We start from the raw sequence: 57,671 nt of genomic DNA, 5'->3' as shown, positions 1-57,671 counted from the left end.
GCGAGGGCTGGCGGCGGCTCGGCCCCGTGTCCCAGACGGGCTGGACCCAGACGGACGCGAAGGGGCTGCTCGCCGACTCCGTACGGATCACCTGGCCCGACGTGCCGGGCGCGACGGCGCCTTCGGTGCGGCGCGTCGTGCCGTGGTTCACCGACGAGCCGCGAGTACGGCTCGATCTCGCCCGGAGCGTGGCGGACGCCGAGATCGGCGGGAAGCCGGAGACGGTGGACGTGGAGCTGGAGGCACAGCGTCCCGGCGCGATCAGCGGCGCGCTGACGGCGAAGGCCCCGGACGGCATCGAGGTGACGGTGCCCAAGCGGGTGACGGTGCCGCGCGGTGTCGTCACGACCGTGCCCGTCGAGATCAGCGTCCCCGAGGGCACCGCCGCGGGGACCTATCGGGTGCCGCTGGCCTTCGGCGGTGAGGAGCGCGTCGTGACGGTGCGGGCCTCGCCGCGTACGGGCGGAGCCGACCTCCTGAGGAAGCCGGCCGTTTCGGTGACGTCCTCCGGCGACGAGACCCCCGACTTCCCGGCGTCGGCGGCGGCGGACGGCGACCCGGCCACCCGCTGGTCGTCACCCGTCGAGGACGGCGCGTGGTGGCAGGCGGAGCTGGCGGAGCCGGTCAGGCTCGGTCAGGTCGTACTGACGTGGCAGGACGCGTACGCGAGCGGCTACCGGATCCAGGTCTCGTCGGACGGGCGCGTGTGGCGCGACGCGGTGCGGGTGACGGACGGCAAGGGCGGGCGCGAGTCGGTCCGGATGGACGCCAAGGACACCCGCTTCATCCGGATCCAGGGCGAGCGGCGCGCGACGGAGTTCGGTTACTCACTGTGGTCGGTGGAGGCGTACGCGGTGGCGGAGCCGCCTCCGTAAAGAGGCAGCGCCGTCACGGCACGCGCCTCCGGCACGACAAAGGCCCGGATCCTAGGCAGAGATGCCGTCGATCCGGGCCACCGCGTCCTCGGCGCCGAAGGGTTGCAGATACGGCATCCAGCGCGGATCCCGGTGTCCGGTCCCGATGATCCGCCAGGCGAGCCCGGACGGCGGCGCGGGCTGGTGCCGCAGCCGCCAGCCCAGCTCCCGCAGGTGCCGGTCGGCCTTCACGTGATTGCAGCGGCGGCAGGCGGCCACCACGTTGTCCCACACGTGTTTGCCGCCCCGGCTGCGCGGGATGACGTGGTCGACGCTGGTGGCGACGGAGCCGCAGTACATACAGCGCCCGCCGTCCCTGGCGAACAGCGCACGCCGGGTCAGCGGGACGGGCCCGCGGTAGGGGACCCGTACGAACCGCTTCAGCCGTACGACGCTGGGCGCGGCGACGACCTGGGTCTCGCTGTGCAGGAACGCGCCGGATTCCTCCAGGCAGATGGCCTTGTTCTCCAGAACGAGGACGAGCGCGCGGCGGAGCGGTACGACGCCGAGCGGCTCGTACGACGCGTTGAGGACCAGGACATGTGGCACGGTGCCTCCAGTTACGCCGGCGGCGCGTGGCTCGCGCCGGGACGATCTGTCTCAGTCTCTCCTCATGCCTGGTCGAAACGCCACCACGTCTTGGTAACGGGCTCGGAGTGTTTTCGACCACACCCGCCCCGCACCCCCTGACCTGGCCTGTCCGCGTCCCCGCGGCTTCCTGGGACTTCGCCCGGTGGCGGCGCGTGAGGAGTGTCTCTCCCCCGTCCGTGGCGGCGGAGTACACGCGATGCCCCGTTAGTGTGGTTGGTCCCGCCCGTGTTTCCAGGAGGTTCCCGCCGTGTCCCTGCCCGCCGCGCCGGCCCCGGACCCGTCGTCCGGGCCCGCCACATTCGACGAGGCGGCGGAACGCGCCAACGACGCCGCCGGCTGGGTGGAGCAGAACTGGTCCACCTGGCTGAGCATCGGCCTGCGCATCCTGCTGATCGTGGTGATCGCGCTCGTCCTGCGCCATGTCCTGCGCCGCACCATCACGAGGCTGATAGCGCGGATGAACCGCAGCGCCACGGCGGTGGAGGGCACGGCGCTCGGCGGCCTCCTGGTGAACGCGGAGCGGCGCAGGCAGCGCTCGGAGGCCATCGGCTCCGTGCTCCGGTCGGTGACGTCGTTCGTGATCCTCGGTACGGCGGCGCTGATGGCGCTCGGGGCGCTGAACATCAATCTGGCCCCGCTGCTGGCGTCGGCGGGTGTCGCCGGTGTGGCCCTGGGCTTCGGCGCGCGCAATCTCGTCACCGACTTCCTGTCCGGCGTCTTCATGATCCTGGAGGACCAGTACGGCGTGGGCGACACCATCGACGCGGGCGTCGCCTCCGGCGAGGTCATCGAGGTCGGGCTGCGGGTGACCAAGCTGCGCGGCGACGACGGCGAGATCTGGTACGTCCGCAACGGCGAGGTGAAGCGGATCGGCAACCTCAGCCAGGGCTGGGCCACGGCCGGTGTCGATGTGACCGTGCGGCCGACCGAGGATCTGGACAAGGTCCGCGAGGTCATCACCGCGGTCGCGGAGAAGATGGCGAAGGAGGACCCCTGGGCGGAGCGCCTGTGGGGCCCGGTCGAGATCCTGGGGCTGGACTCCGTCCTGCTCGAGTCGATGACGGTGCGGGTGAGCGCGAAGACGATGCCGGGCAAGGCGCTGGGGGTGGAGCGCGAGCTGCGCTGGCGCATCAAACAGGCGTTCGACGCGGCGGACATCCAGATCGTCGGCGGACTGCCCCTGGCGGGCACGGAGGCGGCGGTCGCGGCGGATCCGGCGGCCGGTGTGGCCGCGCCGTCCGCCCTGGCGAGCCCCACGTCGCCGCAGTCGCTCGCGGCGTCGCCGATACCGCCGCAGTCCGCGAACCCCAATCTGACGAAGTAGGGCCGCGCAACCCGGGCAGCGCTCCCCGGCCAGGGCCTGGCACCTTCTGGTCCAGGTTGCCGATCTGGAGGCGTACCGCGGTGAGGTCGGACTTGATGATCCCGAACTCGCGGTCGTGCCTCTCCGCGACCTCTTCGAAACGCCGGGTCAGGGCAGCGAGTTCACTGTGAACGAAGCTTGCCGTGCTGATCAGCTCTCTTACACCCTGGTAGTCAGCAGCGGTAGCCGTTCGGAACGTGGAGAAGGGCAACGAAGATCCAGACCATGACCGCGGCGCCGACCGTGCCACCAAGGAGGGCAACCGCGAGGTTCCAACGTCCTACGTAGCCGATGAGCGCACCCCACCACGCCGCCGAGACGATCGCGAGCAGAGCCCCGTAGAAAATCAGGGCAAGGCCGTTGGCCGCGCCGTTCACTCCGACGTCGCATGCCCGCCAGGCAGCCGCGAGAAGCACAGACCCGAGCACGCCCGTGGCCAGGCCGCCTACGGGGGCGGCCACGCAGCCCCACTGACCGCGCGTCACTTCCGGGTCCTGACCTGCGGGACGTTCTCACCGTTGCGCTGCGCTTGCTCCATCTGGTCCATCGCGTCGTTGATTCCTTGCCGGAGCTGTTCCTCGGTCAGGTCGTCTCCGTACTTCTCGTAGAGGTCGACCCCAACCCGCATCGTGATCTGATCGCCTTGGTCGTCGTCTCCCGTGAGTACAGTTTCTCCGAGGGAGGCGCCCTGGATCAGGGTGTCTGTGTCGAAGCCGGCGGCCCGGCCCACGTATCCGTAGTGAACGTTGGAGTAGATGTCGTAGAAGACTTCGCGGTTCGTACCGGGCTGCTTGAAGTAGTAGTCGTCGATGGTCTGGAGGTCGTACCGCTGCTGGAGTTGGGGCTTGTGGTCCCAGTCCTGGCCCGGGGCCACCTTCACGCCCCACATCACCATCGCCGTGTTGATGTCGGATCCATAATTCCGCCCGAACTCATACCATTCAGGCTCATCAAGCAAGGTCCTTATGTTGCCGACGGTGTCCGACTTCGCGTTCCGCTTCATCTCCTCAAAGATCCACTTCTCCGCGTCGGTGAACTTCTGCTCGCTGCGCGCCTGCCCCGTCGGGGGGATGACGGGCGTGGCGGTGGCGTTGAAGCCTCCGATCGTGCCGTCGACCAGATTTCGGATCACCGACGTGGTGAAGGCCGTTCTCGTCCTTCACCACGCGACAGCGTGAGGTTGGAAAACCCTCAATCACAATTGATGGGGCTTCAGGATCACGCCCCGGCAATCTGGCGGTGAATCTCATGCATCCCAATCAGCAAGTCACGAAAACTAGGAGCTATTGATGCTCGACCAATAGCTGCGAGCTGCGTCGACAATCTGATCATATTCGGCAGATTTCACGACGGCGACCAGCGTAGGACCCATCAACGATCCATCCTCGTCGCCCCGCGCCACCACGACTACATTCCCCTTGTATACGTATCCGTGGATCAACCAGTCGTCCAACGACTCTGCGATAGACAGGGTTGTGCGGTCGTGGAGCTCCTCCTCGTTCAGCAACACTGCGAGTAGGGCATCCCTGTCTGAGGACAAGAGATCTAGCCGATCGTCGTCCAGATGCGTCAGGTCTCCCAGCCTGGCCATGGCTGTGCCCAGAATGGATGGTTCGGTGTCCCCGATCAATTGACTGTCGATGATGAGCTGGAACCGGAACATGCCGCGACCCTTCAACGGGGTGACAAGAAATCCGAATCTAGCGTCGTCGGTCAAGAACTTCATGTCTAGCCTCTCTTGACCTGAATGGGAACACGACTCATTGGAATCGGGACCGGTGTACCCGACTTCGTCACACCGTTGGTACTGCCACTCCAGTGCCACTTACCGTTGCCGTCATTGAAGTAGCGGTAGTACTCGGCACTCTTGCCGGAACCGACCTTGGTCCACCTGGTGCGGTCGACGGCGCGTTGAGCCGGGCGCCAGGTGTGGGTGCGTCGCAGCGCACGCAGATAGCCCGGTCGCACCGAAATTCAAACACAGCAAATACAGCAAATACAGCAACCGTCGCCACGACATACCGGTGTTGCCAATTCCTCAGCGCCAGATGCCCCACCAGGAATTGACCCAACCCGGTGGGGCCTCTCGCGGCCAGCAACTGCTTGGCAAGCAATCGCAAGCGCCTCGGGCCTTGAGACGCTATTCCTGTTCAGCTTCCACGAAATAATCAAAAAGCTCCGCATCGAGGATGCTGTTCAGCCTTTTACCGAGCTCGTCTATTTTTTTCGCATCGACGGGATAGACATCCGTCAGACTCGACGCGGGTACACCCGTCAGACTTGCGAGATACCCTGCCCCCAAATGCGTGACATCGATTTCCGAGGAAGGGAAATCATCACCCTTCGCGTATGCAGTCAAAACGAATCTCAAGGCTCAACATCTCTCTTTGGGTCTGCAGGTTTCGTCCGCTCACCAGTTTGCGCATCATATTCCCCCTGATGCTTTCCGCGTTTATTATATAGCTCTACGGTTCCATGCTGGGAGTCCCATTCGTAAATGTTCCCCTTAGGGTCTTTCCAGCGTTTACGCAACCCTCCACCACCCTGGACAGACGTCTTGGGTCTCGCTCTCTGGGCCTGCGGAAACGCCGGCAAATCCTTAGGAGCTGCGACCGGCCCGCTTGGCTTCGCCGCATTGCTACCAGAACTCGAGGCCGCGTTCTCTTCGGCTTTACGGAAAGCCTGGCCGACACCACTGTTGAACCGCTGCAAACCGTCAGCAGCCGCGAAACCGCCTCCGATGGCCAAACCACCGCCCATAGCGATGGCCGGTGCGCCGGCCAGGCATCCTACGCCGGTGAGGCAGATGGCACCGCCTCCGACGACCTCCGCGCCGCCCGCGAACATCATCGCGAAACCGCGGGCCGTCTCAGCCGCGCCCCACCACACGTCAGGTGTGGTGAACAGGGCGGTGCCGTAGTTGATGACCGTGTCAGCGGCCCCTTCGAGCCAGTCCGGGACCCAACCGTCGCCACCACCGCCACTGCTGGGGGCCGATGCGGTGCCGCCTCCGCCGCCGCTGCCGCCGGGGACCGGCCACTGGTCCCTTCCGTGCTCGCCGGTGGTGGGGTCGAGGGTGTTGTGATCGCCGTGGCCGTCGTTGATCGGCTCGGAGTGACCCGTCCCGTCGTCGATCCACATTCCGGTCGGATCGCTGTGGGTTACCGGATTCTGGTTCGCGTAGGGGTAGCCGTTCATGGACTGGTGTTGATCAAGGGCCAGGACAGGGTCGATGCTGATGAACTGGCCGATGCCCGGGTCGTATTCGCGGGCTCCGATGTGGGTGAGGCCGGTGGAGGTGTCTGCGGGTTTGCCGAGGAAGCCCTTGTCGTCGGGCCAGTTGGTGGGTGCGGTGCCCCGGGGTGCGCCGAAGGGGGTGGTGTGGCGCTTGGTGAAGGCGTAGGTGGTGGAGTCGATGGCGAGGCTGGAGGTGCCGTGGTGGTCGCCGGCGAGGAAGGTGAGCTTGGTGGTGGTGACACCTGCGGTGGCTGTGCGGATGGCGACGGTCTGGCCGGCGGCCTGGTAGTAGCGAGTGCCGGTCAGGGTCTTGGTGGTGCCCTTGGTGGTGAGGCGGACCTCGGTGTTACCGAGGTAGAGCACCGTGTCGCCGTCGCCGGTGGTGTTGCGGCTGATGAGGAGTTCGCCGCCTGCGTCGTAGAGGTAGCTCGTACCGATGGCGGCCTTGGTGCTCGTGGCGGGTTCGGTGGCGGAGACGAGGGCGCCTTCGCTGTTCCAGGTCAGGGTCTGCTTGGCCTGGACTCCGGGGCGGCTGGTGGTGTTGCCCGCCGAGTCGTACTCGTAGGCGCCGGCCTTCGCTCCCGTGGTGCTCGTGAGCGCGTGCGGCTGGGCGGCCGGAGCGGGGGTGCCGTAGGTGTAGTTGGTGGTGGTGTTGCCCGCTGTGGCGTGCTGGGTTTCGGTCTTCCGCTGGCCGGCGGTGTTGTAGGTGTAGCTGGTCCAGTACGGTGCGGCGCCGTCGATGTTGGCTGTGGTGCGGCCGGCTGTGGCGCAGTCCGCTGTTTTCGGGGTCCAGGCGTCCGTCAGGCGACGGTGGCCGTCGTAGGTGAAGCACTGGTAGTCGGCTTTGGCGGTGCCGCCCTGGGTGGTGGCGTCGACGATGGAGGTGACGTTGCCGGCGTCGTCCTGGGTGAACTTGAGCTCCTGCGGCATGTAGCCGTGGACGTCGTCGGTGACGTAGGAGCGGGTGAGGCGGCGGGTGCCCGGCTCGTAGTCGTAGTTGAGGGAGACCTTGGGCGCCGAACTGGTCCCATCCTTGCCGAGGACGAGCTGGCGCAGATCGCCGACGGGGGCGTAGGTGGCGTCGAGCAGGTAGCCGCTCGTGCCACTGGCGGTCAGTTGCTGCTTGAAACCGTTGTAGGTGTTTGTGGTGATCTCGGTCGACAGGCCTGCGACCGCTGGGTAGTCCTCGCCCCTGAGGGTGCCGTCGATGGTGTTGTAGTTCGTGCCGTACTTCAGAGTCTGGGGCACTCCGGCGGTGACGAGCGGGTCCGTGGCCGGGAGGGTGAGTTGGCTGGTCTGGGGGTTGTACGCGGCGTAGGCCCGCGCCCCAAGAGGTGCCGGTCTTGTGGGTGGGGACGTCCAGCAAGTAGACGGCGTCCCGCGCCATGCGGAGGCGGGCTATCTCGTCGCTGCGCAGGCCGCTGAACAGCCAGGTCAGGGTGACCGCGCGGATCAGTTCGATCGGATAGCACGGCCCGTAGGTGTTGGTCGGGAAGTCCTCGGGATCGACGTTGAGCCCGGCCCACAACGGCTTCGCCCATATGTCGTCGGCGATCACACGGGGGTTGGGGCCGATCAGTGCCGCGATGCTCCTGGGGATGGCCAGCGCGCGAACGGGGTCGAACCGGCGGGGGATCCATTCCCACTCCTGGCAGTCCCGGAAGAACGTCCACACGAGTTCGCGTTCTGCCCCCCGGCGGCCGGAGCCCACCCGCCGGGGCCGGACCCTCCGCTCTGAAGTGTCCCGCCCGACCCGGGCTGCGCGGCTGGCCCCATCCGTGGCCGGACAGCGTCCGTCTGCCGGGCCGGTCCGTTCCTATGTCCGTGCCCAGCGACAGCTCGCCGCCAGCGACGTTGTGTATCCGGGGCTGTGCGAGCCACCTGGGGCGCTGGTGGGAGCGTACGGGCAAACTGTGCGCGAGGTCGTGGGGAAGACTGCGGGCGGATGGGTCCCCGATCCCGAGGTCACCACCTGGCTCGGCCTGGCCGCCGAACACCGCAGTCACCTCTACGAGAGCCGCCATGCCGACCAGGTCACGCCGCACGTGCTCGCTCTGCTCGACCGGCTCGGTGCTACCGCGCTCGACGTGATTCTGCTCGATGCCTACGTACGAACGGCGGCCCCTCGGACCGCGGGTGAAATAGTCGAACGACCATGCGCGGCGGCGTGCGGCCGCCGATCGCGCGCTCGGTGCCTGGGCCGCACGGCATCAACTGGTGCGTATGGGCGCGGGTGAGGCACAACAGCCCGCCAGATCCGTCTTCGAGGGAGTGGCCCGGTAGATTCTCGGCGTGCTGAGCCTCTGTGGCGAGCACGAGATCGCCCGCAGGCTGGTCGCCTCCGTCTGGCCCGATGTTCATCGCCCGTCCGCAGCGATGGGGGCCGATCCGGTCACTCTGGCGCAGATCGCCGTTCACAAGGAAGGACTGAGTTACGACTACGACGAGACGGGCCCCGACCACACAAGACCTTCCGTGCCAGGCGCTAGGTCAGGAGGTCACGCGCACCGGAATGCAGGCATTCCACACACTTTCCTGTTGGCTGTCGCAGAGTGTGACCTCCGATGGCAGGGTGTCTTCAGCCATTTCGGTCCACAGCGTCGCGTAGTAGGAGACTCCCGGTTCGGCGACCCCGGCCCAGTCGTGGGAGTCGATGTCGTCATCGATCTCGCCTGCGGCTATCTGGTCGGCGGTCAGTACGCCGGAGTACTCCAGGGGGAACGCACTGCAATCCTGCGTCGGCTGTATCCCGGCCCGGCCCGGCTTACCGCAGTGGTCGATCCCGAAGGATGTGTACTGGTCGGTGATCGTGCCGCCGCGCTGCTCGTCCTTGGCGCGGATCTCGACGTAGAGCTGGAGATAGGTCTTGCCCGCAGCGGCTGGTACGCGCGGCCCGTTCCAACTCCTGGGCAATTTGGGGGAGTACTTGGCGGTGACCACCTGAAGCGTCCATGGGTGTTCCTCGCCGCTGGTCAACACCGGTCCGCTTCCTTGTGGGGCCCCGTCTCCATCGGCCGGTGCGCTTTCTGCCGGCGCCGAGCCCTTGCTCTTCGGGGGAGGGGACGAGTCGTTTCCACAGGCCACAAGGACAGACAGCAGACCGACCATCAGGCTCCGCCGTAACCACGTTGCAGGTTTCATGGGAGCAGTATCGTCACCGGCTTCCACCGCGTGCGTGAGATGCCGGCTTCTTGCTGGAACTGAGTCCTGTGGCCCGCCTGACGGGGAACGGCTCCGGGTGCAGTCGTCTTCGGCCTCGTCGCGTTCGTGGTGTGGAGGTGACGGAGAACGCGACCTGGGCGCGGCGCGGGCCGTGCGGCGTGGGCATCAGGCGGCGGCCGGACGTGGTCGGCGGGGGGCGGCTGTCCGCTCATCGTGGCCTCCAGTGCTCGAACGGGCGTGTGCCACCACGGCATCGGCTGTGGGGCCGCTCCGCTTCACTCAGGCACCGCAGAGATCGTCCGCCGCCAGGTCCTCGTGCCGGGAAGCCTGCCGGGCGTCCTCGAGGTCGTTCGCGACGGCGCCGGTGTTCATGCCCTTCGCCCAGCGCCGTACGACGCGGCGGCCGATGCGGGCGGGGTCGACCGGCTCGCGGGGCGCGGCGACGGGTGGGGCGAGTGGACGGCGCGCAGTGTGCCGGGGGCGGTCAGGGCGTGGTCGTATTCGTGGTGCGGATTCGGGAGCAGGTCGCCGCCAGAGCGCTGCAGGCTGCCGCATGCCCTGTTCGAAGCTGTTGCGCAGGCTGCGGTCCATGGCTTCGAGGGCGGCCTGGGCCGTGGGCGCGTACTGGACGCGGTAGCGGCTCACGCGGCCCCGGCATCGGGCGCCTGGGGCACGCAGCCGGTGAAGTCGCCGACGCGCAGCCGGGCGACGACCGCGTCGTCTTCCTCGTCGGCGGCCGTGGTCGACAGCGACCACCGCGCGACGACCAGATGGAGCCGGTCCGCCGGTGCCGCGCCGATCTCCGCCTCGAACTCCGCCAGGCGCTGCGGGTCGCCGCCCAGCGCTTCACGGACTCCGTCGATCGTCGCCGGAATCCGTACGGGTTCACCGCCGATCGGCGTTGTCCACGTCGCCGCCTCATCCGCGCCCACTGGCTGATGCATGCCCATCCCCTTCCCTTGGCGCCTGACTCCTTCCCCGGCCACGCTACGCCGCCCTCCTCCCGGCCAGGCAGCGCCGGCTGATTCCGCACACGAACGAGGGACCTTCCCGTCTGGGCGCGTGAGCCCGCCGGAAGTGTCGTGCCGCGGCTTCGATTTCCGCTGGTCCTGACGGGCTCGTTTCGGGCGTCCTGTTCACCGGATTGGCGTTGCTCCGCTGTGAGTTGGCGTGATTGCCCGGCAGAGGGAGGACCACTCGGGCAGCATACGTAGCGAACACGTCTGACTACTTGCTGCAATCAGAGGGGGGCCGATGGCTCGGGGCACCAATACGGACTTCGCCACGACGCTGGGGATGCTGCACACCGCCGTCACGAACAGCGGCAACGATCTGCGGGACGCGCTCGGAAAGAGTGTCGAGAAACTGGAGGCGAGCGGGCAGGCCGCCCAGGAGGACACGACCCGGGCCGTGGTCGAAGAGCTCGGCCGGATGCGCACCAACCTCCGTGAGGCGAGGGACCGGCTGTCGGCCGGCGGTGACATGCTGAACGCGGAAGTCCGCCAGGCCGTCACCGAGCTGCGGACCGAGATGCGTGACGTTCGGACCGCGGTCGAAGGGATCACCCTGGCCGCCCAGATGCCCGTCCCCTCGGCAGTCCCGGCGCTTTCGTACGAGCCGGCCACCCACGACGCACAAGGCCCAGAAGCCTCGCGTTCCGGCGCCACCTCGCCGGATCCCGGGATGGTGGCCACCGCCCCGAACTACGACGCTCTTCCGGCGGAACTCTTCCGCGCCACGATCCCGGCTCAGCGCGACGGCAACCACACCACATCCCCGGACGCACCGCTCTGCCCGTCGATCTGATCCGACAGACCGTCCAGGACGTCCTCGCCGAAGCGCTCGCTCCCCTGACCTCCCTCCTGTCTGAGAAGACGAACGAACTGCACCAGCAGCTGGACGCGGTCCGACAGGAGGCGCGCGCCGAACTCGTGGCCTTCCGCGAAGACGTGGCCGGCCTGCAAGCCGGGCTGGAACAACTGCGCCCGCCACCCGTCGAGAACGATCCCGTGACCGCCGAGGTCACCGAAGAACACAGCGAACTGCTCAAGCAGGCCGCCCAGGTCTCCTCCGTCGACCTGCTGTGCCACCGCGATGTCTGGGAGTTCATCACCGCCGAGGCAGGCCGGCATCCGCACTTCCGGGTGCCACCGCAGATCTGCGACGAAGGCGGCGAGCGGGTCCGGGCCGCCCTGTCCGGACGCTCCCTTATCGCCCTGCTGATCAGCCTGCACGCCGTCGGGCACACCGCCCGGAGCGGCGACGGCGACCGGGAACTGGCCGCGACCCTCTATGAACGCATCGGAGCGAGCCTGACCGGCCTCACCCCACGGGGCGAGCCGGTCACCATCACCCTGGACGACCGCTCCCACCTGTCCGACGACGCCCCTGCAAACACCGTCGGCGATCACGAAGACAGCTTGGGGCGCGGGCCTACGCCCGAGAGTGATGACGACCAACCCTCCTGACGCGTGGACGTGTTTACGCGGTATGGCGCGGCTTGCTGGGCGCGTTCGGCGCGTGCCCAGCAAGCCGCGGCATGGCTCAGTAGTTCGGCCAGCGGGTACGGGCGCGGCGCGGTTTTCTCGGGACGAGCCGTTTGACCATCCGGCTCATAAGCCGGGCGGTCGGCGGGCGTTGGGTCGGCGGCAGGTCCTGATGGGCTGGCAGGCGTTCAGGGGCCGGCGAGTCCTGAACGGTCACAGGAGGATCCGACGACTCCCGGGTGATGATCCGAACTGATACTGGTGAGAGACGGACGTGTAGCCGTGAGGAAGGTGCGCAGCGCGGCGCGGCCTTCTGATGGGCAGGCCGGAGGGCGTGAGGGCGACCGGAGGGTTGGGCCGCGGACTGTGCCACGGGCCGGGCATCCGGACAAAACCCGCGGTGTCGAACAGGACTTGCGCCCGTGAGACGTCGAGTTCTCCGGTGTCGGTGGTCTCCGGGACGGGAGGCCCGTCCGGCTGCGCAGCCGGCGGGAACCCGATGAGCCGGAGTTTGACGGGGACCGGCGGTTTCCGGGCTTCGCTCTCGGTGATGCGGTCCCACGCCTTCTCCCAGAGCCGAACCCTGGCAGCGGGGACAATCAGGGCCTCGAGGAACGCGGTGAGGTGAGCACGCGAAGGCGGCTCTTCGCCCCGGAGGATGACACTGAGACTGCTCTTGGGCAGCCGGTGGTGCCGACGGTCGAGGGTCTTTCCCGCCGCGCTCTGCAGGCCCCGCAGAGACGGCTGGCCTTCCCTGGCCCGTAACTCGATCATCGCGTCACGCAGTTCGCCGAAGCTGTCGATGAGTCTCGGATGGGTCATCGCGGTGCGTACCGACGTGGCGAGGTCCCCGAACTCCGTGGAGGCCCTCTCGCGGCGCCGGCGTTGTGCTTCGGCTCTTTGTGCGGCCTTCCACCGCCGGAGCGCTTCGTCCGTGTCCGCGCCGCACGCCTTGGCGTAGGCGAGCACCACCTCGCGCGACGCCTTGCGGCCGCTGGCCCCGCGCGAGAGCGTCGCCGGGCTGAACCGGTAACCCGTCAGTTCGGCCATCATCACGTAGGTGACAGCCCGGCGCTCGCGCTGCAACCGAAGCCACAGCGCGAGCTCCTCGGACTGTCTGGTGCCCGCGACGACGGCGCCTTCACGCCGTCCCACCGGGACGGTCAGGCCGTCCCGGTGAGCGGCGGTGCCGTACGCATCGCCCGGACGGAGCGCACGGCGACGTACAGAGCGCCACCGATGAACTCGATGGCGCCGATCAGCGGCATCCCGATGGCGGCGAGCACCGTGGCGATGACGATGACGATGACCACGACGATCAGCTCCTTGGTCGTGAGTGCTCCCTGCGAGGGATCACCGCCGGGAGTCGGCGGAGGGGGGAACAAACGCATGCGTGATACCTACCTGACGTCGTGTCACGCCCCTTGCAGGGGCGCGTAGTTGGCTGCACCGTGAACCACCAGGGGCGACCCGGTCGAAAACACCTCGTACACGCACCCCCGCAGGTAACGCTTTGGTTGCCTCGGGGGTGCTCTCGTTGAACGGGTATTGACTGCTCCCTGACGTGCGGCCTACTTTCCTCCCACCGAATAGGAAACTTTCCTAACAGTGTCGTCGCAGCGCGACACCGGGAGAGCAGTCGCCGAAGGGCAGGTGCACACGTCGTGAGCGATCCGTCCACGCCGTCCCCGGGCACACCACGCGTCCTACGCGCGATGAACGACCGTGCCGCGCTGGACCTGCTGCTGGCGCACGGCACCCTGTCCCGTACCCGGATCGGCAAGCTGACCGGCCTGTCCAAACCGACGGCCTCGCAGTTGCTCGCCCGGCTGGAGGCGGCCGGTCTGGTCGTCGCCACCGGTACCACCGAGGGGCGTCCGGGGCCCAACGCCCAGTTGTACGCGGTGAACGCGGGCGCCGCCCACGCCGCCGGGCTCGACGTGACCCCGCAGCGCATCCTCGCCGCCGTCGCGGACATCACCGGCGCCACCGTGGGCCGGTTCGAACTGCCCACGCCCGGTCGCCGGTCGGCGGACAGCGTCGTGACCCAGGTGACCGACGCGCTGGACGGGGCCGTGAAGGCCGCCGGGCTGGCGCGCGGCGACATTCACCGCGTCGTCATCGGTACGCCGGGCGCCTTCGACCCGTCCACCGGGCGGCTGCGGTACGCCTCGCACCTGCCGGGCTGGCACTCCCCCGCGCTGCTCGACGAGCTGGCCGCCGCACTGCCGATGCCCGTCGAGTACGAGAACGACGTGAACCTCGTCGCCGTCGCCGAACAGCGGCTGGGGGCGGCGCGCGGCCACGACGACTTCGTCCTGCTGTGGAACCAGGAAGGTCTCGGCGCCTCCCTCGTCATCGGCGGCAAGCTGCACCGCGGCTTCACCGGCGGTGCCGGCGAGGTCGGCTTCCTGCCGGTGCCGGGCACTCCCCTCGTACGCCAGGTGGTCAAGGCCAACAGCGGCGGCTTCCAGGAACTGGCGGGCGCCCAGTCCGTGCCGCGTCTCGCCCGTAGCCTCGGCATCGAGACGCCGGAGCAGCCGTACGCGGACGTCGCCGCCGCCCTCCTCAAGAAGGCCGCCGCGGAACACCCGGCCGATCCCCGACTGGCCGAGCTGCTGCGGCTGTTCGCGCAGCGGCTCGCCACCGGTCTCGCCTCCGTGACCGCGGTGCTCGACCCCGAACTCATCGTCCTCGCGGGCGGGGTGACCGCCGCCGGCGGAGAACCGCTGCGCGCGCTGGTCCAGGCGGAACTCGCCGAACTGGCCGCCTCCAGACCCCGGCTGCTCATCGGAGAGGTGCAGGAGCATCCCGTGTCGCGCGGCGCGCTGGAGAGCGCGCTGGCGACCACCCGCGACGAGGTCTTCGACACCTCGCGCTGATCCGCCGAACCGCCCGAACCGCCGAACCGCCCGATCCGCCGAACCGCCCGATCCGCCGACCTGCCCGATCCGCCGACCTGCCGGACCGGCCCCTTCCAGCCCCCTCAAGACCCCACCACATCCCTTTCAGGACCCGACCGACACCGGGAGTTCCGTCATGCCCAGAAACCGCCGTCTGACCGCTTCCGCCGTCGCGGTCGCCGCACTGTCCGTCCTCACCGCCGCGTGTACCGGTGAGTCCGGCAACTCCGCGACGGACGACCCGAACGCCAAGACCACGATCACCTTCTGGCACGGCTGGAGCGCGCCCTCCGAGGTGAAGGCGATCAAGGACAACATCGGCCGCTTCGAGGACGCCCACCCCAACATCAAGGTCGACGTCGTCGGCAACATCAACGACGACAAACTCAACCAGGCGCTTCGCGCGGGCGGTTCGAAGGGCCCTGACGTCGTGTCGTCCTTCACCACCTCCAACGTCGGCAAGTTCTGCTCGTCCGGCGCCTTCGCCGATCTCGAGCCCTTCATAAAGAAGGACAAGATCGATCTGGCGAAGACGTTCCCGAAGGTGCTGCTCCAGTACACCGAGTTCGAGGGCGACCGCTGCGCGCTGCCGCTGCTGAGCGACGCCTACGGGCTCTACTACAACAAGGACGCCTTCAAGGAGGCGGGCATCACGGCCCCGCCGAAGACGATGTCCGAGCTGGCCACCGTCGCGAAGAAGCTCACGAAGCCCAAGGGCGACAGCTACGAGCGGGTCGGCATGATGCCGACGTACCACGGCTACGAGACGGTCGTGGACCACTACATGTCGAGCTGGGACCACACGTACTTCGACAAGGACGGCAAGTCCAACATCGCCAAGGACCCGGCGTTCGCCGAGATGTTCACGTACCAGAAGAAGCTGGTCGAGGACCTGGGCGGCTTCCAGAAGCTGGACAAGTTCCGCAGCACCTTCGGTGACGAGTGGGGCGCCAAGCACCCCTTCCACACCGGTCAGGTCGCCATGCAGCTCGACGGCGAGTGGCGGCTCGGCATGGCCGAGGAGGCGGGCGCCGACTTCGAGATAGGCGTGGCGCCGATGCCCGTCGCCGACGACGAGGCCGACAGCTACGGCAAGGGCTTCCTGTCCGGCACGATCATGGGCATCGCGCCGCAGAGCAAGAAGCAGAACGCCGCGTGGGAGCTGGTGAAGTACATGACCACCGACACCGACGCGGTCGTGCAGTTCGCCAACGGAATCCGCAACGTGCCCTCCACGCTCGCCGCGCTCAAGTCGCCCGACCTGAAGTTCGACCCCCGCTTCAAGACGTTCCTCGACATCGCCCAGCACCCGCAGTCCAGCACCCCCGACGGCGCGATCAACGGCGCGACGTACCAGCAGACGCTCCAGGACTTCGGCTACCAGTACGAGAAGGGCTCCGTGAAGGATCTCCAGGAGGGCCTGGAGAAGACCGCGCAGCAGATCGACCGCGACATCGAGCAGGCCAAGTAGCGGGCAGGGTAATCGACGATGTCCAGCAACACGCTCCGTTCGAAGCGCCGCAGAAGCGCGCTTCGGACGGTGGCGTTCATGTCGCCCTGGTTGATCGGGTTCACGGTCTTCTTCGCGTATCCGCTCGCGTCGACCGTGTACTTCTCCTTCATGAAGTACGACGGTTTCAACTCCCCCGTCTGGAACGGGGTCGGGAACTGGAGCTATGTCTTCAGCGACTACCCGATGTTCTGGCCGTCGCTGCGCAACACCCTGTGGCTGGTCCTGGTGATGGTCGCCTGCCGGGTCCTGTTCGGTCTCGGCGTCGGCATGCTGATCACCAAGATCAAGACGGGTACCGGGGTCTTCCGGACCCTGTTCTATCTGCCGTATCTGGCACCGCCGGTCGCGGCCACGCTGGCCTTCGTGTTCCTCCTCAACCCCGGTACGGGGCCGGTCAACACGATCCTCGGCGACCTCGGACTGCCCACACCGGGCTGGTTCAACGACGCCTCCTGGTCCAAGCCGGCGCTCACGGCGCTGGCCGTCTGGGGCATCGGTGACCTGATGGTCATCTTCATGGCCGCGCTGCTCGACGTACCGAAGGAGCAGTACGAGGCGGCCGAGCTGGACGGCGCGTCGTCCTGGCAGCGCTTCCGCTTCGTGACGCTGCCGAACATCTCGCCGATCGTGCTGTTCGCCGTGGTCACCGGTGTGATCCAGGCGATGCAGTACTACACACAGCCACTGGTCGCGGGCAAGGTCGCCTCCGGTGTGATCGGCGGCTCGGGCCAGGCGTTCGAGCCCGGCTACCCGGACAAGTCGACGCTGACCCTGCCGCAGCTCGTCTACAACCTCGGCTTCCAGCGCTTCGACTACGGCGCCGCCTGCGTCGTCGCGCTCGTCCTGTTCGCCCTGGCCATGGTCTTCACCGCGCTGTTGATGCGGCGTCGCGGCGGACTGATCGGAACGGGTGACTGACCATGTCCCAGCAACTCCTGGACGCGCCCGACCGGCCGCTGAAGCACTCGGACGGGGCCCTCACGCCGGCGGCCCGTACCGCGCGCCGCAAGGCCGTGCTGCACTGGATCGGCGTGCACGCGCTCGGTGTCGCGGCGGCGCTGTTCTTCGTGCTGCCGTTCGTCTTCCTCTTCCTGACCTCGGTGATGAGCGACCAGCAGGCGCTCACCCGCGACCTCACCCCGAACAGTTGGGAGTGGGGCAACTACACCAAGGTCTTCGACACACCGGGCTTTCTGACCTGGTGGAAGAACACCCTGCTGTACGCGGGTCTGGGGACCCTGCTTTCGGTGGCCTCCTCGATCCCCGTGGCGTACGCGCTGGCCAAGTTCCGCTTCCGCGGGCGGCAGTTGTCGCTGATGCTCGTCATCTCGATGATGATGCTGCCGCCCCAGGTGATCATCATCCCGATGTATCTCTTCTGGGCGAAGCAGTTCGATCTGTCGGGCACGCTCTGGCCGCTGATCATCCCGATGGCGTTCGGCGACGCGTTCTCCATCTTCCTACTGAGGCAGTTCCTGCTGACGATCCCCAACGAGTATCTGGACGCGGCCCGCGTCGACGGCTGCGGCGAGTTCCGTACCCTGATCAGGGTCGTCCTGCCGATGGCGAAGCCGGGCATCGCCGCCGTGGCGCTGTTCCAGTTCTTCTACGCGTGGAACGACTACTTCGGTCCACAGATCTACGCGTCGGAGAACCCGGCCGCCTGGACGCTCAGTTACGGCCTGGAATCCTTCAAGGGCGCGCACCACACCGACTGGAATCTGACCATGGCCGCGACCGTACTGGTCATGGCCCCCGTGATCCTCGTCTTCTTCTTCGCACAGAAGGCTTTCGTCGAGGGCGTCACACTGACCGGAGTGAAGGGCTAGCAGACATATGAAGCTCGCAGTAGTGGGTGGCGGGTCCACCTATACCCCTGAGTTGATCGACGGCTTCGCCCGGCTGCGGGACACCCTCCCGATCAGTGAGCTGGTGCTGGTCGACCCGGCGGCCGACCGGCTCGATCTGGTGGGCGGTCTCGCGCGGCGGATCTTCGCCAAGCAGGGGCACCCCGGAAAGATCGTCACGACGTCCGATCTGGACGCGGGCGTGGCCGGCGCCGACGCCGTCCTGCTCCAACTGCGCGTCGGCGGACAGGCCGCGCGGCAGCAGGACGAGACGTGGCCGCTGGAGTGCGGCTGTGTCGGCCAGGAGACGACGGGCGCGGGCGGTCTGGCCAAGGCGCTGCGTACGGTCCCGGTCGTGCTGGACATCGCCGAGCGGGTACGGCGCGCCAACCCGGACGCGTGGATCATCGACTTCACCAACCCGGTGGGGATCGTGACACGCGCCCTGCTCCAGGCCGGGCACAAGGCGATCGGGCTGTGCAACGTCGCGATCGGCTTCCAAAGGAAGTTCGCGAAACTGCTGGACGTCGCGCCCTCACAGGTTCACCTGGAGCACATCGGGCTGAACCATCTGACCTGGGAGCGCAGCGTACGGCTCGGCGGCCCCGACGGCGAGGACGTGCTGCCGAAGCTGATCGCCGAGCACGGCGACGCGATCGCGGCCGATCTGCGGCTGCCGCGCGGGGTGCTCGACACCCTCGGGGTGGTGCCCTCCTACTACCTGCGCTATTTCTACGCGCACGACGAGGTCGTCCGGGAGCTGGGCACCAAGCCGTCGCGGGCCGCCGAAGTGGCCCAGATGGAAGCACAGTTGCTCGCCATGTACGGGGACCCGGCGCTGGACGAGAAGCCCGAGCTGCTGGCCAAGCGCGGCGGCGCCTTCTACAGCGAGGCCGCGGTCGATCTCGCCGCCTCGCTGCTGGGTGACGCGAACAGCGGCGGCAGCCCCGTCCAGGTCGTCAACACGTACAACAACGGCACGCTGCCGTTCCTCGCCGACGACGCGGTGATCGAGGTGCAGGCCAGGGTCGACGCCTCGGGCGCGACGCCGCTGGCCGTGCCGGAGGTCGACCCGCTGTACGCGGGGCTGATCGCCAACGTCACCGCGTACGAGGACCTGGCGCTCCGGGCCGCGCTGCACGGGGGCCGCGACCGCGTCTACAAGGCGCTGCTGGCCAACCCGTTGATCGGTCAGTACGAGTACGCCGAGGGCCTGACCGACCGTCTGATCGCGCACAACCGGGAGCACCTCGCGTGGGCATGAGCCGGACCGAGCCGGCGGCGGGACGCGGAAGCGTCCTGGCCGTCGACGCCGGGAACAGCAAGACCGATGTGGCCGTGATCGCCGCGGACGGGCAGGTGCTCGGCGCGGCGCGCGGCGGCGGCTTCCAGCCGCCCGTCGTGGGCGTGGAACCGGCGATCGACGGGCTCGCCGAGATCGTCGCGGCCGCGGCGGCCGACGCGGGCCTTCGTACGGAGGGCATCGCCGACCATGTCTCGGCGTGTCTGGCCAACGCCGATCTCCCGGTGGAGGAGCGGGAGTTGGCGGCGGCGGTACAACGGCGGGGCTGGGGCCGCACCACGGAGGTGCGCAACGACACCTTCGCGATACTGCGCGCCGGGCTGCCCGGCGGCGCCGAACCGCGCGGAGTCGCCGTCGTGTGCGGCGCGGGCATCAACTGCGTGGGCATGCTCCCCGACGGCCGTACGGCGCGCTTCCCCGCCATCGGGCGGATCTCCGGCGACTGGGGCGGCGGTTCCGGCCTCGCGGAGGAGGCGCTGTGGTTCGCGGCACGCGCCGAGGACGGGCGGGGCGAGCCCACGGAGCTGATGCGTACGGTGCCGGGGCACTTCGGCCTCGGCTCGGTGTACGCGCTGATCGAGGCGCTGCATCTGGGGCACATCCCGTTCGCGCGCAGGCACGAGTTGACGCCGGTCCTCTTCGCGACCAGCGCGGACGGCGACGCGGTGGCCCGGTCGGTGGTCGACCGGCTCGCCACCGAGGTCGTGGCGCTGGCGGGGGTGGCGCTGGAGAAGCTGGGGCTGCTGGACGAGGAGGTGCCGGTACTGCTCGGCGGCAGCGTGCTGGCGGCCCGGCATCCGCGACTGGACGACGGGATCCGGGAGTTGCTGGCGGCGCGCGCGCCGAAGGCCGTGGTGGGGGTGGTGGTGGCGCCGCCGGTGCTGGGCGCCGGGCTGCTGGGGCTGGACCACACCGGCGCGGGCGCGCAGGCGCACGCCAGGCTGCGGGCGCACTACGACGCCCCGAAGCCCGACGCCTGACGCGGGCGCCGGCGTGGGCGCCGGGCGTGGGCGCCGGGCGCCGGCGCCCAACTCCGGTGCCCAACTCCCGGCGTACGCCCGGCGCGTACGGCTGCGGGGCCCGTGATCGGACCCTCCCGAGTGGGAACCGATCACGGGTCCGCGGCGTATTCAATGGGGGGAGCGTGGTGGGGGGATCGTGCTCCATCGGCAGGCTCCGTCCGCACAAGATCCAGTCAAGGTGTGTGTGGATGCCGGTCCCGGCGGCCATACTGCTGGCTTGGAGTCGTCCCTGAAGTCCGCCGAGGGGCGCGACGCCGTCGTCAGTGACCGAGGGGGAGGTCAAGTGTCATACCCGCCGAATGTGCGCCCAGCGCCCGTTCCGGCGCCGACGCACGCGCCCGCGCCGTCCGCTCCACCGCCCGCGCCGCCACCCGCGCCGCGTGGCGCGTGGGCCGAGGGCAGGGAGCGCCTGCGCGCCGCGGCGACGACGGAGCCCGGACGGCTCCAGATCATCGGGGCGGTCCTGGCCCTGCTGGTCGTGGTGTTCGGGGCGGTGACGGCTTTCCAGGTCTCCGACCGGTACTCCACCGCCGACGACGTCGTGGAGCGCAGCCAGCCGCTGAGCGCGGTCGCGGCGAAGATCTACGGCTCGCTGGCCTCCGCCGACACGGCCGCGTCGAGCGGCTTCCTGGCGGGCGCGCAGGAGCCGGAGTCGGTCCAGACGACGTATCGGGACGACATCACGACGGCTTCCGAGCTGCTGATCGACGCCGCGACGAGCACGAGCGGATCCAGCGACTCCGGCCGCCAGATCGCCACGATCAACGAGAAACTGCCGCGCTACACCGGCCTGATCGAGCGGGCGCGGGCCAGCAACCGGCAGGGACTGCCGCTGGGCGGCGCCTATCTGCGCTACGCCAACCAACTGATGACGAAGGAGATCCTGCCGGCGGCCGAGAAGCTGTACGCGTCGGAGACGGCCCGGCTCGACCAGGACCACAAGGACGCACGGGTGTGGCCGTTCCTGGGCCTCGCCGCCGGTGTCGTCGCCCTGGGTGTCCTTCTCTGGGCGCAGCGCCGCAACTACCGGCGGACGAACAGGGTCTTCAACCACGGTCTGCTGGCGGCGACGGCCGCCGCCACCGTGGTGCTGCTGTGGCTGGCGGTGGGCCACACGGTGGCGCGCGTCGAGCTGAACAACGCGAACGAGACCGGGCAGGCGTCGTTGAAGGTCCTCAACGACGCCCGGATCAGCTCGTTGAAGGCCCGCGCGAGCGAGAATCTGACCCTGGTCGCGCGCGGCGCCGTCCTCACCGAGAAGAAGGGCGACGAGCCGCAGAAGGATCAGTACGAGGTGGACCACCAGAGCGACATGAAGAGTCTCGGCGCGGCGCTGGCGAAGGCCCAGAAGCTCGCCGACGACGACGCGGGGAGCCGGCCGGTCGTGAAGGCCCTGGAGGCGACCGCCGAGTGGCAGAAGCGGCACACGTCGGCGAACAAGACCGACAAGGCCGGTAATTACGACGCCGCCGTGGAGATGGTCATCGGCGAGAAGGCGTCGACGGGCGAGTCGTTCGACGTCGTGGACGACGAGCTGGTGAAGGCGATCGACCACGAGCAGCGGGAGTTCACCGACTCCGCGAAGTCCGGCCGCGGCGCGCTGTTCGGCCTGGCGATCGGGGCTCTCGTGCTGGGCCTGCTGGGGGCGGTCTGCGCCATTGTGGGGATCAACCGCAGGCTTTCGGAGTACCGGTGACAGGGGGAGGAATGAAAGCCGCCACGGAGACGAACGACACGCACGGCTCGCACGAGCCGTTCGGTTCACCGGGGACCGGTGGCCGCCCGGCCGGCCGCCGTACGGGAGTCACGGTCGCCGCCGTCGTCGCGCTGACCGCGACACTCACCCTGCTGCCACCGTCCCGTGCCGACCGGGCCGACGACGGCCCGCAGCCGCAGAAGGTCGCCGCCGAGGCCGCGCCCGCCGCCGCCGAGGCCGAAGCCGAGGACTGCGTCGAGCCGGAGCGCAGTCTGCGGCCCTCGCCCCAGCTCGACGAGGGGCCGACCATCGACAAGATCAAGGATCGCGGTCATCTGATCGTCGGCATCGACCAGAGCAGCTTCCGCTGGGGCTATCGCGTCGGCAAAACGATGCAGGGCTTCGACATCGACCTCGCGCGGGCCATCGCCGAGAACATCCTCGGCTCCCCCGACGACATCGTCTTCCGCGCCATTCCCACCAACCAGCGGGTCGACGCCCTGAACACCACCACGGACAGCGGGGTCGACCTGGTCGTGCGGACGATGACGATCAACTGCGCGCGCAGCGAGCAGGTCGCCTTCTCCACCGCCTACTTCGAGGCCGGCCAGCAGGTGCTCGCGCCCAAGGAGGGCTCGGACATCACGGGGTACGACAAGTCGCTGTCCGGCAAGCGCGTCTGCTCCGCCGACAGCACGACGGCGTACGACGAGCTGGTGAAGAACTCGTTCGGTGCGGTCTTCAAGGACAAGCACGACGGAACACCGCAGGACGAGGACATCCTGACGGTGCCGAACCAACTGGACTGCCTGGTAAGGCTCCAGATGGGCGAGGTCGACGCGATCGTCACGGACAACGCGCTCGCGGCCGGCCAGGCCGCCCAGGACCCGGCGGTCGAGCTGGTGGGCGAGCCGTTCACCAAGGAGTACTACGGCATCGCGGCCAAGCTCGGCAACGACGACCTGGTGCGCCGGGTCAACCACGTGCTGGAGGAGTATCGCGCGGGCGGTGCCGACAGCCCCTGGATGACGTCGTACGAGAAGTGGCTGGAGGCCGGACTGCCCGGCATAAAGGCGCCTCCGGAGGCGAAGTACAAGGACTGAGGGCGGGGTAGCGAGAACCGAGGGATTCGACAGCCAGGAACGAAGATCGCGCACCGGCGCCAGGAACGGCGCCGGAAGCGGTCAGGGCAGAGCGGAGAGGTGATCGATGGGCGACGCGGGCTCCTTCCCCGGCTCGACGGGGAAGTCGGCCGGTCCGGCCATGGACCGGGACGAGGCGGATCGTGCCCTCGCGCGCCTCGGCGCGGAGCACGAGGCGATCGAGACGTCCCTGCTCGCCCTCCAGGACCACGCGGGCCGGCGGCTGCTGGAAGGAGCCGGCCTCACCGGAGTCACGAAGGAGCGCTGGGCCGGCACCGAGCAGACGATCACTCTGCTGTGGAGCTACTTCGACGCGTACGCCGCCGCCCTGCGCGGTGCCCGCGAGGCCCGCGCCAAGCTGCGCCGGCTCAACCAGCAGGATCTGGTGGACCTGACGGAGAGGCTGCGGGGCCGCAGCGTCACCGTCGCGGGCTCCGCCACGGCCGCCCCGTCCTTCGCGGGACCGGCGAAGCTCTCCGAGCAGTTCACGCTCGCCGAGCTGGTCGCGCGGATGAACGAGCTGTACGCGCGGTCGCTGGACATGGTCGTGGCGTCGGACTCCGTCTGGTCGGCGCTGCCCGCCCGGATAGACCTGCTCGCCGCCGAGCTGAACCGCACCCGTTCGCTGGCGCACTCCGCCGGGGTACGGCCCGGTGAGCACCCGGCCGGTGACGAGCTGGAGGCGATCACTGACGAGCTGTCCACGCTGCGCGCCCAGGTGATCTCCGATCCGCTGGCCTTCTGGCAGCCGGTGCACGGCAGTTCGGCGCCCGGCGGCGGCCGGCCCGACACCGAGCGCTACGACCGGGCGGCCCGCGCGCTGGAGGACGTACGCCGGGAGATCGACGCGGTCCTGACGGTGCGTCAGGACTCGGAGGCGCGGCTGTTGCGGCTGCGGGACGTGCTGTCGCGCGCCGACCGTACGCTCACCGAGGCCCGGTCGGCCCGCGGCGAGGTGCTGGCGAAGATCGCCGCGTCGGAGGTGCCCGCGGTGAGCGGTCCATCGACGGCGCTCCAGGAGCGTCTTTCGACGGCCGCCGAGTACCGCAGACACGCGCAGTGGCACCGGCTGTCCCCGCTGCTGGAGTCCCTGGAGCGCGAGGCCGAGGACGAACTGCACCGGGCGCGTGAGTCGTTGACGGCCGTCACGGCGCCCCTCGCGGTCCGGGCCGAGCTGCGCGGCAGGCTCGACGCGTACAAGGCGAAGGTCGCCAGACACGGGCTCGCCGAGGACATGATGCTGACCGAGCGCTACGACGCGGCCCGCCGGATGCTGTGGAGCGCGCCCTGCGATCTGCGCGTCGCCGAGCAGGCGGTGCTGCGCTACCAGCAGGCGGCGGCCGAGGCACTCGCCCAGCGGCAGTCCGGCCCCACCGACCGCGGGGGGAACGTGTGAGGACGGACAGAGCGCGCGGTACGAACGGCACGAGCGGAACGAGCGGAACGAACGGCGTGAGCGATCGGGGGGAACGATGAGCGGGACGAGGAGATGCCAGCGCCCCGGCTGCGAGGGCAGTTACGAGGACATGGGCGGCGGTGAGCTGTACTGCGACACCTGCGGTCTGGCGCCGGTCGTCTCACCGACCGGCATGCTGTCCTCCCCGCCGACCGGGATCACCGGCGGCGGCAGGGACAGCAAGGCGAGCGGCAAGGGCAGTGCCCGGGGCAGCGGTTCGACGCGCGGCGGTTCCTCACGCGCGTCCTCGCGCTCCTCCTCGCGCTCGTCGACATCGAGGCGTTCGGTCTCGGGGCGGCTGTCGCGCGCACTGTCCGGCCGGTTCTCCAGCCGGTCCGTCTCGGTCCGCAGCTCCGGCACCGCCACCGGCGCGTCGGGGCGCAACCGGCTGGGCGCGGGCCTCGTCTCCGTACCGGACGTGCCGAAGCCCGATCCGCGCTCTGCGGTGATGGCGAGCGCCGAGGTCCCGGAGCGCAAGCGGTACTGCTCGCGTTCGGACTGCGGTGCGCCGGTGGGCCGTTCGCGCGGTGAGCGGCCGGGGCGTACGGAGGGGTTCTGCACCAAGTGCGGCCATCCGTACTCGTTCATGCCCAAGCTGCGCGAGGGCGACATCGTCCACGGGCAGTACGAGGTCGCGGGCTGTCTGGCGCACGGCGGTCTGGGCTGGATCTATCTCGCCGTCGACCGCGCGGTCTCCGACCGGTGGGTCGTCCTCAAGGGTCTGCTCGACACGGGCGACCAGGACGCCATGGAGGCGGCGATCTCCGAGCGGCGCTTCCTCGCGGAGATCGAGCATTCGAACATAGTCCGCATCTACAACTTCGTGGAACATCTCGACCAGCGGACCGGCTCCATGGACGGCTACATCGTCATGGAGTACGTGGGCGGCAAGGCGCTCAAGGAGATCGCCAACGAACGGCGCGGCGCGGACGGCAAGCGCGACCCGCTGCCCGTCGAGCAGGCGTGCGCGTACGGCATCGAGGCGCTGGAGGCCCTGGGACATCTGCACAGCCGCAATCTGCTGTACTGCGACTTCAAGGTCGACAACGCCATCCAGTCCGAGGACCAGCTCAAGCTCATCGACATGGGCGCGGTCCGCAGGATGGACGACGACGAGTCGGCGATCTACGGCACCGTCGGCTACCAGGCACCGGAGGTCGCCGAGGTGGGCCCGTCCGTGGCCTCCGACCTGTACACGGTGGCGCGCACGCTCGCGGTGCTGACGTTCGACTTCCAGGGCTACACGAACGTGTTCGTGGACTCGCTGCCGGATCCGGACAACATCGACGTGTTCCGGACGTACGAGTCGTTCTACCGGCTGCTGGTGCGCGCGACGGACCCCGATCCGGCGCGGCGGTTCGCCTCGGCGCAGGAGATGGCCGAGCAACTGACCGGCGTGCTGCGGGAGGTCGTGGCGTTGCAGACGGGGCGTCCGCGCCCGGCGCTGTCGACGCTGTTCGGTACGGAACCGCGCGTCACGGACACGCGGCTGTTCGCCGACGTCTCGCACGACGTGTCGAAGCTGGGGCTGCGCCCGGAGCCGGAGCGCGCGGGGCTGTTCGGCCGCCGCGACAAGGCCGCGCGGAGCGCGAACGGTGCCGCGAAGGGTGCTGTGAAGGGTGGTGCTGTGAACGGCACCGCCAACGGCGCGGGCGCGCCCGTCCCGTTGCCCGGCCGGCCGGCGATGCCGCCGCCCCCGGCCCCCTTCGCACCCTCCCAACTCCCGCCCGGGAGCGCCGGTCAGGGCGGTGTCCCGGCACCTCGTACGGCGCCGGGCGGCGGCGTGCCCGCGTCACCCGCCTCCCCTGCCGCTCAGGTCTCCGCTGTCTCCCCCGTCCCTCCCGTCTCTCTCGTCTCCCCCGTCGGCGAGTCCCTGGAGACCGGCGCCCCGCTCGCGCGCATCGACGCCCGCGCCACCGCGCTGGCGCTGCCGGTGCCCCGGGTCGACGCGAGCGACCCCAACGCCGGCTTCCTGGCCGGTCTGATGGCGTCCGCCCCCACCGAGCTGATCTCCGCGCTCGCGGCGGCGCCCGCCGATTCCCTGGAGCGGCGGCTGCGCGAGCTGCGCGCCCGGCTGGAGATGGGTGAACTGGTCACGGCCTCCGAGGCGTTGACCGATCTGGAAGCGCGCCACGCCGACGACTGGCGGGTCGTCTGGTACCGGGGCCTCGCCTCGCTCGTGAGCGGTGAGCACGAGATCGCCGCGCTCTCCTTCGACGCGATCTACGACGCCTTCCCCGGCGAGGCGGCGCCCAAGCTGGCGCTCGGAGTCTGCGCCGAAGTGCTCGGCCAGCTCGACAACGCGGCGGAGTACTACCGCCTCGTATGGATGACGGACCCGAGCTACGTCAGCGCCGCGTTCGGTCTCGCCCGTGTGCAGAACGCGGCGGGTGACCGGACCGGAGCCGTACGGACCCTGGAGTCCGTCCCCGAGGCGTCGATCCACTACACGGCGGCCAGGATCGCGGCCGTACGGTCGCGGCTGCGCCGCCGTGACCTGCGCGCGCTGTCGCCCCTCGGCCCGCCGGGAGGCACGGCGGACACCCCGCTGATCGACGATCTGCGGGCGGCGGCGGACCAGGTTTCGCGGCTGCAACAGTTCGGTCTGGACGCGATGCGGCGCGAGCAGTTGTCCACAGAGGTTCTGGGCACGGCTCTGGACTGGGTACTCTCCGGTGGTCCAGGGAATCCGCCCGGACGGACCACGCTGCTCGGCAGTGAACTGGACGAGCGCGGTCTGCGCTTGGGACTGGAACGCTCGTACCGGGTGCTAGCCCGGCTCGCTCAGCGTGGCGAGGAGAGGATCGACCTGGTGGAGCGGGCCAACCGTTTCCGCCCCCGGACGTGGGTGTGATTGATGTCGCAGATGCACCAGCTCTCCGCCTGCCCCAGTTGCGAGGAGCCACTGGATTCGGGCGATCTGTTCTGTGGTGCGTGCGGGTACGACCTGTCGGCCGTGCCCCCGCCCCCGGACGACCACCCCACGCTGTTCATCAACGGCGCCCAGGCGGCGCTCGACGCCGCCGCGGGGGCTCCTTCGGCCGCTCCCGCGGCGACCGGCCGTGCCGCGCCCTCGGGCGCCGTCGACTGGCCCACCGCCGCCGAGCGGGACAGCACCGACACGCCCGCCCCGGTGCATCTGCCCGGCGAGCTGCCCGGCCTCGACTCGACCGGGGTGCCGCTGTCCGGGCACACGGCGGCCGGGCACCGGCCCGCGCCCGCCACCGCCACCGCATCCACTGGTGACTTCGAGCTGCCCGCGCCCGCCGCACCGGCGGCGGCCGGCGCGGCCCGGCCCTCGGTGCCTCATGTCACCGATCACCCCTCGGCGGAGCCGGCGGACCCTGCGGAGCCGGCCGACCCGCGTACGGTGCCGCCCGCCGTCCCGGCCGGTACGAAGCTCTGCGTGGCCTGCCGCGCCGGCCATGTCGACACCGACGGCTACTGCGAGAACTGCGGCCACGCCCAGCCGCGCGAACGCGACCATCTGGAACAGGAGTTGGACTCCGTGGCGGCGGTCAGCGACCGCGGACTGCGCCATCACCGCAACGAGGACGCGTTCGCCGTGTCCTCGGCCGCCCTGCCGGACGGCTCGCCCGCCGTCATCGCGATCGTCTGCGACGGTGTGTCGTCGGCGACCCGTCCCGACGAGGCGTCGGCGGCGGCCTCGGCCACCGCCAACGAGGTGCTGCTGGCGGCGCTGCCGCGCGGCACACACCCGCAGCAGGCGATGCACGAGGCGATCGTGGCCGCCGCCGAGGCCGTCAACCTCCTTGCCACCCGGCCGGGTCGGGCCGGCGAGCACGAGGCCGCGCACCGCGCGCAGAACGCGCCGGCGTGCACGATCGTCGGCGCGGTCGTGGCGAGCGGGCTGCTGGTCATCGGCTGGGTCGGCGACAGCCGCGCCTACTGGGTGCCCGACGACCGCACCGGCCCGCCCGCGCGGCTCACCGAGGACGACTCCTGGGCCGCCCAGATGGTCGCCGCGGGCCTGATGAACGAGGCGGAGGCGTACGCGGACGAACGCGCCCACGCCATCACCGGCTGGCTCGGCGCCGACGCCTATGAACTCGAGCCGCACACGGCGTCCTTCAAACCGGACCGCCCCGGTGTCGTGGTGGTGTGCACGGACGGCCTGTGGAACTACGCGGAGAGCCCCCAGGAGATGGCCCGGGTCCTGCCGCCCGACGCCGCCGGACGGCCCCTGCACAGCGCCCGGGTACTGGTCGGCCACGCGCTCGACGGTGGGGGCCACGACAACGTAACAGTGGCCCTGCTGCCGTTCGCCGTACCGCACCAGGGGGCAGGATCCGGCGGACAGCATCTGAGCCCGGCCTGAGCACCCCACTGCCCGGACCACCGGACCACCGGACCACCACCCGGAGCGGCGGTCCGGGCCGGTACACGGGCCGGCGCCCGGTCCAACCCCGGGAGCACATCGGCCCGTTGTCCCGCCCGCCGCCCGCCGTCGTCCCTCTCACGTCTTAGATTTTTTGCCAGTGGAGCGTCAAGGAGCCGATACAGATGGCGAACTTCTCCAAGTCGACCGTGCCGCAGTTCTCCGTCGAGGTGTACCAGAACGAGTTCCTGCCGGAGGGCGGGCGCGAGGTGAACGCGATCGTGACGGTCACGTCCACCGGGGGTGGTACGACCGGCGGGGTGCCGCTCGCGGAGGCGCCCCCGGCGCCGGGCCAGGGCCCGAACGCGGCCGTGGTGATCATGGTCGACTGCTCGGGGTCGATGGACTACCCGCCGACGAAGATGCGCAACGCGCGCGATGCCACGTCGGCCGCCATCGACACGCTGCGCGACGGCGTCGCGTTCGCCGTGGTGGCCGGCACGCATGTGGCCAAGGAGGTCTACCCCGGCGGCGGCCGGCTCGCGGTCGCGGACGCGAGCACCCGCGCGGAGGCCAGGAACGCCCTGCGCAAACTGAGCGCCGGCGGCGGTACGGCCATCGGCACCTGGCTGCGGCTCACGGACCGGCTGCTGGCCTCGGCCGACGTGTCGATCAGGCACGGCATCCTGCTCACCGACGGCCGTAACGAGCACGAGACCCCCGAAGACCTGCGCGCCTCGCTCGACGCCGTCGCGGGCCGCTTCACCTGCGACGCCCGTGGTGTCGGCACGGACTGGGTGGTGAAAGAAGTCACAGGCATCGCCTCGGCGATGCTCGGCACGGCGGACATCGTCGCCGATCCCTCGGGCCTGGCCGCCGACTTCACCGAGATGATGGAGAACGCGATGGGCAAGGAGGTCGCGGACGTCGCCCTGCGGCTCTGGACGCCGGTCGGGGTGGAGATCAAGTTCGTCAAGCAGGTGGCGCCGACGGTCGAGGAGCTGACCGAGCGGCGTACGGACGCCAATCCCCGTGCCGGGGACTATCCGACCGGCTCCTGGGGCGACGAGTCCCGTGACTACCACGTCTGTGTCCAGGTCCCGGAGGCGGGCGTCGGCCAGGAGATGCTGGCGGCCAGGGTCTCGCTGATCCTCCCCGCCGCCGACGGCACGTCGCAGGTGCTGTCTCAAGGGCTGGTACGGGCGGTGTGGACGGACGACATGGTGGCGTCGACGTCCATCAATCCGCAGGTCGCGCACTACACGGGCCAGGCCGAACTGGCCCAGGTGATCCAACAGGGCCTGGAGGCCCGTAAGTCGGGGGACTTCGACGGCGCGACCGCCAAACTGGGCCGCGCGGTACAGCTCGCGTCGGACTCGGGGAACGCGGATACGGCGAAACTGCTTTCGAAGGTGGTGGACGTGGTCGACGCGGCGACGGGTACTGTGCGACTGAAAGCGAAGGTCGCGGACGCGGACGAGATGACACTGGAAACTCGCTCGACCAAAACAGTTCGCGTCAAGAAGTAGCGAGCAGCGACACGAGCAACGACACGAGCAGCGACAAGCAGCGACACAGAGCGATCAGCAGCTTCTAGAGATCAACAGCGGCCTGCGGGCCGGACGAGGAGAGGGGGAAGCGCCGACATGCCGACTTGCCCGAACGGACACCAGTCGGGTTCCGACGACTGGTGCGAGGTCTGCGGCCATCGCATGGCCGGAGCCGGCGCGCCCGCCGGTTCGGTGCCGCCGCCTCCCCCACCGCCGCCCGCGCCCGGTTACGGCTACCCGCAGGACCCGAACGCGACGGCGCAGGCGGAGCTGTGCCCGCAGTGCCGCACTCCGCGCGAGGGCAACTCCCTGTTCTGCGAGGAGTGCCGGTGGAACTTCCTTACGAACACGGCGACCTCGTACACGCCGCTGGCTCCGCAGCACCAGCAGCCCGGCGGACCGGGCGGACCCGGTGGCCCTGGTGGTCCTGGTGGTCCGCCGCCTCCGGGGCTGAATCTCCCGCCGGGCTTCCAGGCCCAGCAGGGGGGACCCCCCCGGCCGCCGGACGCGTACGACTACCAGGGCTCGCGCCCCTCGCAGTTGAACCGGGCCGCCGAACCGCTGTCCCCCGATCAGCAGGGACCGCAGGGTCAGCCGGGCCCGCCCGGTGGGCCCGGCCCGCAGGGCGGACCTCCGGGACCCCCTGGACCTCCCGGACCGCACGCACCTCCCGGCCCGCACGGCCCCCCCGGACCTCATGGCTACCAGGGACCGCCGCCGCCCCCGCCGTACCAACAGCAGCAAGGCCCGCCGTCACCGCCCTCGTTCCAGCAGTCGGGGCCGCCCGCCCCGCCGCAGCAGACCGGTGGCGACGACTGGGTACTGCCGCCGCCCTCGCACGCGCAGGCTCCGGCGCCTCCGCAGCAGTTCCAGCAGGGCCCCCCGCCGCCGCAGCAGCATCACCAGCAACACCAGCCGCCGCCGCCGCCGCACCAGTACCAGCCGCCCGGCAACTGGACGGCGGTCGTCGCACCGGACCGTGAGTACTTCATGGCGATGATGCAGCGCAGCGGCCCCGAGGCGACGGGCCTCAACCTGCCCGCGTACTCACCGGAACAGCATCTTCCGATGACCGGGAACCAGATCACCATCGGCCGTCGGCGCCACTCCACCGGCGAGTCCCCCGATGTCGACCTGTCCGTCCCGCCTGAGGACCCGGGCGTCTCGCACCAGCACGCGGTGCTGGTCCAACAGCCGGACGGGAGCTGGGCGGTGGTCGACCAGAACTCCACCAACGGCACGACGCTGAACGGCGCCGAGGACCCGATCCAGCCGTACGTCCCCGTCCCGCTCAAGGACGGTGACCGCGTGCACGTCGGTGCCTGGACGACGATCACGATCCGCCGTAGCTGACTTGTCCGACCGATCTGCCCCTGATCCGCCACCGCGAGTGAATCAGGGGCGATCAGGGCGATCAGTTCGTGAGCGACCAGGCGTACGGCCCCGAGGGGTCGTCCAGCCAGGCCCACTGCCGGTCCGGGCCGACCGTGATGCCGAACCTCTCCCGCTGCGGGCGCCCCTCGCGCTCCCAGAGGGAGAGCGCTTCGTGCGGGTCCAGGCTGCCCGCCGTCAGCGAGAGCATGAAGCGGAAGAGTTCGTTCTCCAGCGCCCGTCTGGGCAGCCCGCCGATCCGCTGGAGGACCGGCAGCCCCGATTCCTGCGTACCGCCGCGCAGCGGGACGAATATGACGGGCGTGTGCAGGAAGTGCCCTTCCGCGTAACGGCCGTGGTGGTCTTCGCCGACGTCCAGCGCGATCAGCCCGGTGGCCAGCGGCGCCAGGATCCGCGCCCCGTCCGCGCACTGCGCCAGCCAACCGGACGGCACGGCGGGCAGCGTGCAGGTCGCGATGATCCGGTCGAACGGCGCCCGCCGCAGGCAGCCGATCGCGCCGTCGCCGGTGACGACCGTGGGCCGGTATCCGGCGGCGGCGAGATGGGTACGGGCGGACTCCGTGATCTCCGGGTCCAGATCGATGGTCGTCACGCGCTCGTCGCCCAGCCGGTGCGAGAGCAGCCCGGCGTTGTAGCCGGTGCCCGCGCCGATCTCCAGGACGGTCTGCCCGTCGTGCACGTCCAGCTCCGTGAGCATCCGGGCCATCAGTGAGGGCTGGCTGCTGGAGGAGATCAGTTCACCGTCCCTTACGCGGGTGGCCAGCGCCCCGTCCGCGTACGCGCCGCGCAGCCAGCGCAGCCGCCGGACCGGGTCGGGGTCCTCGCACCACAGCCGGTCGTGGCCGCCGAGCCGGCTGACGAAGTAGTACGGCACGAACAGATGGCGCGGCACCTGCGCGAACGCCGCGCGCCAGGCCGGATCGTCCAGCACCCCCTCGTCCACCATGCCCCGCACCATGGCGGCGCGTGCCTCGGCGGCGACGCCGTCGTCGTCGTGCTCGTCGCCCGGCCCGTACGCCTCGCGGTGCTCGTGGTGAACGCCCATGCCTCCATGGTCCTGTGTCACGGGCGCGGAAGCGAGCAGTACCGGGGTCCGGACCCCGGGTAATCAAGGTTCCGGGGCCGGCAGCGGGGGTCCTACACCTCAGGTACTCGGCCGGTGGGTCTGAGACGATGGAAGGGTGAACGATATTCCGCGCGGCACGCTTTCGGAGCAGACCTTCTACGAGCAGGTCGGCGGCGAGGGGACCTTCCGGCGCCTGGTGCACCGGTTCTACCAGGGGGTCGCCGAGGATCCGCTGCTGCGGCCGATGTATCCGGAGGAGGATCTGGGTCCGGCCGAGGAGCGCTTCACGCTGTTCCTGATCCAGTACTGGGGCGGCCCGCGTACGTACAGCGACAACCGGGGCCATCCCCGGCTGCGGATGCGGCACGCCCCGTTCACCGTCGACCGGGCCGCCCACGACGCGTGGCTGCGGCACATGCGGGTGGCCGTCGACGAGCTGGGGCTGTCCGAGGAGCACGAGCGTGAGCTGTGGAAGTACATGACGTATGCCGCCGAGTCGATGATCAATAGCTGAGCCGGCAGTCCCCGCGTACGCCCGGAATCCGGAACTTCCGTTCCGGACAACGGTCACGATCGGATCAAAGTACCCCCGTAAGCGGTTTCCACGGCCGGGTGCCCTCTGAAAGTATCCAGAGCTCCGGGGGAGAGCGACGGATCGGCGGGGGGACATGTGACGGCGTTGGTGTTTCTGCGCGTCCGCGCGCACCGGCTGCTGCTCGCCGCGGCCCTCCTCGCCGTCCTCCTGACCACCACCGTCCTGTCGGCCCTCACCGCCTTCTCCGGTTCCATCGGGGACGCCGCGCTGCGTCACACGCTCCAGGGGCGCGAGGCCGCCGCGGCGTCGCTCGTGATCACCGCGCAGGTCCCGCCGAGCGACCGGGTGGCCGCGAACGAGGCCGCTTCCAAGGTCGCGCGCGAGTCCTTCGACGGGCTGCCGGTCACCGTACGGAAGCTGGAGCGTTCGGGGTCGTACGCGCTCCCCCGCGCGCTTCAGCCGCCCGCCGCCCGCGAGGGCGACCCCGACCTCACGCACTTCGCGACGCTCGACCGCTCGCGCGTAAAGCTGGTGGCGGGGACGTGGCCCACGGCCGGGGACGGCGCCGGAGACGACGTGCGGACGGCGTTCCCCGAAGAGGCGGCGACCCAGCTCGGGATCAAGGCCGGAACGCGCCTCACCCTCGTCGACCGGCTGACCGACAAACCCCTCACGATCCGCGTCACCGGCATCTACCGGCCGGCCGATCTCACCGATCCCTACTGGCAGTTGGACACGGTCGGCGGCAACGGCGTCCACACGGTCACCTTCACCACCTACGGCCCGCTGCTCACCGACCCCGCCCTGTTCGACTCCGGGCGGCTCCAGGCGGGCGACCTGTCCTGGCTGGCCGCCGCCGACTTCCGGTCCGTCACCACCGGCCGTATCGACTCGCTGCGCGCCGCCGCCGAGCGCGGGCCCAAGGCACTCGCCGCGCAACCGGTCTTCGCGGACGGTGTGAACGCGCGGACCGCGCTGCCCGGTGTGCTCGACCGGACCGAACGCGCGCTGCTCGTGTCCCGCTCCACCCTGCTGATCGTCACCGTCCAGCTCGTACTGCTCGCGGGTTACGCCCTCCTGCTGGTCGCCCGGCTGCTGAGCACCGAGCGCACCGGCGAGAGTGATCTGCTGCGGGCGCGCGGCGGCTCCCGGCGCCGGATCGTCTGGCTCGCCACGATCGAGGCACTGCTTCTGGCGCTGCCCGCCGCGCTGTGCGCGCCGCTGCTCGCGGGGCCGCTGACCCGGCTGCTCGCCGACAGCGGCGCGCTCACCGACATCGGGCTGCGGCTCGGTGACACCTCCACCGCCCAGGTGTGGCTGACCGGTGGCGGGGTCGCGCTGGCGTGCGCCGCCGCTGTCGTGGCGCCCACCCTGGCCTCGGCCGGTGTGACCCGACTGCGGCGCGGCCGGGCGGGAACGCTGCCCGGCCCGGTGCGCGCCGGCGCCGACGTGGGGCTGCTGGTGATCGCCGCCGTGGCGTACTGGCAGTTGGACCGGCAGACGGCCACCTCGGGCGGCGGCGCCCTCAGCGGTGACACCCAGGGCGAACTCGGCATCGATCCGCTGCTGGTCGCCGCACCCGCGCTGGCGCTGCTCGCGGGCACCGTACTGACGCTGCGCCTGCTGCCGCCCGTGGCACGGCTGGCCGAACGGCGCGCGGCGAGCGGGGCGGGCCTGTCGTCGGCGCTGGCCGGCTGGCAGTTCAGCCGCCGGCCGCTGCGCGGCGCGGGGCCGGTGCTGCTGCTGGTGCTGGCCGTGGCGATGGGGATGCTGGCGATCGGGCAGAGCGCGTCGTGGGACCGTTCGCAGGAGGACCAGGCGGACTTCCGTACCGGCGCGTCGCTGCGGGTGGAGGCGAACCGGCCCGGTGATCCCGGACAGGCGGGGATCTACGCCGCACTGCCGGGGGTACGCGAGGCGGCCCCCGCGCACCGCGCCACCTCCGAGCTGTCGGCGAACCGGAAGGCGACCGTCCTGGCGCTGGACACCACGCACACCGACGAGCGGATGCTGCTGCGCGACGACATGTCGGGGCTGTCCGGCGACGGCGGCGCGGCGCGGCTCCTCGACGCGGTGAAGCCGCCGAGCACGGCGCTGCCGGGCGTTCCGCTGCCGGACGGCACCCGGCGGCTCCGGATCACACTGCGGCTCACCGACACCGGGGCGGCCGACGGGGTGTCGCCGACCGGCAGCGCGCCGTACACGACGGTGGTCGTCGAGGACCGTTACGGCATCGGCTACCGCATGCTCGCGGGCGAGGTGCCCGTCGACGGCCGCCCGCACACCGTCACGGTCGATCTGACGGGCGATCTGACGGGCGAGGCGGACTCCGTGCCCGGTCCCGAGGCGGCGAGCACACCGCTCACCCCGGCGCAGCCGCTCGCCCTGACCGGTCTTGAGCTGGAATCGAACGCCCCGCAGGGCCCGAACGAGACCCACCGGCTCAGCGTCGACGCGCTCCGGTCGCTGGACGCCGACGGCACCGCGCGTCCGGTCGACGTCGCCGCCGACTTCGACTGGCGGGCGACGCGCGTCAGTTCACTGGACGGCGAGGCGGACGCGGACGTGCCGCTGAAGCCGGCCGTCTCGGCTTCGGCGCCGCTCACGCTCTCGTACGAGACGGGGGTCAGCCCGCAGGCCGGGCCCTACCTCGACCCGCTGCGGCACGTCAGCGTCCACGTGGGAGTGGCACGCGCCGAGCCGCCCGCCGTGATCCCCGCGATCGCCACCGACACCTTCCTGCGCGCCGCCGGCGCCAAGACCGGGCAGAACGTGGACGTCCAGGTCTCGGGCGAACGGCTGCGGGTGAAGATCGTGCGCGCGGTGGACCAACTGCCCACCACCGGGCCCGGCGCCCTGAGCGCGCGGGCCGCGTCCGAGGCCGCCGACGGCGGTCGTACGGGCGACGGGGGCGGGCTCCTGGTCGATCTGCGCACGGTGAACCAGGTACTGGCCGAACGCCGGGACGCGTCGCTGGCCCCCACCGAGTGGTGGCTGAGCGCGGCACCGGGCCGTACGCCGGAGATAGCCGAGACGCTACGGAAACGGTCCGACGTCGACCCGGCCCAGGTCCTGGTACGTGACGAGACGGCGGACGAGCTGCTGAGCGATCCGCTGGGGGTCGGCCCGCAGTCCGCGCTGACGGCGGCAGCCGTCGCGGCGGCGGCCCTCGCGGCGGTCGGCTTCGCCGTGAGCGCGGCGGGGTCGCAGCGTGAACGGGCGGCCGAATTTGCCCTGTTGCGGGCGCTGGGCACACCACGGCGCCAACTCGCCCGGCTGATAGCCACCGAACAGGGCCTGCTGCTCACGGTCGCGCTGCTGATCGGCCTCGCCCTCGGCGCCGTACTGACCAGGGCGGTGGTGCCCCTGGTGGTCCTGACGGGCCAGGCCACCCAGCCGATACCGCGCGTCCTGGTCGAACTGCCCATCGGCCAGGTCGCGGCACTGCTGGCGGGGGTGTCCGCGCTGCCCCTGCTGATGATCGCGTCCCTGTCCCTGCACCGCCCGGACCCGACGCTCACGCTGCGCGAACGGGGAGGCAACTGAGATGCGGACTCCTTCACCGGGAGACGGAGACGCTACCGAGTCCCGTACGCCCAAGGCGAGTTCACCCCGGGCCCCCGCCGGACCGGACGACACGCCGGGCGACGGAGTCGGCCCCGGCACTGACCGGCCCCATGGCGGCACACCGACAAGCATCGGTTCCGGCACCGACCGGCCCGATGCCGCCGGTACAGCGGGCGTTGCCGCGCTACGTGGCGGCAGTCCCGACAGCGACAACGCGGACGACGAGGCCACTGGCGACGGCAGCCCGCTACACGGCGCCGAGCCCCGCAGCAACAACGCTGACCGGCGCGACGGCGGCACACCGGCAAACACCGATGCCGACGTCGACCGGCCCCACGGCAGCCCACCACGCCGCCGCGACGGCAGTCCCGCCAGCAACGACGCAGACGACGGCGACATCCGTCCCGGCGGCACGCGCAGCACGCGCGGAAGCGCCCGCCCCGACGTCGGCCCGTCCGACACCGCCAGTGGCGACGCCAGCCCGCCCCACGGCGACGCACCCCACCGCAACAACGCTGACCGACGCGACGGCCGCACACCGGCAAACACCGATACCGACATCGACCGGCCCAACGCCAGCCCACCACGCGGCAACGACGACGACGGCACGGAGCCCCGCGCCAGCCGGCCCCACAGCGGTGCGCCCGGCAACGGCGCGACCGGCGGTGGTGGTTCGGGCGACCGGACCCGCGACGACGCCCCGGGATCCGGCGCCCCCGGCGGCAGCACGCCCCACCCCCGCCCCCGCTCGCACCGCCCCGCGCGGGCCGTCGCGCCGTGGGTGCGGACGCGGTTGCGTACCGCGCCCGGTGCCGCCGTCGCCCTGGCCGTGCTCGTCGTGCTCACCGCGTACCTCGCCGCCGCGTTCCCCCGTTCCGTCGACGCGTACGAGACCAACGGCCTGCGCCACGACATCCGTACCGCCACCGCCGGTGAGAGCGTCCTGGAGGTCAGCTCGCCGGCATCCGGCCCCAGTACGCCGCAGGCGGACCGGGAGAAAACCCTGCGCGGCGCCTGGGTGGCACAGACGCATCAGAAGATCACGCGGAGTCTGCCCACACCGGTACGGGCCGACGAAGGCGCCTCGGCCTACGGCGTACGGACCTCCGAGCCGGTCGAGGGCACCGACCCCTGGCTGCCCGCGCCGAACAATCTGCCGCCCATGTTCACCCTCGCCGCCCAGGCGGACCTCGACCGCCACTCCACGCTCCGCGAGGGCCGGCTCCCCCGCGCCACCGAGGCGGTGACGGAGCGCACCGGCGAGGTGGAGGGCGCGGTCACCGCCGAAACGGCGACGGCGCTGCGTATCAAGGTCGGTTCCGTGGTGCACGTACCGGGCGTGGACCGGGGCGAGGTCGGCGTACGGATCACCGGCATCGTCGCGCCACGGGACCCGGACAACAGCTACTGGGCCTTCGAGACCACACTCGGCTCCCCCGCCCTGGTCGCCAAACCGACCAACGACCGCCCGCAGCCCCGCTACTGGCGCGCCTCCATCCTGCTGGCGCCCGACGCCGCCCCCGTACTGCTCGGCACCACCGGCGAGCCCCAGGCGTACTGGCGGCTCGCGCCCGACATCACCGCGCTCACCGCACGCGACGCCCCGCGGCTCGCCTCCGGCATCGCGGCGCTGGAGAACGGCCCGGAGCTGGCCCGACTGCGCACCACCGTCATCGGGCCATCGGCCGTGGTGGCGACGGGACTTGACGAGATCGTCACCGCGCACCGCTCGATGCGTACGGCGATCGCCCCGGTCGTCGCCGTCGCCGCGCTGGGGATCGGGGCCGTGGCCGCCGTCGTCCTGGTGATGGCGGGCGGCCTGATCGCCGCACGCCGGCAGGCCGAACTCGCCCTGCTGCGCTCACGCGGCGGTTCGCTGCGCGGCATCGGCGGCCGGCTCCTCGCCGAGACCGCGGTGATCGTCCTGCCGGCGGCGGCTCTCGGCCTGCTGCTGGCCGTCGTCACCGTCCCGCAGGCCCGGCTGTTGCCCGCCGTCGCCGCCGCGAGCGCCGCCGCGCTGCTGGCGTGCGCCGCGCTGCCGGTGCGGGCCGTCGTACGGCACCGCAGACCCCTGCCGCACGGGGGCCGCGACGATCTTGTACGGGTCCGGCCCTCCCGCCGCCGCACGATCGCCGAACTGACCCTGCTCGCCCTGGCGATCGGCGCGGTGGTCGCGCTGCGCCGGCGCGGCACGGGCGGTACGGGCGGTACGGGCGGTACGGCCGACGCCACGGCCGGCGCGGTGGGCGACGTGGACTACCTGGTCAGCTCCGCGCCGGTACTGGTGGGGCTGATCGCCGCGCTCGTTCTCGTACGCCTGTATCCGCTGCCGCTGCGCCTCGCGGGCCGCCCCGCCGGCCGGTTGCGCGGCGCGGTCGGCTTCCTCTCACTCGCACGCGCGGGCCGCGCGTCGTCGTCCGGCGCCCTGCCGCTGCTCGCCCTGCTCGTCGCGCTGACGACGGCGGCGTTCGGCGGCTCGGTACTCGCCGGGATCGACGGCGCCAGGGACCGGGCCGCCGTGCTGGCGACGGGCGCCGACGCCCGGATCAGCCTCGTCGGCTCGTCGCCGGTCCTCCCCGACGGGCTCGCGGAGGCCGTGCGGGAGAGCCCCGGGGTCGATGAAGTGACCGCGCTGCGGATCGAGTACGGCGTACCGCTCCCGTCCGACAGCAAGGGCTTCCGGACCTCGCTCGGCGTGACCATGATCGGTGTGGAGCCGCAGGCGTACGCGCGACTGGCCCGGCAGACCGGCCTCGGCGAGTTCTCCGCCGACGCCCTGAAGTCCGTGGGCGGGGGCGGTGTGCACGACGGCGGGCCGGACCGGAGCCGGGTCCTGCCCGCGATCGCCTCGCCCGCCGTCGCGGAACGGCTCGGCGACCAGCCGCGCGACATCCAGTCGCCGGCCGGGGACTTCAAGGTGCGGGTGGCGGAGATACACCGCGACACCCCGGCCTCGCTCGGCAACGACTACCTCCTCGTGAACGCCGCCGACCTGACGCAGCGGGCGCCGACCACCCTCCTGGTCAGCGGCGCGAAGCTGGACGGCACGGCGCTGCGCCGTACGGTCGCCGGATTCGGCGAGACGGGCGACGCGACGGCCGACTCAACGGCCGAGCAGCCCGAGACGGCTTTCACCGTGAAGCTGCGCACCGAGGAGCGCGAGGCGTTCGTCAACACGCCCATGCAGGAGGGCGCCGAGCGGATCTACGCGGCGGCGATCGCGGCGGGCGCGGGCTACGCCCTGCTGGCCCTGCTGCTCTCGCTGTCGCAGGCGGCCCCGGAGCGCGTCACGTTGCTGGCGCGGCTGCGCACCATGGGCCTCACGACCCGCCAGGGCCGCCAACTCCTGGGCCTGGAGGTCCTTCCGCAGGCGCTGCTGGCCGCCGTGGGCGGCGCGCTGGTCGGCTGGGCGACGGTCGTACTGCTGGCGCCGGGAGTGGATCTCGTACAACTGGCGCTCACCGCGACCTCCGACGTGCCGGTGGACGGGGCGCCGCTCCAGGCCGATCCATGGTCGCTGGTGCTGCCCGCCGTGGGAGTGCTGGCGCTCGCGGCGGCGGTGTCGGTCGTACAGGCGTGGTGGGCGGGACGGCAAGGATCGATCAAGGAACTCAGGGCAGGAGACAGCCGATGACATCGCCGACCGGGTCCGGGGCGGGGACGACGCTGGAGCAGTTGGAGAAGCGCGCCGGCACCCACCGCGACCGTCCCTCGTACGGCCACGACGCGCTCATCTCCTGCGACCGGCTCGTGCGGATCTTCACCGCGGACGGTGTGGAGGTGCAGGCCCTCCAGGGTCTCGATCTGCTGGTCGCCGAGGGCGAGTTGATGGCGCTGGTGGGCGCGTCGGGCAGCGGCAAGTCGACGCTGATGAACATCCTCGCGGGCCTGGACGTCCCGACGGCCGGCGCCGCGAAGGTGGCGGGCCGCGATCTGCTGGGCATGGACGCGAAGGCTCGGCTGCGCTACCGCCGTGAGGCGGTGGGCTTCGTCTGGCAGGAGACCGGCCGGAATCTGCTGCCGTACATGACGGCCAGTCAGAACGTCGCGCTGCCGATGCAGTTGAGCGGACGGGGTGGCGGCCGGGGTGGTCGACGCCGGCGCGCCGAACGCGCCGCGCGGGCGGATTCGCTGCTGTCGATGCTGGACGTCGCGGACTGCCGCGACCGCCGCCCGCACCAGATGTCCGGCGGCCAGCAGCAGCGGGCCGCGATAGCGGTCGCCCTCGCCAACTCCCCTTCCGTACTGCTCGCCGACGAACCGACCGGCGAGCTGGACTCGGCGACCGGGGAGCAGGTGTTCGCCGCGTTCCGGCGGGCGAACGAGGAGTTGGGCACGACGATCGTGATCGTCACCCACGACCAGGCGGTCGCGGGCGAGGTGCGCCGAACGGTCGCCATCCGCGACGGCCGTACCTCGTCGGAGGTCCTGCGCCGCACGGAGGTCGACGCGACGACGGGCCAGGAGTCGGTGGTGGCGCGGGAGTACGCGATGCTCGACCGCGCGGGGCGCCTCCAGTTGCCCGCCGAGTACACGAAGGCGCTGAACATGGAACACCGCGTGCTGCTGGAGCTTGAACAGGACCACATAGGAATCTGGCCGGACACCCCACCGGACGGCCCGAATTAAGCCCGTCCGGGGATCGAGGACTCGCCGCCCACCGGGGGCACCCCGGCAGAACCACCCCCGCCCGGCGAGCGCGGCGCTACGTCGGGGTGACGCTCAGCCCACCCGTGCCACCCGCACCCGTGCCACCCGTCCGTACGGCGATGGACCCGTACGGCGTCCGCAACCGCGTCCACGCACCGGACCTGAGCAGCGCCACCGGCGCGTCCTCCGGCATCGGGCGCAGGAAGCCCACCGACTGCGCCGCGTGTACGGCGCGCAGCGGCAGACCCGTGTCGCCGACCGTCCGCGACCAGATCTCGCGGCCGATCCGGTCCCGTTCCGCGCGGTCGCGGTGCGCGGCGGGCAACGCCTCGTCGCGCGCGCGGAATTCGGCGACGCCCGCCGCGACGGCCTCGCGCAGCGCGGCGGGTCCCGGCAGGCCGGGCACCTGCCCCCAGCCGCCGCGCGGCGGCAGCACCCCGGTCCACGGCGGACCGGTGACGGCGGCGGGCAGCGCGATACCGCCCGTCAACTCGTCGATCGCCTCGAGCAGTTCACCGGCCGATACGGTGACGTCCAACTCCACCGCAGCGCCGGGCACGGCCCCCGGCTCCGGGGACCGCAACCGCGCCGTACGGATCGCCAGCACCTCGAGCGCCGGCGGTCGCCCGAACACGGCCACCGCCCCGCCACCCGCCTGGAGACGCACCGCGGCGGCCCGGTCGTAGCGGATCAGCCGGCCGAGGAAGGCGGCGAGATCCGCCGCCTCCGCCGTGTCGGCGAGCCGCAGGGCCCGCACGGTCGTCGCCGTCATGCCGCGAGAGCCTCCGCGTCGTCCAGGTACTTCAGCAGGAAGGACTTCTCCTCGGCCGTGATCCGCCGCGGCCGGCCCGCCTGGAGGTCGTACGGCACGATGACCGTCGACGCCCGCACGTACACCTGCTCCTCGTCCTTGATCTCGTACGCGATCGTGAGCGTCGCCGCGCCGATCTTCGTCACCCACAGCTCGATGGTCACCGGCTCGTGCCGGTGGACCAGCGGCAGCTTGTAGTCGATCTCGTGCCGGGCCACGACGGACCCGCCGGAGAAGGACGTCGAGCCGTCCCCGGGCGCCAGCCGGAACATGAAGTCGATACGCGCTTCCTCCAGATAGCGGATGAAGACGACGTTGTTGACGTGCCCGAAGGCGTCCATGTCCGACCAGCGCATGGGGCATCTGTAGTGATGGCGGGCCATGTCAGCCTCGGGTCAGCTTCTTGTACGTGGCGCGGTGCGGCCGGGCCGCGTCGGCACCCAGCCGCTCCACCTTGTTCTTCTCGTACGACTCGAAGTTGCCCTCGAACCAGAACCACTTGGACTCGCCCTCGTACGCCAGGATGTGCGTGGCGACGCGGTCGAGGAACCACCGGTCGTGAGAGATGATCACGGCCGCGCCGGAGAACTCCAGCAGCGCGTTCTCCAGCGACGACAGGGTCTCGACGTCGAGGTCGTTGGTCGGTTCGTCGAGGAGCAGCAGGTTGCCGCCCTGCTTGAGCGTCAGCGCCAGGTTGAGGCGGTTGCGCTCACCGCCGGAGAGAACACCGGCCGGCTTCTGCTGGTCCGGCCCCTTGAAGCCGAACGCGGAGACGTACGCCCGCGAGGGCATCTCGACATGGCCGACGTTGATGTAGTCCAGCTCGTCGGAGACGACGGCCCACAGCGACTTCTTCGGGTCGATGTTGGAGCGGCCCTGGTCGGCGTAGCTGATCTCGACGGTCTCGCCGACCTTGATGACGCCGGAGTCCGGCTTCTCCAGGCCCTGGATCATCTTGAACAGCGTGGTCTTGCCCGCGCCGTTGGGGCCGATGACCCCGACGATGCCGTTGCGCGGCAGCGTGAAGGAGAGGTTGTCGATCAGGACCTTGTCGCCGAACGCCTTGCTCAGGTTCTCGACCTCGACCACGACACTGCCGAGCCGCGGGCCCGGCGGGATCTGGATCTCCTCGAAGTCCAGCTTCCGCATCTTGTCCGCCTCGGCGGCCATCTCCTCGTAACGGGCCAGCCGCGCCTTGGACTTGGCCTGCCGCCCCTTGGCGTTGGAGCGCACCCAGTCAAGCTCGTCCTTGAGGCGCTTGGCGCGCTTGGCGTCCTTCTGCCCCTCGACCTTGAGACGGGCCTGCTTGGTCTCCAAGTACTTGGAGTAGTTGCCCTCGTAGCCGTGCAGACGGCCGCGGTCGACCTCGCAGATCCATCCGGCGACGTTGTCGAGGAAGTACCGGTCGTGAGTGACGGCGACTACGGCGCCCGGGTACTTGGCGAGGTGCTGCTCCAGCCACTGCACGGACTCGGCGTCCAGGTGGTTGGTGGGCTCGTCGAGCAGCAGCAGGTCGGGCGCTTCCAGCAGCAGCTTGCAGAGCGCGACACGGCGGCGCTCACCGCCGGAGAGGGTGGTGACGGGCCAGTCGCCGGGCGGGCAGCCCAGCGCGTCCATGGCCTGCTCGAGCTGGGTGTCCAGATCCCACGCGTTGGCGTGGTCCAGGTCCTCCTGGAGCTTGCCCATCTCGTCCATGAGGGCGTCGGAGTAGTCGGTCGCCATCAGCTCGGCGACCTCGTTGAACCTCCTGAGCTTGCCCATGATCTCGGCGGCGCCGTCCTGGACGTTCTCCAGGACCGTCTTGGTCTCGTCCAGCGGCGGCTCCTGGAGGAGCATCCCGACCGAGTACCCGGGCGACAGGAACGCCTCACCGTTGGACGGCTGCTCCAGCCCGGCCATGATCTTCAGCACGGTGGACTTACCAGCGCCGTTGGGGCCGACCACACCGATCTTCGCACCGGGCAGGAAGCTCTGCGTCACGTCATCGAGGATGACCTTGTCGCCGTGCGCCTTACGCGTCTTGCGCATCGTGTAGATGTACTCAGCCAAGAGAAACCGTCCGGCAGATCGAGAAGGGCCAATGTGCGGCTCCGCCGCGTGAGGGCAGATAGAACCATCTTGCCGCACGTCCCTCCCTGGGGAGAAACCGAATGTCCAGGGCTCGGACACACCGTCCAGACCTGCGGCCCCCGGGACCGCTCCGCGGACGGGCCGGGCACGCGGCCCCGGCGCGCGACCGGATTCGTCCGCGCGTCGGAGCCGCTGTCAGTGGCGACGGGCCGGCGGGTCGTGCTGTCAGCAGGGGTCGTGCCGTCCTACGGGCCGGTCATTCACCGGCGTCGGCGGAGGGATCGTCCTTCTTACGGAAGAAGAAGACCGCCGCGCCGCCCAACAGGACCAGTCCGATCGCGACGCCCGCGATCATCGGGGTGGCGTTCGACGTGCCCGTCTCGGCCAGATCGAGCCCGCCCATGCCTGCGGTGCCGCCCGCCGTGGCCGGGGCCAGTTGGGTGCTGGTCTCGTCGACCGGCGGGCCGGGGTTCCCGGTGGTCCGGCAGTCGAGGACGCCCTGGAAGTTCTCGGTGAAGCCACCGGGCCCGGTGATCGTGAAGTCGTACGCCTGGTCCTCGGCGACCGGCACGGTGACGGTCCTGGACTTGCCGCCCTCGACCTCGTACTCCTCCCCGGCGAGCTCGAAGGTGAACGGCTCGTCGCCCTTGTTGGCCGCCGTGACGTCCACGCCGCCCTTCACGCAGTTCTTCTCGGCGGTGATCGCCGGTATCGCGCCCTGCTCGGCCCATGTGGCGGTGGCCGTCGCCGAGACCGTGGACTCGCTGGAGCCGGCCAGGATCTGCGTCTGGCTCTTGGTGACCCCGGCGAACGCCCTGCCCACCGGCACCGACGTGGTCGCCTGCACGCTCAGCGAAGCCGTGCCGTCGGCCGTGTCCTCGGGGACGTCGAAGTACAGCTTCGTGCCGTCGGTCGCCTCGGTGACCGGCTTGCCGTCCTTGTCGGTGACCTTGATGCCCATGGCCTCGGCGTCGGCGGGCGGGGACACCGCGACACTGTCGGCGTCGCTGCGGACGGTGATTGGCCCCAGACGCTCGCCGCTCCTGCCGGAGACCGCGCCGGGCTCCAGAGTGAGGGACGCCTTGGGCTCACCGAGGCCTTCGGCGCTGCGCTCCAGCCAGTCGGCCAGCTTCTCGGCCTGCGGATCCACGGCGTCGACGTCGGCGTTGTCCGAGTGGCGCCAGATGGCGACCTGCGTACCGGCGGCGGCGGTCCGCGCGGTCAGCGGCCCGGTGCCCGCGTCATCGGCGAGCGCGGCGAGGTCGTCGACCTGGGGGTAGGAGTTCTGGAGGATCCAGCGGATCTTCCCGGCGTTCTTGTTCGCGCCGAGCGAGGTCTGCTCCCAGGGGGTCTCCAGATACTTCGCCTGATTCTGGGTGGGGTTGTGGATGTCGACGCAGTACGTCTTGAGCTTGCCGCCGCCGTCGACGGTCATCTCGAAGAGTCCGGCGGGCAGTTCACGCTCCTCGCCGTCCGTGTGGAGCACGGCTTTGTCGAACGTCCTGAGGCCGTCGAGCGTCGCGGCGGCTCCGCCGCGGTGCTGGAGCGTGTCGTCGGCCACGGCCGCACCCGCGCCGGCCACGGAGCCCGCGACGACAAGGCAGGAGACGGCCATCGAGGCGGCGAGACGGGCGGCGCCCCGCCTGCGAGCGGTTGGAGCGAAGAACTCAGACAGCGCAGACAACACAGATTTTTCCCCTCCGGGCGAGGTCCTACGCGTGGGACGCGTGGGGGGATTGCCTCGCCAGCAGACTCAAGTGCCCCATGAGTACTCGGGAATCCTATGGATGGAGGAGAGCGCCGATGCCCGTTCGTACGTTCCGATAACCGTTCCGAATCGGAATCGTTATCGCTGGCACCTTCGAGTTCGTTCGACCATCGACAAATCTCCACAACTCCCCGGTCAGAGCGGCCCGGTCGACGCCGCGACCACCCCGGCCGGCGCCGGCGATTGGTCCGTTTCGGACAGCCACGGTTGCGTATGCACCGGTTCGCGGGCCACATCCGTGCCCGCATCCGTACCCCTGCTCGCCGCCGACGTCGCGGCCGACACATCCGCCTGACGCTCCATCAACGCCGGATTCGCCCGCGTCACCCGCTTGAACGCCGAGGTCCCCCACGTCAGATCGTGGCCGATCGACAACGCGTCGATATCCACGAACGTCCGACGCTGTCCGTCCTTCGCCTCGTCCCGCACACGCAGTCTGCCGTGCACGACCAGCGGGTCGCCGACATTGACCGACGCGGTGAGATTCGCCCCGAGATTCCGCCACGCGCAGACGGTGTAGAAGCTCGTACTCCCGTCCGTCCAGACCGAATTCCGGCGGTCCCAGCGCCGCGGAGTCACCGCGAATCTGAACCGCGCCACCCCACCCGTCGCCGTTTCCCGATACTCCACCCCCGTCGCCGCGTTTCCCACCAGCGTCACCACGGTGTCGTTCATGACAGCCCCCACTCTTCTCCGGCGCCGGCGCTCACCGACCACTTCATGCTGGCCCGGATGGAAAATGTCTGCCGACGCCTGTGGACAACTCGCCAGTTGTGGATATCTCCGTCACTCTTTCGTGGTCACGAGCACCCCGACCCCCGACACCTACCGCTCCCTACCTCGTCACCCCCGACACCGTCGAGTACTGCTCCCGCACCTCCCGGTACCGCATCAGCTCCGCCGCGATCGGATCGAGCACCTTGGCCCGCCCGCAGCCCGCCGCCGCCTCGCGCAGTTTCCGCTCCGCGTCCTGCCCGTACCGCCGCGCCGGTCCCCGCGCCGCCGCCGCGCACGCCCACTCCACCAGCGGCCCGCCGACGATCCCGGCCAGCATCACCAGCACGGGCGGGACGATGCCGGGCTCGAGCACGCCGATGATCTGGCCGACCAGCCACAGCGCACCGTAGATCTGGAGCAGCGTCATGGCCGCCTGCGCGAGCACCGCGGCCGGCCACCAGGCGGGGCGCGCCGGGCGACCGCTCGGCGGCCCGGCCGTCACGGCCAGCTCGTCCAGCGCCTCCGGCAGCCCGACAGCCCCGCGCACCGCAGCCTCGCGCACCGCCTGCGCCCACGGCCGGGGCAGCCCGGCCGCCGCGTCGTCCGCGACCGTACGCACGGCCTGCTCGACCCGTTGTCTGGCGGTGAGTTCGTCCTCCACGATCACCTCGGCGCGCGGGACGCCGCCGCCCGGCGTCCGGGTGCGTTCGTACCAGCGCCACAGCCGCAGCCAGGGCGTCCCGCACGCGCGTCCCGCGTTCCTGCGCCACTCGCGCTCGGCCGCCTCGCCCGTGGCCACCGCGCCCACCGCTCCCGCGAGCCGTTCGGCGAACTCCTCGCGGGAGCGCTCACCGAGACCGGTACGCCCGTCGGCGACGTACACCGAGCGCAGCCGCGCCGCTGCCGCGTCCACATCGGCCGACAGCCGCCTGGCGGCGGCGTTCCGCTCCTGGACGAACCGGCCGACCAGCTCGCGCAGTTCGCCCACGCCCTGACCGGTGAGCGCGGAGATCGGCAGCACGGTGGCCCCCGGCTCGCCGTGCTCACCGAGCGCCATGCCGTCCTCGTCCAGCAGCCGGCGCAGATCGTCCAGGACCTGGTCGGCGGCCTCTCCGGGCAGCCGGTCGATCTGGTTCAGTACGACGAAGGTGATCTCCGCGTGGCCCGCCAGGGGTCGCAGATAGCGCTCATGGAGCGCGGCGTCCGCGTACTTCTCGGGGTCGACCACCCAGATGACGGCGTCGACCAGGGCCAGCACGCGGTCCACCTGGTCCCGGTGCGCCACCACGGCGGAGTCGTGGTCGGGCAGGTCGACCAGGACGAGACCCTGTAGTTCCTCGTCGCCGTCGCCGCCCGCGAGCGGCCTGCGACGCAGCCTCCCAGGGATGGCGAGCCGGTCGAGCAGCCCGGCGGCGCCCTCGGACCAGACGCAGGCGATGGGCGCGGAAGTGGTGGGCCTGCGCAGACCCGTCTCCGAGATCGGTACTTCGGCGAGCGCGTTGAACAGCGTCGACTTGCCGCTGCCGGTGGCGCCGGCGATGGCGACGACCGTGTGCCGCGACGAGAGCCGCTGCCGCGTGGACGCCTCGTCCAGTACGCGTCCGGCCTCGGCGAGCGTGGTGCCCTCGATACGGGTCCGGGAGAGCCCCACGAGTTCGCGCAGGGCGTCCAGCCGTACGCGCAGCGGCCCTTCGTAGGCGCCTCCGATGGGCTGGTGCGCGTCGGCCGTGGCCGCCGTAACGCCGTCCTCGTCGATGCCCTCCACACCTACGGTGCTGAGCGCGCCGCCCGCGCCCTTGCGGCCGACCGCGTGACGGGCGATCAGCCCGTCGTCCCAGCGCCGCTCGGTGCCGTCCACAACGGCGTTGGCGCCGCCGCCCTTACCGGCCGCGCCCGCCGCCTCGGCGACACCGGCCTCCCCCGATCCGACCCGCCGCGCACCAGCACCAGCACCAGCACCAGCACGGGCACGGGAACGGGCGCCAACACCGGCACCAACACCCGCACCGGCATCCGCACCCAACTCACCGGGCCCGTCCGTCAACGTGGTCACATCCGTCACGTCCGCCATCTCGGTCACATCTCCTTCTGGAGTACGGAAAGCGCGGCGATGAGTTCCGCCTGCGGCTCCGGCGCCACTTCGAGCGCGTCGAGGGGAGCCAGCCGCCGGTCCCGCTCTCCGTGCAGTACGTCGTCGATGTACGTGGCCACCAGGTCACCGCCCTTGTCGCGCAGCCGTAGCGCCCCTTGCGCCCCGATCCGCTCGGCGAGCCGTTCCCCCGCGACCCGCGTGCGGTGCCCGCCCAGGAGGGCGGCGGCCAGGAGCGCGGCGACCGTCTCGGCGTCGGGCGCGGCGTTGCGTTCCAGGAGCCGTACCTCGTCCTCGGCCAGCTCCTCGACGACCCGGCGCCAGCGCCGTACGGCCATCCCGATCCGCTCGGACACCTCCGCGTCCGGCCCGGGTGTCAGGACCGCGCCCGAGGCCGGCTCGCGCCGCCACGCGTCGGTGATCTGCTCGTCGGCGGCGGCGACCGCGCACTGGAGCAGCGCGGCCAGGCTCTCGACCAGCGAATCGAGCAGTTCCCGCGCGGAGCTGTCCCTCGGGTAGCCGCGCCAGCGGGTCCGCGCGTCCCCGGCGAGCACGGCGCCCGCCTTGAGCCGCCCGCGTACCCGCTCACGCTCGGACGCGTACGCCTCCTCGACGGCGCCCGTGAGGCGTACGGCGGCGGCGTACTGCGCCGCGACGGCGCCCGCCAGCTCCGGCATCCGCACGTTGAGCGAGCCGATGACACCGGCGGCCGTACGGACGACGGCCTGCTGGCGCGCCGCAGGGTCCCGCACCCGGTGTGTCAGCCAGGCGAGCAGGGGCGCGACGGCGGTGGTGGGGAGCAGGCCGCTGCCGCCGCCGGCCGACTCGGGCAGTTCGGGGATGGTGAAGCGGGGTACGTCGCCCAGGCCGGCCTTGGTGAGCAGGGCCGCGTACTGCCGTGACACCTCGTCAATCACCTGGTGCGGCACCCGGTCCAGGACGGTCACGAGCGAGGCGTCGTACTCCTTCGCCGTACGCAGCAGATGCCAGGGCACCGCGTCGGCGTACCGGGACGCGGTGGTGACCATCACCCACACGTCGGCCGCACAGATCAACTCGGCGGCAAGGACCCGGTTGCGCACGACGAGCGAGTCGATGTCGGGCGCGTCCAGCAGCGCGAGGCCGCGCGGCAGCGCCACGGCGGTGTCGACTCGCAGCGCGTGCTCGTCGTCCGCGCTCCAGGCCCCGGCGCCGCCGTCCTCCTCCTGCTGTGTCAGCCAGACGCGCGTCAACTGGGGCAGGACCCGTACGCCGTCGAACCAGTGGCAGTCGTCGGGGTGGCACACCAGTACGGGGGTACGCGTGGTGGGCCGCAGCACCCCCGACTCGCTGACCCGCCGCCCCACAAGGGAGTTGACGAGCGTCGACTTCCCGGCCCCGGTCGATCCGCCCACCACGGCGAGCAGGGGCGCTTCGGGGTCCCGGAGCCGTGGCACCAGATAGTCGTCGAGCTGCGCGAGCAGCTCCTCCCTGGTCTGCCGGGCACGCGGAGCCCCGTCGAGAGGGAGTGGAAGACGCACAGCGGCGACACGGTCGCGCAGCGCGGAAAGTGCGTCGATCAACTGAGGCCGTACGTCCAAGGTCACCACATGCGAAGAATGCCCAACTTTGGCGCCTTTTTGAAGCGTATAGACATCTCCTGCGCGCCGGTCAGGCGCGGGGGACAGACGGGACGAGTGGGGCGCAGGCATAACGAGTGCACAACACCCGTCGCTCCAGAGGCGAAAAGCACTGCGGGAATCGCACCTGCCTGCGATTATCGGTTCGCTTCACCGAACCTCCACATCATGCCACGCAGGTGAAGCAACCGGGCCAGGGTGAACGGAGCCCTATCCTTGTCCCGGCACAGGTCACGGACCGCACGGACTGCCCCACCGGCACTCCGGCCACCCGGGACCACGTTCCGGCCCCCGTAGCTCAGTGGATAGAGCAGGCGCCTTCTAAGCGCTTGGCCGCAGGTTCGAGTCCTGCCGGGGGCGCACACGTAGCCTCACCAGCGGAAACGCCGGTGAGGCTCTTTTCTGTCCGAAAGCACATCGCTACTGCGCCAAGCGCCTTGACTGTCCACGATAGTGGACAGCATGGTGGGGCGCATGACCGACGAGCGATACAACCTCGGCCCGATGGCCGCCTCATGGCTCCGGGCACTCAAGTCCCAGAACAAGAGCGACAACACGATCCGCATCTACGGCCAGGCTGCAAGAGCCTTCGCCGCCTTCCTCCTGGACGAGAACAACGGGTACCGGCCCGCCGTCGACGAAGAGGGCCGGCCGGCTCCGGCCGACATCGACGCAATCCATCGCGAGCATGTCGAGGCATACATCACCGCGACTATGGAACGGACGTCTGCGAGCAATGCACACAACCACTTCCGCAGCCTAAAGACGATGTTCAACTGGCTTGTTGGAGAGGAGGAGTTGAAGTCGGGCCGCTCCCCCATGCGAACCATGAAGCCGCCAACCGTCACCGAGGCGGAGGTCCCCGTCATCAGCGACGCTGACCTCACCGCACTCTTCCGCACGTGCAAGGGCAAGACCTACGCGGACCGACGCGACACGGCGCTTCTGATGCTGTTCCTCGACACCGGTGTCCGACTCTCGGAGTGCACCGACCGGCGCACCGGGGACCTCGACCTCGACCTGATGGTGCTCCGCGTACTCGGCAAGAACGACAAGTGGCGCAGCGTGCCATTCGGAAGGGCGACCGCCACCGCGCTCGACCGGTACCTCCGGGGCGCCGCGAAGCACAAGGGGAAGGCGCTGGAGGGCGACATGTGGCTGTGGTGGGGGGACCGCAACAAGGGTCAGAGGCTCACCATCTGGGGTGTTGGCACGATGCTGAAACGCCGCTGCGCCGAGGCCGACATCCCGGCTCTGCATCCTCATCAGTTCCGGCACACGTTTGCTCATTTGTGGAAGGTGGGCGGCGGCAACGAGGACGACCTCATGAGGATCACAGGGTGGAAGAGTCGGCAGATGCTCTCCCGGTACGCCGCCTCCGCAGGCTCCGAGCGGGCCGCGCTGGCACACAAGAGGTTGAGCCCCGGCGACCGGCTCAAGTAGCCGGCCGCCAGCGTGGGGAAGCTCTACCGGCCGACCTCGATCAACACGAGGCCCCCGACAAGCCGCGGCAGTTGCACACAGAGAAGCGCGATGGCTGCCGCTTCGGCGATCTGGGCGGGGTCGTACGCCATACGAACCCTGTCGCCGTAGTCCCGATACATCACGGGGATTCCGCTGTCGAGCTCCGCCCGTTCCACACGAACGTCAGTCACATGACCCCCTGTCCCGCTGGCTCCGGGCATCCCGTGCACGTTCAGGCACACCCCGTTCGCACAAGCGTTCGATCCTGCGCGAGGTCACGTAACTGTACGACTACGCAGATGATTAGTGCAGGCGAGAGACAAAAACGGAAAGATTTCAATCGGCATTGTGACGATTCGGAAATCAATCAGCTTGTATGACAAATAGTCACAGGCTATTCGTCGTCAACCCAACTCTGCGCTACAGCTTGGGACTTGGAGGTGTCGGCCGGGCGCTCGCCAAGCTTGTGTAGGAGAGTCACGGGGGCATCTCCTGACAGTTCGGACGCCGTGTAGCCGATTACCTGAAAGTGGGCAGCAGCGGCTATCACATCCCGCGGAAGGTCCAAGCCGATCGCGAGGGCCGAAACCAGATGCGCGTTGATCGTGTAGCTGTCCCCTTTGATGATCTTCCCGATAAGAGACTTACTCGGAGACCAGCCCGTCCCAGGCTCCACGGCACGCTCGGAGAAATCGCGAGTAGACCATCGCTTGCCGGCGCCGACGTACTGCCGTACCAACTCGGTAAGCGCGTCACGCTGCTCAGGCACCACTACCGCCTCTCTTGGCGCCACGGTCCACACCTCTCGGCCGAATGCGGTTGGAAAATACCAGGTCAGGGCGCACAACCGTTTACGCTCGCGTGCCATTGTCCACGATCGGGGACGCCAAGGGGACCTGGCGACCCTAAGCGACCGAATATTGCCCAACCGCAATCTTGCCCACGATCGTGGACAGCGCTCGAACGGTGTGCTTGAGTAAGGCCGTCCACGATCGTGGACAGCTCACCGGAGGAACCAATGACGCCTGGCAGGCTCCAACTGACCGACCCCGAACTCCTCAGAAAGCTCATGCAATGGGCTCCTGCCGGACGGGTCATCAGCGGGAAGGAGCTAGGCGATCACGTGGGGCTCTCCAAGAGCAAGGTCTCCGCAATGCTCTGCGGAGAGCGGACCACAGTGGAACCCGAGATCGCCCGGCTCATCGCCGACACCCTTGGGGTTCACCAGGGCGCTCTCTTTTTTGAGCCAATGTCCACGCCCATGGGCATGGACACTCATCGGAAGGACGCCCCCCATGAACACCAGCGAGCGGTCGATGCAGATGCGCCTGGCCGCCCACCGGAGCTGGGTCAACACCCCCGACAGGGCGAGCCGTACCGCAGCCGCCCGTAAGGCCTCGCACCACACCCGCTTCATCGATCAGGCCCGCGCGCTGCACCCCACCGCGACGGAGACCCAGATCGCCCAAGTCGCCGAATCGCTCCGCAAGGTGCACTACACCGAACTCGCCTTCAAGAGCGTGCAGGCCCGCCGGCGCAAGGGCCAGGCCGTGAAGGAAGCCAAGCGGAAGGCCATTGCCGACGAGCTGGCCACCTACGAGTCCGGCACGACGACTGCCGCCTGACACACACGGGGCCGCCCGGACCGGGCCTGGTCCATGGCAGCCCCCTCGGCCCCTCACCCGACTCAGAGATCGAGGAACCGTGAACAACCCTACCGACCCCCTGGCGCCCGAGGCCGCGACCTCGGTGCCCTACCCGCAACCGCTGGTGCGTGACGCGCTGATGCACACGCTCGCTGCGACGGAGGCCGTGATCAGCCGCCTGTCCGTGATGCCGGTCTCCATTGCCCTGACCGAGCACCGCGGCGTGTACGGCATCAGCCTCCACTACTTTCAGGACCCCGGCGCCGTACAGGCGTTCGCGTCGGCGCTCGGCCTGGACGAGGTCATCACCTCGCCGAACAGGCGGACCTACAACACCTCGTTGACCGAGGCGACCACGTACATCGAGGGCATCCCGGTGCACGCGTGGACCCAGACCGAGGACCTGCCGCTCACGCACGCCGGGGAGGTGCCGGCCCCGGCCGACACGATCCCGGCTGGCGCCACGTTCTCCATCCAGACCCTCGCCCAGGCCGCCGGTCAGGTGTCGGCATGACGAACCCCGAGATCACCGCCCACCTCGCCGAGATCCAGACCATGGAGGCCACGGCGTTCCGCGTGGGCCAGGTGGGCCGCCAGCTCCTTGAGAAGCACCCGGCCCTCGCATCGGCCCGTCTGACCGCCTCGACGTACGGGGACAGCGGCTCGCTGCAACTGGACGACCCGACATCGGGCGCCGTTGAGATGGACAAGTGGGCCGCCCTGCTCGGGATCGAGCTGAGTCGCAGGCTCAAGCCGAGGACCACTGAGGAGTACCCGCAGTGGGTGGGCTCCGCGCACTACTCCGGCCAGGTCAAGGTCGACGGAGTCGACGTCGGACTGCGCGGGGTGCGTCTGCTGACCCAGGAGCAGTGGGACGCCGCCCAGGCAGCCGAGACGGCGCCCGCTGGTGGTGATGCCGCGTGAGCACCCGCGACGATCTGCTCGACACGTACGGCCGGGCCCAGACGGCTCCCCTCGGAACGTGGACAGACCTGCACCAGGCGCTCGCCGCGATCCGCGCCGAGAACCTGACCGCAGCCGCCGACTTCCTCGCTGAGATCGGCACGCCGATTTACGGCAAGCACAGCGAGCATGAACGCGGCCTGATGTACGGCGCCGAGCGCCTGCGCCGCATGGCCGAGGACACGACGGAGAAGACCACCCCGCACGGGGCTGCGGTCACTCCGTCGGTCGTCTACCGGCGGGCCGAGGCGTTCGTGCCGCGTACCGAGCGGTCGTACTGGGTGGCTATCGCCGACGCCCTCAACGCCGCGCACACGGCCGGAATGCCGGTCGGCGTGGACCTCGACGGCACCCTGACTGACCGCCGTGGATGGTCGGTGGTGTGGGACGCCGGGCGGTGGACGGTCGCCGGGTACGAGGACGGGGACACCCCCGCCCAGGCCCCGGTCACTCCGCTGGTCGTCTACCGGGCGGGCTACCAGGGCGACGCGATCCCGCTCGGCTGGTACACGACACCCGAGGCGGCCCGCGCGCACTGCGAGGCCGCAGTCAGCTCGGAGTACGCGGCGCACGTGACGCTCGTGCACGACTGGATCGGCGACGACTCCGAGCCCTTGGACCCGTGGGAGCTCGTCGCCGCCATCGATGGCGGCGACGAGCTCCCCACCGGCTACGCCGTGACGCCGCTTGAGGTCGCCACGGCGTACGGCCCGGACGCCGAGCAGTGATCCCCCAGGTGTGCCTCATCGTGCTCGGTCTGGTCATCGGCGCGCTCATCGCCGCCGGCGCCGTGGCCGAGCGCCGCGTCACCCGTACCGCCCGCCACCGCCGAGGGACTGTCTCATGACTGACCACGCCCATGAGTACGACGATCACGATGTCCACCGGGAAGAGGGGATGAGCGCCGACGAGCGGGAGGCCGACGTCGAGATGAACGGCGAGGAGCCGTTCTGATGGCCGCCGGTTTCAAGGTGCCGCAGCCCAAAAAGCGTCGTGCGGCGGCGAGTTCGGTGGACAACTGGAACGGCGGCGACCACGGCATGCCGTTGCCGGGTCGGATCATCGACTCGCCCGGTGACTGCCCGGTCGAGCGGTGCGGCGTCGTCGCGGACACGGTGGACGAGTCCGACTCGGCGCTGACGGGCTGGGTGCGGGCCGGTGTGTACGGGTCGCCCGAGCCGGACCGTATCTGGTGCTCCGGTCTGCATGCCGCGTACGGCGTCGCGCTCGCCGAGCTGCGCCTCCCACCGGATTTGGAGGCCGGTCGTGGGTGACCTGATGACGAGCGCTCCGGCGCTCGCGCTGCTGGCCGTGTTCACCGCCGGACTCCTGGCCTGGTCGGTGGCCGTCGTGCTCGCCGTCCTCGCCCTGGCCCACGGGCTCACGCGGGCGTACCGCGGCCGTCGGCCCCGGCCCCGCTGGGTTGTTGACGAGCTGCCGCCCGACAAGGCGCCGGACAACGTGCTGTGGCTGGCGTGCCACAGCACGGCGTGCGGCCACATGCAGACCCGGCACGACGTCGCTCCCGAGGGCGCGCCGGTCTGCCGGGCCTGCGGAACACCGGCGGCCAGTGCATGAGCGGATCAATCAGGCCGTGCGGATCCCTCGGGATGCCGCACGGCCTGCGCTACGCCCGCCTCTACCCGTGCGGCTGGCGCTGCTCGAAGCACACACCCTCCGCTGTGGCCGACAGGCCCGAGCCGCCGCCCGGCCCCGGCTGGCCCTCCGGCTCCTACCTCAACCTCCTTCCGCCCAACGACAGTCAGGAGCAACCCCCGTGACCACCACCGCCCGTAGGCCGAGCCCGGCAGACATGGCCCGCTCGCGACCGCGTCCCCGGCCCTCACTCGCCGACGTCGACGCCGGTCGGCACCTGATCACCCCGCACGTACGCAGTGACGGCGAGCCGCCGTTCCGCTTCCTGTACGAGCGGCTGATCCGCACCTCGGGTATGCACCGCCACCACCGCCTGGTCGCGCTCACGCTCTCGACGCACGGGGACTGGACGACCGGCGTCATCGCAGCCGACGACCAGCCGTACCTCGCCGGTCTCACCACCGAAACCGCGCTCCTGGACGCCCAGGTCGTCATCGCTCTGACGGCGCTGCTCCATCGCGGGTGGCTGCGCCGCGAGAGCCAGGGGCCGCGCGAGCGCTACGAAACCGCGCGCCTCCAACTGACCGTGCCCAAGCCGGTCATGACGCGCCTGCTCCGGGAGTGACCTCCGCCGGGGCGCGCACGCCGCGGCCCCGGCACGTCTTCCTCCTCTGCACCACCGTGAGAAAGAGAGCCCGTGAGCAGCAGCGAGAGCGACCGCGTCCAGTCCGTGCGCAACGGCTGGACGAACATGCTGCGCGCCGAGGTCCTGCGGTCGGACATCACAGACCTGCCCCGCGTCACCGCCGTCGGCGTCTGGCTGGCCACGTTCGCCGACGCCGACGGCGGCAACGCCTTCCCCTCGCGCGAGACTCTGGCCCGCCTGGCGGGATGCAGCGTCGACACGGTCACGGCCGCCGTGAATGTGCTGATGCACGTCGGCGTACTGGTCCGTCGGCGGCGTCCGAACCAGTCGGCCGTCTACCAGTTGCTGCTCCCGATGGAGAGCCCCGACTGGGCGGCACACATGCACCTGATCACCGACACCCGGCAGCGCCGCGCGCACGCGGCGAAGAAGAAGCGCGAAGCGGAAGCCCGGAAGGCGTCCACGGACGCGGTCCAGAAAGCGTCCGTGGCGGGAGTTCCGGAAGACGTCCGTGGCGGGGGTTCCAAACCCCCAGATGACACCCCGGA

The 57,671-nt window shown here is 70.5% G+C and carries 52 protein-coding genes and 1 tRNA gene (2 of these 53 cut by a window edge); 32 read left to right on the top strand and 21 right to left on the bottom strand.

Translation table 11 applies throughout. The features are described 5' to 3' along the window. Window positions 1-875, top strand: the final stretch of a protein-coding gene (locus OG329_RS29125; RefSeq protein WP_405799375.1) for a beta-N-acetylglucosaminidase domain-containing protein. Its footprint begins 2,170 nt before the window's first position; 875 of the gene's 3,045 nt are visible here — the last part of the coding sequence; its start codon lies beyond the left edge, outside the window; it ends in the stop codon at window positions 873-875. A 51-nt stretch (window positions 876-926) separates the two neighbouring features. Here the strand turns inward: OG329_RS29125 and OG329_RS29120 are convergent, their stop codons facing one another. Next, window positions 927-1,463: an HNH endonuclease gene (locus OG329_RS29120; protein WP_078077307.1), complete on the bottom strand. Its 537-nt coding sequence runs from the start codon at window positions 1,461-1,463 to the stop codon at window positions 927-929. A gap of 289 nt (window positions 1,464-1,752) precedes the next feature. On the opposite strand from OG329_RS29120, the gene OG329_RS29115 reads away from it, so the two are divergent. Then, window positions 1,753-2,829 carry a mechanosensitive ion channel family protein gene (locus OG329_RS29115; RefSeq protein ID WP_405799374.1) on the top strand — a complete coding sequence of 359 codons (1,077 nt, stop codon included), beginning with the start codon at window positions 1,753-1,755 and terminating at the stop codon, window positions 2,827-2,829. Window positions 2,830-3,041: 212 nt separating this feature from the next. Here the strand turns inward: OG329_RS29115 and OG329_RS29110 are convergent, their stop codons facing one another. The 8 genes from OG329_RS29110 to OG329_RS29075 all read right to left on the bottom strand — a co-directional run bounded on the left by OG329_RS29110 (window position 3,042) and on the right by OG329_RS29075 (window position 10,211). Next, window positions 3,042-3,353 (bottom strand): hypothetical protein, encoded by a 312-nt coding sequence (locus tag OG329_RS29110; RefSeq protein ID WP_405799373.1) that lies wholly within the window; start codon window positions 3,351-3,353, stop codon window positions 3,042-3,044. Next, entirely contained in the window at window positions 3,350-4,000 is a 651-nt protein-coding gene (locus OG329_RS29105) for a polymorphic toxin type 44 domain-containing protein (RefSeq protein WP_405799372.1), read from the bottom strand. The genes OG329_RS29110 and OG329_RS29105 overlap by 4 nt, the downstream gene beginning before the upstream one ends. 144 nt (window positions 4,001-4,144) lie before the next feature. Continuing rightward, window positions 4,145-4,594 (bottom strand): hypothetical protein, encoded by a 450-nt coding sequence (locus tag OG329_RS29100; protein ID WP_405799371.1) that lies wholly within the window; start codon window positions 4,592-4,594, stop codon window positions 4,145-4,147. Window positions 4,595-5,008: 414 nt separating this feature from the next. Continuing rightward, the gene (locus OG329_RS29095; RefSeq protein ID WP_405799370.1) at window positions 5,009-5,227 is read right to left on the bottom strand and encodes a hypothetical protein; all 219 of its coding nucleotides are present in this window, start codon (window positions 5,225-5,227) and stop codon (window positions 5,009-5,011) included. Window positions 5,228-5,235: 8 nt separating this feature from the next. Then, window positions 5,236-7,353 (bottom strand): colicin E3/pyocin S6 family cytotoxin, encoded by a 2,118-nt coding sequence (locus OG329_RS29090; protein WP_405799369.1) that lies wholly within the window; start codon window positions 7,351-7,353, stop codon window positions 5,236-5,238. 1,242 nt (window positions 7,354-8,595) lie between these two features. Continuing rightward, window positions 8,596-9,084 (bottom strand): hypothetical protein, encoded by a 489-nt coding sequence (locus OG329_RS29085; protein ID WP_405799368.1) that lies wholly within the window; start codon window positions 9,082-9,084, stop codon window positions 8,596-8,598. 462 nt (window positions 9,085-9,546) lie between these two features. Next, complete coding sequence (locus OG329_RS29080) at window positions 9,547-9,912, bottom strand: hypothetical protein (RefSeq protein ID WP_405799367.1); 366 nt, start codon at window positions 9,910-9,912, stop codon at window positions 9,547-9,549. Continuing rightward, window positions 9,909-10,211 (bottom strand): hypothetical protein, encoded by a 303-nt coding sequence (locus OG329_RS29075; RefSeq protein ID WP_405799366.1) that lies wholly within the window; start codon window positions 10,209-10,211, stop codon window positions 9,909-9,911. Before OG329_RS29075 ends, OG329_RS29080 begins: the two co-directional genes overlap by 4 nt. A gap of 310 nt (window positions 10,212-10,521) precedes the next feature. Between OG329_RS29075 and OG329_RS29070 the strand changes: the two genes are divergently transcribed. Continuing rightward, window positions 10,522-11,073: a hypothetical protein gene (locus tag OG329_RS29070; RefSeq protein WP_405799365.1), complete on the top strand. Its 552-nt coding sequence runs from the start codon at window positions 10,522-10,524 to the stop codon at window positions 11,071-11,073. Between the two features lie 125 nt (window positions 11,074-11,198). Next, complete coding sequence (locus tag OG329_RS29065) at window positions 11,199-11,735, top strand: hypothetical protein (protein WP_405799364.1); 537 nt, start codon at window positions 11,199-11,201, stop codon at window positions 11,733-11,735. A gap of 231 nt (window positions 11,736-11,966) precedes the next feature. Here the strand turns inward: OG329_RS29065 and OG329_RS29060 are convergent, their stop codons facing one another. Next, window positions 11,967-12,908 carry a helix-turn-helix domain-containing protein gene (locus OG329_RS29060; protein WP_405799363.1) on the bottom strand — a complete coding sequence of 314 codons (942 nt, stop codon included), beginning with the start codon at window positions 12,906-12,908 and terminating at the stop codon, window positions 11,967-11,969. A gap of 8 nt (window positions 12,909-12,916) precedes the next feature. After that, window positions 12,917-13,144 (bottom strand): hypothetical protein, encoded by a 228-nt coding sequence (locus OG329_RS29055; protein WP_405799362.1) that lies wholly within the window; start codon window positions 13,142-13,144, stop codon window positions 12,917-12,919. Between the two features lie 324 nt (window positions 13,145-13,468). Between OG329_RS29055 and OG329_RS29050 the strand changes: the two genes are divergently transcribed. The 13 genes from OG329_RS29050 (at window position 13,469) to OG329_RS28990 (ending at window position 31,877) form a co-directional block, all read left to right on the top strand. Then, window positions 13,469-14,635: an ROK family protein gene (locus OG329_RS29050; RefSeq protein ID WP_405802082.1), complete on the top strand. Its 1,167-nt coding sequence runs from the start codon at window positions 13,469-13,471 to the stop codon at window positions 14,633-14,635. Between the two features lie 157 nt (window positions 14,636-14,792). Further along, on the top strand, window positions 14,793-16,127 hold the full coding sequence (locus tag OG329_RS29045) for an ABC transporter substrate-binding protein (protein ID WP_405799361.1): 1,335 nt from the start codon (window positions 14,793-14,795) through the stop codon (window positions 16,125-16,127). A gap of 18 nt (window positions 16,128-16,145) precedes the next feature. Continuing rightward, complete coding sequence (locus OG329_RS29040; protein WP_405799360.1) at window positions 16,146-17,087, top strand: carbohydrate ABC transporter permease; 942 nt, start codon at window positions 16,146-16,148, stop codon at window positions 17,085-17,087. 2 nt (window positions 17,088-17,089) lie between these two features. Further along, window positions 17,090-17,998: a carbohydrate ABC transporter permease gene (locus OG329_RS29035; protein ID WP_405799359.1), complete on the top strand. Its 909-nt coding sequence runs from the start codon at window positions 17,090-17,092 to the stop codon at window positions 17,996-17,998. A gap of 7 nt (window positions 17,999-18,005) precedes the next feature. After that, window positions 18,006-19,280: a 6-phospho-beta-glucosidase gene (locus OG329_RS29030; protein ID WP_405799358.1), complete on the top strand. Its 1,275-nt coding sequence runs from the start codon at window positions 18,006-18,008 to the stop codon at window positions 19,278-19,280. Next, window positions 19,277-20,299 carry an N-acetylglucosamine kinase gene (locus tag OG329_RS29025; RefSeq protein ID WP_405799357.1) on the top strand — a complete coding sequence of 341 codons (1,023 nt, stop codon included), beginning with the start codon at window positions 19,277-19,279 and terminating at the stop codon, window positions 20,297-20,299. Before OG329_RS29030 ends, OG329_RS29025 begins: the two co-directional genes overlap by 4 nt. A gap of 325 nt (window positions 20,300-20,624) precedes the next feature. After that, entirely contained in the window at window positions 20,625-22,037 is a 1,413-nt protein-coding gene (locus OG329_RS29020) for a hypothetical protein (protein WP_405799356.1), read from the top strand. An 11-nt stretch (window positions 22,038-22,048) separates the two neighbouring features. After that, window positions 22,049-23,140, top strand: a complete 1,092-nt coding sequence (locus OG329_RS29015) for a glutamate ABC transporter substrate-binding protein (RefSeq protein WP_405799355.1) — start codon at window positions 22,049-22,051, stop codon at window positions 23,138-23,140. 106 nt (window positions 23,141-23,246) lie between these two features. Next, window positions 23,247-24,575: a hypothetical protein gene (locus OG329_RS29010; RefSeq protein WP_405799354.1), complete on the top strand. Its 1,329-nt coding sequence runs from the start codon at window positions 23,247-23,249 to the stop codon at window positions 24,573-24,575. 76 nt (window positions 24,576-24,651) lie between these two features. Beyond that, on the top strand, window positions 24,652-27,489 hold the full coding sequence (locus OG329_RS29005; RefSeq protein WP_405799353.1) for a tetratricopeptide repeat protein: 2,838 nt from the start codon (window positions 24,652-24,654) through the stop codon (window positions 27,487-27,489). Between the two features lie 3 nt (window positions 27,490-27,492). Continuing rightward, the gene (locus tag OG329_RS29000; protein WP_405799352.1) at window positions 27,493-28,974 is read left to right on the top strand and encodes a PP2C family serine/threonine-protein phosphatase; all 1,482 of its coding nucleotides are present in this window, start codon (window positions 27,493-27,495) and stop codon (window positions 28,972-28,974) included. A gap of 185 nt (window positions 28,975-29,159) precedes the next feature. Beyond that, complete coding sequence (locus tag OG329_RS28995; protein ID WP_405799351.1) at window positions 29,160-30,503, top strand: vWA domain-containing protein; 1,344 nt, start codon at window positions 29,160-29,162, stop codon at window positions 30,501-30,503. A 117-nt stretch (window positions 30,504-30,620) separates the two neighbouring features. After that, a complete protein-coding gene (locus OG329_RS28990) occupies window positions 30,621-31,877 on the top strand; it encodes an FHA domain-containing protein (protein ID WP_405799350.1) in 1,257 nt (418 codons plus the stop codon). 61 nt (window positions 31,878-31,938) lie between these two features. Here OG329_RS28990 and OG329_RS28985 read toward each other — a convergent pair whose 3' ends face one another. Beyond that, window positions 31,939-32,961 carry a methyltransferase domain-containing protein gene (locus OG329_RS28985; protein ID WP_405799349.1) on the bottom strand — a complete coding sequence of 341 codons (1,023 nt, stop codon included), beginning with the start codon at window positions 32,959-32,961 and terminating at the stop codon, window positions 31,939-31,941. Window positions 32,962-33,097: 136 nt separating this feature from the next. Here OG329_RS28985 and OG329_RS28980 point away from each other — a divergent pair, with 136 nt between their 5' ends. From OG329_RS28980 to OG329_RS28965, 4 genes are all read left to right on the top strand, one after another. Continuing rightward, a complete protein-coding gene (locus tag OG329_RS28980) occupies window positions 33,098-33,496 on the top strand; it encodes a globin (RefSeq protein ID WP_405799348.1) in 399 nt (132 codons plus the stop codon). Between the two features lie 156 nt (window positions 33,497-33,652). Next, window positions 33,653-37,063: an FtsX-like permease family protein gene (locus OG329_RS28975; protein WP_405799347.1), complete on the top strand. Its 3,411-nt coding sequence runs from the start codon at window positions 33,653-33,655 to the stop codon at window positions 37,061-37,063. A gap of 802 nt (window positions 37,064-37,865) precedes the next feature. Then, the gene (locus tag OG329_RS28970) at window positions 37,866-40,718 is read left to right on the top strand and encodes an ABC transporter permease (RefSeq protein ID WP_405802080.1); all 2,853 of its coding nucleotides are present in this window, start codon (window positions 37,866-37,868) and stop codon (window positions 40,716-40,718) included. Then, window positions 40,715-41,713: an ABC transporter ATP-binding protein gene (locus OG329_RS28965; RefSeq protein WP_405799346.1), complete on the top strand. Its 999-nt coding sequence runs from the start codon at window positions 40,715-40,717 to the stop codon at window positions 41,711-41,713. Before OG329_RS28970 ends, OG329_RS28965 begins: the two co-directional genes overlap by 4 nt. 76 nt (window positions 41,714-41,789) lie before the next feature. On the opposite strand, the gene OG329_RS28960 is transcribed toward OG329_RS28965, so the two are convergent. From OG329_RS28960 to OG329_RS28930, 7 genes are all read right to left on the bottom strand, one after another. Continuing rightward, entirely contained in the window at window positions 41,790-42,506 is a 717-nt protein-coding gene (locus OG329_RS28960) for a hypothetical protein (RefSeq protein WP_405799345.1), read from the bottom strand. After that, on the bottom strand, window positions 42,503-42,928 hold the full coding sequence (locus OG329_RS28955) for an acyl-CoA thioesterase (protein ID WP_405799344.1): 426 nt from the start codon (window positions 42,926-42,928) through the stop codon (window positions 42,503-42,505). The genes OG329_RS28960 and OG329_RS28955 overlap by 4 nt, the downstream gene beginning before the upstream one ends. A gap of 1 nt (window position 42,929) precedes the next feature. Beyond that, the gene (gene ettA / locus OG329_RS28950; protein ID WP_405799343.1) at window positions 42,930-44,594 is read right to left on the bottom strand and encodes an energy-dependent translational throttle protein EttA; all 1,665 of its coding nucleotides are present in this window, start codon (window positions 44,592-44,594) and stop codon (window positions 42,930-42,932) included. A gap of 277 nt (window positions 44,595-44,871) precedes the next feature. Beyond that, a complete protein-coding gene (locus tag OG329_RS28945; RefSeq protein ID WP_405802079.1) occupies window positions 44,872-46,230 on the bottom strand; it encodes a Cys-Gln thioester bond-forming surface protein in 1,359 nt (452 codons plus the stop codon). A 288-nt stretch (window positions 46,231-46,518) separates the two neighbouring features. Continuing rightward, entirely contained in the window at window positions 46,519-47,058 is a 540-nt protein-coding gene (locus OG329_RS28940; RefSeq protein WP_405799342.1) for a single-stranded DNA-binding protein, read from the bottom strand. Window positions 47,059-47,218: 160 nt separating this feature from the next. Next, entirely contained in the window at window positions 47,219-49,171 is a 1,953-nt protein-coding gene (locus tag OG329_RS28935; protein ID WP_405802078.1) for a GTPase, read from the bottom strand. 5 nt (window positions 49,172-49,176) lie between these two features. Then, the gene (locus tag OG329_RS28930; protein ID WP_405802076.1) at window positions 49,177-50,769 is read right to left on the bottom strand and encodes a dynamin family protein; all 1,593 of its coding nucleotides are present in this window, start codon (window positions 50,767-50,769) and stop codon (window positions 49,177-49,179) included. Window positions 50,770-51,095: 326 nt separating this feature from the next. Between OG329_RS28930 and OG329_RS28925 the strand changes: the two genes are divergently transcribed. Further along, a tRNA-Arg gene (locus OG329_RS28925) sits at window positions 51,096-51,168 on the top strand. Between the two features lie 114 nt (window positions 51,169-51,282). After that, the gene (locus OG329_RS28920; RefSeq protein ID WP_405799341.1) at window positions 51,283-52,251 is read left to right on the top strand and encodes a tyrosine-type recombinase/integrase; all 969 of its coding nucleotides are present in this window, start codon (window positions 51,283-51,285) and stop codon (window positions 52,249-52,251) included. Window positions 52,252-52,274: 23 nt separating this feature from the next. Here the strand turns inward: OG329_RS28920 and OG329_RS28915 are convergent, their stop codons facing one another. Continuing rightward, window positions 52,275-52,463, bottom strand: a complete 189-nt coding sequence (locus OG329_RS28915) for a hypothetical protein (protein WP_405799340.1) — start codon at window positions 52,461-52,463, stop codon at window positions 52,275-52,277. A 203-nt stretch (window positions 52,464-52,666) separates the two neighbouring features. Then, window positions 52,667-53,041, bottom strand: coding sequence for a hypothetical protein (locus OG329_RS28910; protein WP_405799339.1), 375 nt, complete (start codon window positions 53,039-53,041; stop codon window positions 52,667-52,669). 526 nt (window positions 53,042-53,567) lie between these two features. On the opposite strand from OG329_RS28910, the gene OG329_RS28905 reads away from it, so the two are divergent. From OG329_RS28905 to OG329_RS28865, 9 genes are all read left to right on the top strand, one after another. Next, window positions 53,568-53,897, top strand: a complete 330-nt coding sequence (locus OG329_RS28905; RefSeq protein ID WP_405799338.1) for a hypothetical protein — start codon at window positions 53,568-53,570, stop codon at window positions 53,895-53,897. 79 nt (window positions 53,898-53,976) lie between these two features. Beyond that, window positions 53,977-54,432, top strand: a complete 456-nt coding sequence (locus OG329_RS28900) for a hypothetical protein (protein ID WP_405799337.1) — start codon at window positions 53,977-53,979, stop codon at window positions 54,430-54,432. Then, complete coding sequence (locus OG329_RS28895) at window positions 54,429-54,842, top strand: hypothetical protein (RefSeq protein ID WP_405799336.1); 414 nt, start codon at window positions 54,429-54,431, stop codon at window positions 54,840-54,842. The genes OG329_RS28900 and OG329_RS28895 overlap by 4 nt, the downstream gene beginning before the upstream one ends. After that, window positions 54,839-55,609, top strand: a complete 771-nt coding sequence (locus OG329_RS28890; RefSeq protein ID WP_405799335.1) for a hypothetical protein — start codon at window positions 54,839-54,841, stop codon at window positions 55,607-55,609. Before OG329_RS28895 ends, OG329_RS28890 begins: the two co-directional genes overlap by 4 nt. Continuing rightward, on the top strand, window positions 55,606-55,728 hold the full coding sequence (locus OG329_RS28885) for a hypothetical protein (protein ID WP_405799333.1): 123 nt from the start codon (window positions 55,606-55,608) through the stop codon (window positions 55,726-55,728). The genes OG329_RS28890 and OG329_RS28885 overlap by 4 nt, the downstream gene beginning before the upstream one ends. A 106-nt stretch (window positions 55,729-55,834) precedes the next feature. Then, complete coding sequence (locus tag OG329_RS28880; protein ID WP_405799332.1) at window positions 55,835-56,155, top strand: hypothetical protein; 321 nt, start codon at window positions 55,835-55,837, stop codon at window positions 56,153-56,155. A 4-nt stretch (window positions 56,156-56,159) separates the two neighbouring features. Further along, window positions 56,160-56,459, top strand: a complete 300-nt coding sequence (locus tag OG329_RS28875; RefSeq protein WP_405799330.1) for a hypothetical protein — start codon at window positions 56,160-56,162, stop codon at window positions 56,457-56,459. A gap of 199 nt (window positions 56,460-56,658) precedes the next feature. Further along, on the top strand, window positions 56,659-57,102 hold the full coding sequence (locus OG329_RS28870) for a hypothetical protein (RefSeq protein WP_405799328.1): 444 nt from the start codon (window positions 56,659-56,661) through the stop codon (window positions 57,100-57,102). Window positions 57,103-57,174: 72 nt separating this feature from the next. Then, window positions 57,175-57,671: the 5' portion of a helix-turn-helix domain-containing protein gene (locus tag OG329_RS28865; protein ID WP_405799326.1), read on the top strand. Its footprint extends 490 nt past the window's final position; the window shows 497 of its 987 coding nt (coding positions 1-497); its start codon is at window positions 57,175-57,177; its stop codon lies beyond the right edge, outside the window.

This window comes from Streptomyces sp. NBC_01506 (assembly GCF_045040295.1).
In the GTDB taxonomy this organism is placed as follows: domain Bacteria; phylum Actinomycetota; class Actinomycetes; order Streptomycetales; family Streptomycetaceae; genus Streptomyces.
The sequence above is the reverse complement of the archived record's forward strand: the minus strand, read 5'-3'. Positions and strand labels throughout refer to the sequence as shown.

Coding starts and splice junctions, on each gene's coding strand:
- OG329_RS28960 (WP_405799345.1), bottom strand. CDS start 42,506: ATGACGGCGACGACCGTGCGGGCCCTGCGGCTCGCCGACACGGCGGAG.
- OG329_RS29100 (WP_405799371.1), bottom strand. CDS start 4,594: ATGAAGTTCTTGACCGACGACGCTAGATTCGGATTTCTTGTCACCCCG.
- OG329_RS29025 (WP_405799357.1), top strand. CDS start 19,277: ATGAGCCGGACCGAGCCGGCGGCGGGACGCGGAAGCGTCCTGGCCGTC.
- OG329_RS29055 (WP_405799362.1), bottom strand. CDS start 13,144: ATGCGTTTGTTCCCCCCTCCGCCGACTCCCGGCGGTGATCCCTCGCAG.
- OG329_RS29005 (WP_405799353.1), top strand. CDS start 24,652: ATGAGCGGGACGAGGAGATGCCAGCGCCCCGGCTGCGAGGGCAGTTAC.
- OG329_RS29050 (WP_405802082.1), top strand. CDS start 13,469: ATGAACGACCGTGCCGCGCTGGACCTGCTGCTGGCGCACGGCACCCTG.
- OG329_RS29035 (WP_405799359.1), top strand. CDS start 17,090: ATGTCCCAGCAACTCCTGGACGCGCCCGACCGGCCGCTGAAGCACTCG.
- OG329_RS29045 (WP_405799361.1), top strand. CDS start 14,793: ATGCCCAGAAACCGCCGTCTGACCGCTTCCGCCGTCGCGGTCGCCGCA.
- OG329_RS28965 (WP_405799346.1), top strand. CDS start 40,715: ATGACATCGCCGACCGGGTCCGGGGCGGGGACGACGCTGGAGCAGTTG.
- OG329_RS28905 (WP_405799338.1), top strand. CDS start 53,568: ATGAACACCAGCGAGCGGTCGATGCAGATGCGCCTGGCCGCCCACCGG.
- OG329_RS29030 (WP_405799358.1), top strand. CDS start 18,006: ATGAAGCTCGCAGTAGTGGGTGGCGGGTCCACCTATACCCCTGAGTTG.
- OG329_RS28875 (WP_405799330.1), top strand. CDS start 56,160: ATGACGAGCGCTCCGGCGCTCGCGCTGCTGGCCGTGTTCACCGCCGGA.
- OG329_RS28985 (WP_405799349.1), bottom strand. CDS start 32,961: ATGGGCGTTCACCACGAGCACCGCGAGGCGTACGGGCCGGGCGACGAG.
- OG329_RS29010 (WP_405799354.1), top strand. CDS start 23,247: ATGGGCGACGCGGGCTCCTTCCCCGGCTCGACGGGGAAGTCGGCCGGT.
- OG329_RS28920 (WP_405799341.1), top strand. CDS start 51,283: ATGACCGACGAGCGATACAACCTCGGCCCGATGGCCGCCTCATGGCTC.
- OG329_RS28955 (WP_405799344.1), bottom strand. CDS start 42,928: ATGGCCCGCCATCACTACAGATGCCCCATGCGCTGGTCGGACATGGAC.
- OG329_RS28880 (WP_405799332.1), top strand. CDS start 55,835: ATGGCCGCCGGTTTCAAGGTGCCGCAGCCCAAAAAGCGTCGTGCGGCG.
- OG329_RS28940 (WP_405799342.1), bottom strand. CDS start 47,058: ATGAACGACACCGTGGTGACGCTGGTGGGAAACGCGGCGACGGGGGTG.
- OG329_RS28945 (WP_405802079.1), bottom strand. CDS start 46,230: ATGGCCGTCTCCTGCCTTGTCGTCGCGGGCTCCGTGGCCGGCGCGGGT.
- OG329_RS28990 (WP_405799350.1), top strand. CDS start 30,621: ATGCCGACTTGCCCGAACGGACACCAGTCGGGTTCCGACGACTGGTGC.
- OG329_RS28935 (WP_405802078.1), bottom strand. CDS start 49,171: ATGGCGGACGTGACGGATGTGACCACGTTGACGGACGGGCCCGGTGAG.
- OG329_RS29075 (WP_405799366.1), bottom strand. CDS start 10,211: ATGCATCAGCCAGTGGGCGCGGATGAGGCGGCGACGTGGACAACGCCG.
- OG329_RS28895 (WP_405799336.1), top strand. CDS start 54,429: ATGACGAACCCCGAGATCACCGCCCACCTCGCCGAGATCCAGACCATG.
- OG329_RS29000 (WP_405799352.1), top strand. CDS start 27,493: ATGTCGCAGATGCACCAGCTCTCCGCCTGCCCCAGTTGCGAGGAGCCA.
- OG329_RS29070 (WP_405799365.1), top strand. CDS start 10,522: ATGGCTCGGGGCACCAATACGGACTTCGCCACGACGCTGGGGATGCTG.
- OG329_RS29015 (WP_405799355.1), top strand. CDS start 22,049: ATGAAAGCCGCCACGGAGACGAACGACACGCACGGCTCGCACGAGCCG.
- OG329_RS28995 (WP_405799351.1), top strand. CDS start 29,160: ATGGCGAACTTCTCCAAGTCGACCGTGCCGCAGTTCTCCGTCGAGGTG.
- OG329_RS29040 (WP_405799360.1), top strand. CDS start 16,146: ATGTCCAGCAACACGCTCCGTTCGAAGCGCCGCAGAAGCGCGCTTCGG.